This window comes from Ornithinimicrobium sp. (genome assembly GCF_035267225.1).
GTDB lineage: Bacteria > Actinomycetota > Actinomycetes > Actinomycetales > Dermatophilaceae > Ornithinicoccus.
On record NZ_DATFMA010000097.1, the window covers coordinates 1 to 42,101 of the forward strand.

General features: G+C 68.3%; 40 protein-coding genes. 15 read left to right on the plus strand and 25 right to left on the minus strand.

Features of this window, described 5'->3' with window-relative positions; genetic code table 11:
• The 3 genes from VJ976_RS09870 to VJ976_RS09880 form a co-directional block, all read right to left on the minus strand.
• The coding region (locus tag VJ976_RS09870) for an SRPBCC family protein (RefSeq protein ID WP_324100046.1) at positions 1-425 on the minus strand (425 nt) is incomplete at its 3' end.
• Complete coding sequence (locus tag VJ976_RS09875) at positions 412-708, minus strand: DivIVA domain-containing protein (protein ID WP_324100047.1); 297 nt, start codon at positions 706-708, stop codon at positions 412-414. The genes VJ976_RS09875 and VJ976_RS09870, both read right to left, overlap by 14 nt.
• Before the next feature lie 22 nt (positions 709-730).
• The gene (locus VJ976_RS09880; protein WP_324100048.1) at positions 731-1,468 is read right to left on the minus strand and encodes a TIGR00730 family Rossman fold protein; all 738 of its coding nucleotides are present in this window, start codon (positions 1,466-1,468) and stop codon (positions 731-733) included.
• 71 nt (positions 1,469-1,539) lie between these two features.
• Here VJ976_RS09880 and VJ976_RS09885 point away from each other — a divergent pair, with 71 nt between their 5' ends.
• On the plus strand, positions 1,540-2,355 hold the full coding sequence (locus VJ976_RS09885) for a hypothetical protein (protein WP_324100049.1): 816 nt from the start codon (positions 1,540-1,542) through the stop codon (positions 2,353-2,355).
• 18 nt (positions 2,356-2,373) lie between these two features.
• Here VJ976_RS09885 and VJ976_RS09890 read toward each other — a convergent pair whose 3' ends face one another.
• The 7 genes from VJ976_RS09890 to VJ976_RS09920 all read right to left on the minus strand — a co-directional run bounded on the left by VJ976_RS09890 (position 2,374) and on the right by VJ976_RS09920 (position 9,801).
• Positions 2,374-3,660, minus strand: coding sequence for a citrate synthase (locus VJ976_RS09890; protein WP_324100050.1), 1,287 nt, complete (start codon positions 3,658-3,660; stop codon positions 2,374-2,376).
• Between the two features lie 78 nt (positions 3,661-3,738).
• Positions 3,739-4,065: a ferredoxin gene (gene fdxA / locus VJ976_RS09895; RefSeq protein ID WP_324100051.1), complete on the minus strand. Its 327-nt coding sequence runs from the start codon at positions 4,063-4,065 to the stop codon at positions 3,739-3,741.
• 75 nt (positions 4,066-4,140) lie between these two features.
• Positions 4,141-6,021, minus strand: coding sequence for a VanW family protein (locus tag VJ976_RS09900; RefSeq protein ID WP_324100052.1), 1,881 nt, complete (start codon positions 6,019-6,021; stop codon positions 4,141-4,143).
• 42 nt (positions 6,022-6,063) lie between these two features.
• The gene (locus VJ976_RS09905) at positions 6,064-6,615 is read right to left on the minus strand and encodes a flavin reductase family protein (protein WP_324100053.1); all 552 of its coding nucleotides are present in this window, start codon (positions 6,613-6,615) and stop codon (positions 6,064-6,066) included.
• Positions 6,554-7,393 carry a PIG-L family deacetylase gene (locus VJ976_RS09910; protein WP_324100054.1) on the minus strand — a complete coding sequence of 280 codons (840 nt, stop codon included), beginning with the start codon at positions 7,391-7,393 and terminating at the stop codon, positions 6,554-6,556. Before VJ976_RS09910 ends, VJ976_RS09905 begins: the two co-directional genes overlap by 62 nt.
• Positions 7,390-9,327 carry a translational GTPase TypA gene (gene typA, locus VJ976_RS09915; RefSeq protein WP_324100055.1) on the minus strand — a complete coding sequence of 646 codons (1,938 nt, stop codon included), beginning with the start codon at positions 9,325-9,327 and terminating at the stop codon, positions 7,390-7,392. Before typA ends, VJ976_RS09910 begins: the two co-directional genes overlap by 4 nt.
• Positions 9,328-9,354: 27 nt before the next feature.
• Positions 9,355-9,801: a (deoxy)nucleoside triphosphate pyrophosphohydrolase gene (locus tag VJ976_RS09920; protein WP_324100056.1), complete on the minus strand. Its 447-nt coding sequence runs from the start codon at positions 9,799-9,801 to the stop codon at positions 9,355-9,357.
• Positions 9,802-9,974: 173 nt separating this feature from the next.
• On the opposite strand from VJ976_RS09920, the gene VJ976_RS09925 reads away from it, so the two are divergent.
• From VJ976_RS09925 to VJ976_RS09960, 8 genes are all read left to right on the plus strand, one after another.
• Complete coding sequence (locus VJ976_RS09925; RefSeq protein WP_324100057.1) at positions 9,975-11,642, plus strand: ABC transporter substrate-binding protein; 1,668 nt, start codon at positions 9,975-9,977, stop codon at positions 11,640-11,642.
• A gap of 90 nt (positions 11,643-11,732) precedes the next feature.
• Positions 11,733-12,743, plus strand: coding sequence for an ABC transporter permease (locus VJ976_RS09930; RefSeq protein WP_324100058.1), 1,011 nt, complete (start codon positions 11,733-11,735; stop codon positions 12,741-12,743).
• A 7-nt stretch (positions 12,744-12,750) separates the two neighbouring features.
• Entirely contained in the window at positions 12,751-13,731 is a 981-nt protein-coding gene (locus VJ976_RS09935; RefSeq protein ID WP_414693614.1) for an ABC transporter permease, read from the plus strand.
• A 10-nt stretch (positions 13,732-13,741) separates the two neighbouring features.
• Positions 13,742-14,803: an ABC transporter ATP-binding protein gene (locus VJ976_RS09940; RefSeq protein ID WP_324100059.1), complete on the plus strand. Its 1,062-nt coding sequence runs from the start codon at positions 13,742-13,744 to the stop codon at positions 14,801-14,803.
• Positions 14,796-15,917, plus strand: coding sequence for an oligopeptide/dipeptide ABC transporter ATP-binding protein (locus VJ976_RS09945; protein ID WP_324100060.1), 1,122 nt, complete (start codon positions 14,796-14,798; stop codon positions 15,915-15,917). Before VJ976_RS09940 ends, VJ976_RS09945 begins: the two co-directional genes overlap by 8 nt.
• A gap of 55 nt (positions 15,918-15,972) precedes the next feature.
• Complete coding sequence (locus VJ976_RS09950; RefSeq protein WP_324100061.1) at positions 15,973-16,737, plus strand: type 1 glutamine amidotransferase; 765 nt, start codon at positions 15,973-15,975, stop codon at positions 16,735-16,737.
• A gap of 64 nt (positions 16,738-16,801) precedes the next feature.
• Entirely contained in the window at positions 16,802-18,382 is a 1,581-nt protein-coding gene (locus VJ976_RS09955; RefSeq protein WP_324100062.1) for a cation:proton antiporter family protein, read from the plus strand.
• A gap of 135 nt (positions 18,383-18,517) precedes the next feature.
• A complete protein-coding gene (locus VJ976_RS09960; protein WP_324100063.1) occupies positions 18,518-20,047 on the plus strand; it encodes a BCCT family transporter in 1,530 nt (509 codons plus the stop codon).
• On the opposite strand, the gene VJ976_RS09965 is transcribed toward VJ976_RS09960, so the two are convergent.
• The 3 genes from VJ976_RS09965 to VJ976_RS09975 form a co-directional block, all read right to left on the minus strand.
• A complete protein-coding gene (locus VJ976_RS09965; RefSeq protein ID WP_324100064.1) occupies positions 20,032-20,685 on the minus strand; it encodes a class I SAM-dependent methyltransferase in 654 nt (217 codons plus the stop codon). The two genes, VJ976_RS09960 and VJ976_RS09965, sit on opposite strands and share 16 nt — an antisense overlap.
• 171 nt (positions 20,686-20,856) lie before the next feature.
• Positions 20,857-21,684, minus strand: coding sequence for a glycine betaine ABC transporter substrate-binding protein (locus VJ976_RS09970; protein WP_324100065.1), 828 nt, complete (start codon positions 21,682-21,684; stop codon positions 20,857-20,859).
• Positions 21,685-21,868: 184 nt separating this feature from the next.
• Complete coding sequence (locus VJ976_RS09975; protein ID WP_324100066.1) at positions 21,869-23,458, minus strand: BCCT family transporter; 1,590 nt, start codon at positions 23,456-23,458, stop codon at positions 21,869-21,871.
• A 133-nt stretch (positions 23,459-23,591) separates the two neighbouring features.
• Here VJ976_RS09975 and VJ976_RS09980 point away from each other — a divergent pair, with 133 nt between their 5' ends.
• A complete protein-coding gene (locus tag VJ976_RS09980; RefSeq protein ID WP_324100067.1) occupies positions 23,592-24,884 on the plus strand; it encodes a cyclopropane-fatty-acyl-phospholipid synthase family protein in 1,293 nt (430 codons plus the stop codon).
• Positions 24,885-24,902: 18 nt separating this feature from the next.
• Here VJ976_RS09980 and VJ976_RS09985 read toward each other — a convergent pair whose 3' ends face one another.
• The 7 genes from VJ976_RS09985 to VJ976_RS10010 all read right to left on the minus strand — a co-directional run bounded on the left by VJ976_RS09985 (position 24,903) and on the right by VJ976_RS10010 (position 32,148).
• Positions 24,903-25,172, minus strand: coding sequence for a hypothetical protein (locus VJ976_RS09985; protein WP_324100084.1), 270 nt, complete (start codon positions 25,170-25,172; stop codon positions 24,903-24,905).
• Positions 25,166-25,336: a CPBP family intramembrane glutamic endopeptidase gene (locus tag VJ976_RS12690; RefSeq protein ID WP_414693616.1), complete on the minus strand. Its 171-nt coding sequence runs from the start codon at positions 25,334-25,336 to the stop codon at positions 25,166-25,168. Before VJ976_RS12690 ends, VJ976_RS09985 begins: the two co-directional genes overlap by 7 nt.
• A gap of 42 nt (positions 25,337-25,378) precedes the next feature.
• A complete protein-coding gene (locus VJ976_RS09990; protein WP_324100068.1) occupies positions 25,379-26,401 on the minus strand; it encodes an NAD(P)-dependent alcohol dehydrogenase in 1,023 nt (340 codons plus the stop codon).
• Between the two features lie 281 nt (positions 26,402-26,682).
• Positions 26,683-28,911, minus strand: a complete 2,229-nt coding sequence (locus tag VJ976_RS09995) for a glycoside hydrolase family 31 protein (RefSeq protein ID WP_324100069.1) — start codon at positions 28,909-28,911, stop codon at positions 26,683-26,685.
• 2 nt (positions 28,912-28,913) lie between these two features.
• Positions 28,914-30,341 (minus strand): hypothetical protein, encoded by a 1,428-nt coding sequence (locus VJ976_RS10000; RefSeq protein WP_324100070.1) that lies wholly within the window; start codon positions 30,339-30,341, stop codon positions 28,914-28,916.
• A complete protein-coding gene (locus VJ976_RS10005; RefSeq protein WP_324100071.1) occupies positions 30,338-31,204 on the minus strand; it encodes an aldolase in 867 nt (288 codons plus the stop codon). The genes VJ976_RS10000 and VJ976_RS10005 overlap by 4 nt, the downstream gene beginning before the upstream one ends.
• Positions 31,195-32,148: a carbohydrate kinase family protein gene (locus VJ976_RS10010; RefSeq protein WP_324100072.1), complete on the minus strand. Its 954-nt coding sequence runs from the start codon at positions 32,146-32,148 to the stop codon at positions 31,195-31,197. The genes VJ976_RS10005 and VJ976_RS10010 overlap by 10 nt, the downstream gene beginning before the upstream one ends.
• A 106-nt stretch (positions 32,149-32,254) precedes the next feature.
• Between VJ976_RS10010 and VJ976_RS10015 the strand changes: the two genes are divergently transcribed.
• From VJ976_RS10015 to VJ976_RS10030, 4 genes are all read left to right on the plus strand, one after another.
• Complete coding sequence (locus VJ976_RS10015) at positions 32,255-33,604, plus strand: ABC transporter substrate-binding protein (RefSeq protein WP_324100073.1); 1,350 nt, start codon at positions 32,255-32,257, stop codon at positions 33,602-33,604.
• A complete protein-coding gene (locus VJ976_RS10020) occupies positions 33,597-34,775 on the plus strand; it encodes a sugar ABC transporter permease (RefSeq protein ID WP_324100074.1) in 1,179 nt (392 codons plus the stop codon). Before VJ976_RS10015 ends, VJ976_RS10020 begins: the two co-directional genes overlap by 8 nt.
• A complete protein-coding gene (locus tag VJ976_RS10025) occupies positions 34,772-35,635 on the plus strand; it encodes a carbohydrate ABC transporter permease (RefSeq protein WP_324100075.1) in 864 nt (287 codons plus the stop codon). The genes VJ976_RS10020 and VJ976_RS10025 overlap by 4 nt, the downstream gene beginning before the upstream one ends.
• Positions 35,636-35,702: 67 nt before the next feature.
• Complete coding sequence (locus VJ976_RS10030; RefSeq protein WP_324100076.1) at positions 35,703-36,491, plus strand: DeoR/GlpR family DNA-binding transcription regulator; 789 nt, start codon at positions 35,703-35,705, stop codon at positions 36,489-36,491.
• Between the two features lie 34 nt (positions 36,492-36,525).
• Here VJ976_RS10030 and VJ976_RS10035 read toward each other — a convergent pair whose 3' ends face one another.
• The 5 genes from VJ976_RS10035 to VJ976_RS10055 form a co-directional block, all read right to left on the minus strand.
• Positions 36,526-37,011 (minus strand): hypothetical protein, encoded by a 486-nt coding sequence (locus VJ976_RS10035; protein ID WP_324100077.1) that lies wholly within the window; start codon positions 37,009-37,011, stop codon positions 36,526-36,528.
• A 146-nt stretch (positions 37,012-37,157) separates the two neighbouring features.
• Positions 37,158-37,976 (minus strand): C40 family peptidase, encoded by an 819-nt coding sequence (locus VJ976_RS10040; RefSeq protein WP_324100078.1) that lies wholly within the window; start codon positions 37,974-37,976, stop codon positions 37,158-37,160.
• Between the two features lie 522 nt (positions 37,977-38,498).
• Positions 38,499-39,278, minus strand: a complete 780-nt coding sequence (locus VJ976_RS10045; protein WP_324100079.1) for a hypothetical protein — start codon at positions 39,276-39,278, stop codon at positions 38,499-38,501.
• A gap of 54 nt (positions 39,279-39,332) precedes the next feature.
• Positions 39,333-39,593: a hypothetical protein gene (locus tag VJ976_RS10050; protein ID WP_324100080.1), complete on the minus strand. Its 261-nt coding sequence runs from the start codon at positions 39,591-39,593 to the stop codon at positions 39,333-39,335.
• 111 nt (positions 39,594-39,704) lie between these two features.
• Complete coding sequence (locus VJ976_RS10055) at positions 39,705-40,397, minus strand: hypothetical protein (RefSeq protein ID WP_324100081.1); 693 nt, start codon at positions 40,395-40,397, stop codon at positions 39,705-39,707.
• Between the two features lie 362 nt (positions 40,398-40,759).
• On the opposite strand from VJ976_RS10055, the gene mobF reads away from it, so the two are divergent.
• Positions 40,760-42,101 (plus strand): MobF family relaxase (gene mobF / locus VJ976_RS10060; RefSeq protein ID WP_324100082.1); only part of this gene is annotated, 1,342 nt, incomplete at its 3' end.

The window sequence follows — 42,101 nt, forward strand, 5'->3', positions numbered from 1 at the left end:
GCGGCTCGCGCCGCCATCTTGTCGAGCGCGCGACCGAACATCACCCGGTTCACCCGGTCGGACACCGGCCCGACCAGGCGACCCACGGGGGCCGGGCGGAGCACGATCCGCTCCCGCCACACGACGCGGGTCTGACCGGCCTCGGCGGTCACGTGCACATGAGCCCAGCCGTCCAGGACCGGGCCCAGCTTGTCGATGCGGAACTCATAGGGCGGATCCCAGACCGACACCTCCATCCGGTCCACGACGGCCAGCAGCCCCACGCCGGTCCTGGCGGTGAAACGCCAACCCACGCCCGGCTCCCCGTCGTCCGCCGTGATGGTGGTGGCGGGGATGAAGTCGGAGTGCCGGCGGAAGTCGGCCAGAACGTCGAACGTCGTGGCCGGGGAGGCGTTGACTCGACGGACCAGATCAAAGGTGCCCATGCTGCTCCTGCCCTCGCAGTCGGTCGATCTCGGCATCGCGAGCCTCGAGCTCGTCGGCCAGCCGGGTCATCATCGCGTCCACCTGGTCCATCCGGTAGCCGCGTACCGCGACGTCCAGGCGGGCCGCACGCACCTCGGCGGGCTCCACGGTTCCCGAGGCCAACCCCGGGTAGGACTGGGTCGACACGGCGTCCTCGACCCCGGGCACGGGAAGCCGCGAAACCACCACGGCGGCGACCACGCCCACGGCGAGCACCGCCAGCACCACCACGAGGATCGTCACAGGACGATGGTACGCATCGGGGTCAGCCGACCCGGGGGTTCGCCTCGAGAACGATGCGCACCGCCTGCGCGGGGTCGTCGGTCAGCGTCACCAGGTCGAGCTCACGCGAGCTGATGGTGCCCTCAGCCAGCAACGCGTTCTTCATCCAGTCCACCAGGGGTGACCAGTAGTCCACCCCCACCAGCACGATCGGGAAGTGCGTCACCTTCCCGGTCTGGACCAAGGTGACGGCCTCGAAGAGCTCGTCCAGCGTGCCGAACCCCCCGGGCAGGACGATGAAGCCCTGCGCGTACTTCACGAACATCGTCTTGCGCGCGAAAAAGTACCGGAAGTCGATCCCGAGGTTGACGTAGTCGTTCAGGCCGGTCTCGTAGGGAAGCTCGATCCCCAGACCCACCGAGGTGCCGCCCGCCTGCGCCGCGCCCTTGTTGGCCGCCTCCATCGCACCCGGTCCCCCACCGGTGATGACCGCGAACCCCGCCTGCACCAGCGCTCGGCCCACCTGCTCGCCCATCCGGTATACCGGGGTGCCGGGTTCGATCCGCGCCGAGCCGAAGACGCTGACCGCGGGCCCGAGCTCGGCGAGCGCCCCGAAGCCCTCCACGAACTCCGCCTGGATCCGCAGGACTCGCCACGGGTCGGTGTGCACCCAGTCCCCGGGACCGGCCGAGTCGAGCAGGTTCTGGTCGGTCGTGCTGGCCGGGATGCGCTGGTCGCGCAGGGTGATCGGACCGCGCTGGTAACCCCGGGATGTGCTCACCGGTGCAACCTACCCCAGCCCGTTCGGCAGCCTGGACGCTGCGCCCGGTGAGCCGACTTACACTTCCCCGCATGCCCGCTCCCCGTCGCACCCTCGTGAGTCTGGCCCTGGTCGCCGTGGCCGCGGTGGGAGGCGTGCTGGGGGCGCAGTGGCTGGGCTCGGCCCTGCGCGACCCGCTGTGTGAGTTCCGCGCCGCCGACCGCGTGCAGACGATGAGCCCGGAACAGTCGGCGAACGCCTCGACGATAAGCCTGATCTCGGTCCAGCGCGGCTTGCCGCCGCGCGCGGCCTCGATCGCCATCGCCACGGCGATCCAGGAGTCCAAGCTGCAGAACCTCACCTACGGCGACGCCGACTCCCTCGGGCTCTTCCAGCAGCGACCGAGCCAAGGCTGGGGAACCGAGGAGCAGATCCTGGACCCGGTGTACTCCACGGGCCAGTTCTACGACGCACTGGTACAGGTGGAGGGCTGGCAGGACGAGCCGATCAACGACGTGGCCCAGACCGTGCAGCGCAGTGCCTACCCGCGTGCCTACGCCGACCACGAGTGGGAGGGGCGGGTGATGGCCTCCGCCCTGACCGGAGAGACGAGGGCCGCGCTCGGGTGCCGGCTCGACGACCCCGACGGCCCGGGGGACCCGTCCGCCCTGGCGGCCGAGCTGGGCAGCCTGGGCCTCGCCGCGAGCGCCGACGGCAACGTCGTGACAGTGCAGGCGGAGGGGTCCGCCTGGGCCGTGGCCGGCTGGGCCACGACCCGCGCCGAGCAACGGCAGATCACCCGGGTCTCCACCGACGGTCGGTCCTGGAGGCGCGACGAGGAGCCGATGAACTGGCACGACGATGGCGCCGCGAGCCAGGGAGTGGTGCAGATCGAGCTCAGCGGCTGAGGCCGCCGGGCCGGCGCGCTAGCGCTGTTCCACCGGTGTGTAGGAGCGCTCCCCGTACCCGGTGTAGACCTGACGCGGCCGGCCGATCTTGGTGTCGGGGTCGTTGATCATCTCGTGCCACTGCGCGATCCACCCGGGGAGGCGTCCGATGGCGAACAGCACTGTGAACATGTTCGTCGGGAAGCCCATCGACTCGTAGATGAGCCCGGTGTAGAAGTCGACGTTGGGGTAGAGCTTGCGCTCGACGAAGTAGTCGTCCTCCAGCGCCTGGGACTCCAGCTCCATGGCGACGTCGAGGAGCTCGTTGGTGCCGAGCTTGGACAGAATGTCGTGCGCAGTGTCCCGGATGATGGCGGCGCGGGGGTCGTAGTTCTTGTAGACCCGGTGACCGAAGCCCATCAGCTTGACCCCGTCCTCCTTGTCCTTGACCTTGCGCACGAACTCGGAGACGTCGCCGCCCCCTTCGGTGCGGATCCCCTCGAGCATGGCCAGTACCGCGGAGTTGGCACCTCCGTGCAACGGGCCGGACAGCGCGTGGATCCCGGCCGAGACCGAGTTGAACAGGTTCGCCTCCGAGGAGCCGACGAGCCGCACGGTGGAGGTCGAGCAGTTCTGCTCGTGGTCGGCGTGCAGGATGAACAGCAGATCCAGCGCCTTCACCACGGCCGGGTCCATCTGGTAGCGCTCGGTGGGCTGACCGAAGGTCATCCAGAGGAAGTTCTCGACGAGGTTGTAGTCGTTGTTGGGGTACAGGAACGGCTGTCCGAGGCTCTTGCGGAAGGCGTACGCCGCGATCGTGGGAAGCTTGGCCATGAGGCGGACCGTCGAGATCTCGGCCTGCTCCGGGTCGAAGGGGTCCAGGCTGTCCTGGTAGAAGGTGCCCAGCGCCGAGACGGCGGAGGAGAGCACGGCCATGGGGTGGGCATCGCGTGGGAAGCCGTCGAAGAAGCTCTTCATGTCCTCGACCAGCAACGTGTGCCGGCGCAGCTTGCTGTCGAACGTCGCGAGCTCGTCGGTCGTCGGCAGCTCGCCGTAGATGAGCAGGTAGCTGGTCTCCAGGAAGTTCGAGCTCGCGGCCAGGTCCTCGATCGGGTAGCCGCGGTAGCGCAGGATCCCCGCGCCGCCGTCGATGTAGGTGATGTCGGACTTGCAGGAGGCCGTGTTGACGAACCCGACGTCCAACGTGACGTCCCCGGTGGTCTTCAGTAGCTCACTGATGTCCAGCCCCGAGTTCCCTTCGCTGGCGGGCACGACGGAAAGCCCCAGCTCATGATCCTTGTGGCGGAGTGTGGCGTTGTCGGTCATGCGTTCCTCCTGGTGGCACCCGTCGGGTGTCGGTGGTGGCGGCAGGCGGGCCGCCTCACGCAGCGCCCCGCCGTGGGGTCACTCCTCGTGCTCTTGCGGCGGCAGGGCGGCGATGATCGGGTGGTCCTTGGGGATCAACCCGAGCTTCGCGGCTCCGCCGGGGCTGCCCAGGTCGTCGAAGAACTCGACGTTGGCCTGGTAGTACTCGGCCCATTCCTCCGGGGTGTCGTCCTCGTAGTAGATCGCCTCGACCGGGCAGACCGGCTCGCAGGCACCGCAGTCCACGCACTCGTCCGGGTGGATGTAGAGCGAGCGCTCACCTTCGTAGATGCAGTCGACGGGGCATTCGTCGATGCACGCCTTGTCCTTGAGGTCGACACAGGGCTGAGCGATCACGTACGTCATGGCAGACAGTATGCCGCCGATCGCCGACCCGCCGAAATACACCCGCGCTGCCCACGGTGACGACGCGGGCCGCGCTCACCCACCGCCTGTGCAGGTCACGCCCGGAGACGGCTCATAGGTCGTCGTGTACTCGTCGGTGCGCACCACGTCACCCGCTTTCCGCAGGTCGCGGGCCACCGTGATGGTGAAGCCCTCGACCGCACTCTGCTCGAGGCAGTCCGCGCTGTCGTCGGTCTTGGTCTCGGGTCGGGTGATCTTCGTGCGGTCCCCGGTGCGGGTCTCCACCGTGTACTGCCGGTCACCCCAGAACCGCATGACGATCGCGTCGCCGTCGATGAAGGTCTGGATGATGACCGGTGACGAGGTGTCGTTAGTCCACACGTTGTCGATCTGCCCGACCGAGATGGTGGCCTCCCGCCCCACCGGGTAGCGAGAGATGTAGTAGGAGTGCGGGGTGAAGGCGTTGAGCTCCACCCCGGCGAACCAGGCGGTGTTCAGCAGCGCCGTCGAGACCTGGGACAGACCGCCACCCATGCCCATGACCAGGCGACCGTCCTTGATGACCCCTGCCTCGACGTATCCCCGCTCGGTGCTGATCGGAGCCAGCGTCTCGGCCAGGCTGAACTGCTGGCCGGGCATCACCACCGAACCGTTGAGGTAGCGCAGGCCCACCCGGATGTTCTCGGTGCGGGCCGCGTTGTCGGCGCCGGTGGGGAACTCGCTGACGAACTCGGCCATCTCCGCGTCGATCTCCCACGAGGCCGCGTCCTGGTTGGTGATGTCCGGACGCACGTCCATCGTCTGCACGACCACCGTGCGGTCCTCGACCGAGACGCTGTCGGACTCCTCGGTGCTGGTCTGCTCTGCTTCGTCCGGGCCCGCGCTCGTGGCCGTTGCGTCGTCGGCCCCGCCGGTCGAGGCGGCATCGTCGGGCGAGCCGTCCTCGGTGGTGGTGCGGTCGGCGCGCACGATCTCACGCACCCCCGCCAACGCGGCCGCCTGGTCGATCCGCGTGCCGATCCGGGCGCTGACGACCTCCGGCACCCCTTGGTCGCTGAGCCGCACCGTCGCGTCGCGCGCCGGGCGTTCCACGTCGACCAGCGCACCACCGACCAGGTCCTCCAGACCGGACTGGTCGAGCACCAGCTGCAGCGTGGTCTCGCCGTCGCGGGTGGGCGTCTGCACGCTCAGCAGTCGGGAGAGCTGGTTCGGTGTGATCCGGGCCTCGGCGTCGGCGTCCCGGATCTCGATCACGACCGGCTGGGCCACGGCGGGTTCCACGACGTCGGAGACGAACTTCTTCACCTGCTCCGGCTCCAGGTCGGCCGGTACAGACTCCTTCTCGGCCCTGAAGGTCGTCTTCTCCGGCCACTGCGAGGCGATGCGTTCAGCGGTGGGTTCGACCCGCATGGCGACACCGGGCTCGGGCAACGTGGTCTTCACCTCGCCGCGGCTGAGCACGACCTCGGCTTGGACGGGAGCCTGGTCCACGTCGTCTGCGGCTTGCTGCACCGCGGTGCCCAGGGCCTGCGAGTCCACCGTGGTCGCCAGCTCTACCGAGCGACCGTCGCCGGTCAGCCGAGCCCACATGTTGCGCGGGTCGAAGGACACGCTGGTCAGACCGTTCAGCGTCGCGTCCATGTCGAAGCTCAGGCCGGAGCGCTGGGGCCGCAGGCTGGCTTGCTCACCCTCCATCTCGAGCCGCACCGGCTCGGTGGCCAGGCCGCCCAGCTCGTTCTCCAGGCGGTCGGCTGCAGCCTGCTGGCCCAGGCCGCCGATATCGACCCCACGCACGGTCGTTCCGGTCGGCACGCGGTCTCCGAGGTAGTACGCCAGCGCCACGTACCCACCGACGAGAACGACCGCCGCCACCGCGAAGCGCACCAGGATGCCCCACCATTCGTTGCGGCTGCGCTCGGTGGGCATCGACGCCAGTGGCGTGTTCTCGTCCGGCACCTGGGCCCCTGATGGTCTCGAGTGGTTGCGAAACGGACCCGCTCAGGAGAGCGAGGTGTACGTCCCCCGAAAGTGTACGAGTGCCGCCTCGGCCTGGGCAGGCGTCGCCACGGCGAGAACCTCACCGACGACGAGGACGTGGTCACCGGCGGGGTGGGTGGCGTAGGTGCGGCACTCCAGCGTGGCCAGCGCGTCGTCGAGCAAGGCGACTCCCAGGCCACCCCGGTGGTGCGGGATGCGGTCCAGCTGGCCGTGAAGCGGCCGCCCCGGCGTGGAGAGCCACTGGCTGGCCGCCCGTGACGAGGCTCCGAGCACGCTGAGCCCCCACACCCGGGAGTCCAGGACCGCGTCGTGCCACCTGGCCTCTTCGTCGACGCAGATGAGCACCAGGACCGGGTCCAGCGAGACACTGGTGACGGCGGTCGCGGTCATCGCGTGGTCGTGACGCCCGGAGAACGTCGTCGCCACGACCACCCCCGCGGCGAGCCGCCCGATGGCCTGCCGGTAGGCCATCGGGTCGACCGATGTCGGCTCATCCGAGGCCGGGGAGGCGGGCGTATCCCTCCCGCCGGGCAAGCCTGGCTGCGATGTCATTGCTCAGAGCGTAGTAGCCGTCGTAGACCGTGACCTGGGTACGGTGGTGGCGCAGGGCGGCGTCCCGCAGCCCCAGCACCGCAGCGGCAGTCTCTCCATGCGCCTCGGGGTCGAGGACGTGGTCCACCATCTCGTCCGGCACCACCGACGGCGGGTAGGGGTCGGTGGCCGTGGGGACGGTCAGCGAGGCGTCGAGAGAGTCGTGTCGGCGCAGCCACTCGCGGTCGGCGACCGCCCACGAACGCGGGGTGAGCACCATGAACCCTGCGGGTCGGTCTTCGACGGGCAGGTCGCTCAAGGCCGCCACCACGACGCGGTGGGTCTGGATGTGGTCCGGATGGGCGTATCCCCCGTCCGGGTCGTAGGTCACCACCACGTCCGGGGCGATGTCGCGGATCTGTGCGGACAGCACCGACGCCGGCTCGGCAACCGGCGCACCGGCGAACGCTCTGGGATGCGACGCCGCCGCCGAGCCGGCCATCCCGCTGTCGCGCCACGACGGCGGGTCGCCGCCGAGGAAGTGGTGCTGTACCCCCAACGTGTCCATCGCCGCAGCCAGCTCGGCCCGCCGCACGTCGGTGAGCCCGTCCTGGCCTTCCAGGTGGGCCAGCTCGTCGGGGATGACCTCACCCTCCTCCCCGAGGGTGGCCGTGACGACGTGGACCTCGTCCCCCCACACGCGGTGTTGCGCCAGTGCTACCCCGGTGGCCAGGGTCTCGTCGTCGGGGTGAGCGTGCACCGCCAGCAGCCGGACGCCGGGGGCAAGCGGGGTGCTCACCGTTTCGCACGGGCCGCCGCCCGCCCACGCACCGTGGCGTCCAGAATGACCTTGCGGATGCGCACGGCCTCGGGGGTGACCTCGACGCACTCGTCCTCGCGGCAGAACTCCAACGACTGCTCCAAGCTCATCAGCCGTGGTGGGATCAAGCGCTCCAGGACCTCAGAGGTGGCCGAGCGTACGTTGGTCAGCTTGCGTTCCTTGGTGATGTTGACGTCCATGTCGTCGGCCCGAGAGCTCTCCCCGACCACCATCCCCTCGTACACCTCTGTCGTGGGGGCCAGGAACATCTGGCCGCGCTCCTGCAGGTTGAACATCGCGTAGGTGGTGGCCACCCCGGCGCGGTCGCTGACCAGTGACCCGGACTGGCGGGTGCGGATGTCACCGAACCACGGCGCATACCCGTCGAAGACGTGATGCGCGATGCCGGTCCCCCGGGTCTCGGTCAGGAACTCGGTCCGAAACCCGATCAGCCCCCGGGCGGGCACGACGAACTCCATCCGGACCCACCCGGTGCCGTGGTTGGTCATCTGCTCCATGCGTCCCTTGCGCACGGCCATGAGCTGGGTGATGGTCCCCAGGTGCTCCTCGGGGGTGTCGATGGTCATCCGTTCCACGGGCTCGTGCACCTTCCCGTCGACCACCCGTGTCACCACCTGCGGTTTGCCGACGGTCAGCTCGTAGCCCTCGCGGCGCATCTGCTCGACCAGGATCGCCAGCGCGAGCTCGCCGCGGCCCTGCACCTCCCAGGTGTCCGGACGGTCGGTGGGTAGCACCCGCAGCGACACGTTGCCCACCAGCTCCCGGTCCAGCCGGTCCTTGACCAGACGCGACGTGACCTTGCCGCCCTTGACCCTGCCCGCCAGCGGGGAGGAGTTGGTGCCGATGGTCATCGAGATGGCCGGCTGGTCCACCGTGATCAGCGGCAGCGGCCGGGGGTCCTCGGGGTCGGCCAGGGTCTCCCCGATGGTGATCTCGGGGATGCCGGCGATGGCAATGATGTCGCCCGGACCCGCGCTGTCGGCCGGCACCCGTTCCAGGGCCTGGGTCAGGAGCAGCTCGGTGATCTTGACCCGCTCCACCGAGCCGTCTCGGCGACACCACGCCGCCTGCTGACCCTTGCGGATCTCGCCGGCGCGGACACGACACAGGGCGATGCGGCCCAGGAACGGCGAGGAGTCGAGGTTGGTGACGTGTGCCTGCAGGGGCGCGCCGACGGGGTAGGTGGGCGCGGGCGCGGTCTGCAGGATCGTCGCGAACAACGGCTCGAGATCGGCCCCGTCGGGCATCTGACCCGGTCCCGGGGCAGTCAGCGCGGCGCGGCCCGCCTTGGCCGAGGTGTAGACGACGGGAAAGTCGAGCGCCGCCTCGGTCGCCGCAGCGTCGGCGCCGTCCTCGAGCAGGTCCATGAACAGCGCGTAGACGTCGTCCACGACGGCCTCGATCCGGCTGTCGGGCCGGTCGACCTTGTTGATGCACAGCACCACCGGCAGCTGGGCCGCAAGCGCCTTGCGCAGCACGAACCGGGTCTGCGGCAGTGGCCCCTCGGAGGCGTCGACGAGGAGGACCACGGCATCCACCATCGACAGCCCGCGCTCGACTTCACCCCCGAAGTCGGCGTGGCCGGGAGTGTCGATGATGTTGATGGTGACCCCGCCGGGCTCGCCCGCCTGGCGCGCCGCTGGACCGGCGTACTGGATGGCCGTGTTCTTGGCCAGGATCGTGATGCCCTTCTCCCGCTCCAGGTCGTGAGAGTCCATGACCCGGTCCACGTCGTCGCCGCGGTGCCCGGCGAAGGCCCCGGCCTGAGCGAGCATGGCGTCCACCAGCGTGGTCTTGCCGTGGTCGACGTGGGCGACGATGGCCACGTTGCGCAGGTCGGATCGGCTCCGCTGCTCCAGGGCAGCGTCAGCTGAGGTCACATGAGGGGCCATGGGCACGAGTGTCGCAGCCGAGCCCGCTCAGTCGTGCATCCGTGTCCGTAGGTGCGCGGTGATGGCGGTGTTGCTCGGCAGCCACGGCACCGTCTCGAGCTCGGCCCGGGTGAGCCAGCGTAGGGCGTCGTGGTCGGCCAGTGGCTCCGGGCGGCCGCCCGTGAGGCGGGCCCACCACAGGCACATCACCAGGCCCCTCCCCAGCGGCCAGGCCCCCGACGGCTCGCGACCGGGGCCGGCGATGCGCTCACCGAGCTCGACCGTCACCCCGAGCTCCTCGCGCAGCTCGCGGCACACCGCGTCCTCGGTGCGCTCGCCCGCCTCGACCTTGCCACCCGGCAGCTCCCATTGGCCCCTCAGCTCCGCCGGCTCGCTGCGCCGCCCGGCCAGGAGTAGCCGTGGCCGGTCCAGGTCGTCGACGACGGCCGCCGCCGCGACGACGACGACGTCCGAGGCTGAGCCACAGTGCGCCACGGCCGCAGTGCATCACAGGGAACAACCGGGCGCCTCCCGGTCCACCCCGGCTTGACCTGTAGGTCTACGTTTCACTGTTCCCAGGGACCCCGAACCTGAGTACATTGCCTCCACCGATGGTGTCGATGTCCGCCGACAGCTCTGCTGCCGCGGCACCCTGACAAGGAGGCACGATGATCAACCACAAAGTGGCCGTGCTGGCCGGTTCCGCCGCGCTGGCGCTGGTGCTCAGCTCCTGCGCCGAGTCCGACCGAGACAGCGGCTCGGGATCCGGGAGTGGCAGCAGCGACGCCCAGTTCGTGTTCGGCGCCGCTGGTGCTCCGACCACGTTCGACCCGTTCTACGCCAGTGACGGCGAGACCTTCCGCGTAACACGGCAGATCTTCCAGAACCTCATCGGCATCGAAGAGGGCGGCGTCGAGACGATTCCTGAGCTGGCCACCGAGTGGGAGGGCAGCGAGGACGGTCTGACCTGGACGTTCCAGCTGCGGGAGGGCGTGACCTTCCACGACGGGACGGAGTTCAACGCCGAAGCGGTGTGCGCCAACTTCGAGCGCTGGTTCACCCAGAACGAGGTCGGACGCAACGACGCGGTGACCGCCTACTGGGCGAGCGACTTCGGCGGCTTCAAGGACGACGACCAGGAGAGTCTCTACGAGTCCTGCGAGGCGACCGACGAGATGACCGCGGAGGTCAAGATCACGCGCGCCACCGGGAAGTTCCCCATCGTGCTCACCCAGGCCTCCTACGCGATGCAGAGTCCCACCGCGATGGAGAAGTACGACGCGAACAACGTCAAGCAGCAGGGTGAGGGCTTCGTCTTCCCCGAGTACGCCACCGACCACCCGACCGGGACCGGGCCGTTCACCTACAAGTCCTTCGACGACGGCAACGGCACCATCACTCTCACCCGGTACGACGACTACTGGGACGAGACGGCCGGCGTGAAGGACCTCATCTTCCGCATCATCAGCGACGAGACGTCTCGGCGGCAGGAGCTCGAGTCCGGGACGATCAACGGCTACGACCTGCCGAACCCCGTCGACTGGGGAACCCTCGAGGACGGGGGCAACCAGGTCCTCATCCGCGACCCTTTCAACATCCTCTACCTCGGGCTGAACCCCTCGGCCAACGAGGACCTGCTGAACGACGACGTGCGGCAGGCGCTCTACCTGGCGATCAACCGGGAGCAGCTGGTCTCCAGCCAGCTGCCAGAGGGCGCCGAGGTGGCCACGCAGTTCATCCCGCCGACGATCGACGGCTACAACGACAGCCTGCAGCCGGTGGAGCACAACCCCGAGAAGGCCAAGCAGCTGCTGGCCGACGCCGGTATGGAGGGCCTAGAGATCGACCTGTGGTATCCCACCGAGGTCACCAGGCCCTACCTTCCCGACCCGCAGCGGATCTACGACGCGGTGAAGGCCGACTGGGAAGAGGTCGGGGTCAAGGTGACTCCCGTGGCCAAGCCATGGGCGGGTGGCTACCTGGACGGGGTGCAGCAGAACAACTCACCCGCCTACTTCCTCGGCTGGACCGGTGACTACAACGGCGCCGACAACTTCCTCGGTGCGTTCTTCGCCGGAGACGACAACGACTTCGGAACCTCGGAGTACGACTGGAACTCCGACCTGCAGGAGCAGCTGCGGGCCGCCGACGAGGAGGTGGATGAGGAGAAGCGGACTGAGACCTACCAGGAGCTGAACGCCAACATCATGGACTGGCTGCCCGGCCTGCCGCTCTCGCACTCCCCGCCCGCGATCGTGGTGGGTCCCGACGTCGAGGGGCTGACGCCCAGCCCGTTGACGCAGGAGGACTTCTCCACCGTCACCATCAAGGAGTGAGGCCTGCGTGTGGCCGGTCGGCGCCTCTGCCGGCCGGCCACACGGCCCAGCCCCGACCGTCGTCCGCTTGAGCCCGCGTAGGAGGCAGGCATGCTGAGGTTCATCGTCCGGCGGCTGTTGCAGACCGTGCTGTCCCTCTTCGCGCTGAGCATCCTGCTCTTCGGCTGGTTGAGGTCCCTGCCGGGTGGCCCGGTGAGCGCGCTGCTCGGCGAGCGCGGCACTCCCGAGTCACGCGAGGCGCTGCGGGAGCAGCTGGGCCTGAACGAACCGATCTGGGTCCAGTACTGGTCGTTCCTCAAGCGCGCGCTGCAGGGCGACTTCGGTATCTCGAACGGGGTCCGGCCGGGGACCCCGGCGATGGACCTCTTCCTGACCCGTCTTCCCGCCACCATCGAGCTGAGCTTCATCGCGATCATGATCGCGATCTGCCTGGCCATCCCGCTGGGCTACCTGGCTGCCCGCCGCCAGGGCAGCGTCTTCGACACGACCTCGATCATCGGCTCGCTGATCGGAGTCGCCGTTCCGGTGTTCTTCCTCGCGTTCGTGCTGAAGTACTTCTTCGCCCAGCAGTGGGGCCTGCTGCCTCCCACCGGCCGTCAGAGCGTCGGCATCGACGCCACCCGTGTCACCGGTTTCTTCGTGCTGGACGGGATCCTGACCCGGGAGCTCGACGCCTCGTGGGACGCCTTGAAGCACCTCATCCTGCCCTCGATCGCACTGGCCACCATCCCCTTCGCGGTGATCTTCCGGATCACCCGCGCTTCGGTGCTCGAGGTGCTGGACGAGGACTACGTGCGCACCGCGCGCGCCAAGGGTCTGACCCGGCGCATCATCCGGGGCAGGCACATCATGCGCAACGCGCTCATCCCGGTCGTGACCATCATCGGGCTGCAGATCGGAGCCCTTCTCGCCGGTGCGGTGCTGACCGAGACGGTCTTCGCCTACCAAGGCATCGGACAGGCCCTGGCCATCGGGTTCCAGAAGAAGGACTATCCGGTGCTTCAGGTGCTCATCATGATGGCCGCCTTGATCTACATCATCGTCAACCTGGTGGTCGACATCGCGTACGCCGTGATCGACCCACGCGTTCGGACCCGGTGAGGAACCCATGAGCGAGAAGACGCAGCCGGAGACGGACCAGGCGGCCGAGCGGACCCGGCGCAGCAAGAAGCAGAAGATCGATGATCTCGCCGAGTCGGGGGCGGTCTCCGAGGGCGACGGGGTCAGCCTCTGGATGAGCGCCTGGCGTCGGCTGCGCGTCAATCCGGTGTTCCTCATCGGCCTGACCATCATCGTGCTCTTCGTCATTCTCGCTGCGGTCGCCCCCTGGCTCGCACCGAAGGACCCCAGCACGCGCTATCTCATCGGCGAGATCAGCCCCCAGAGCAACCCCGTGCCCCCTCCGCAGGAAGGCTTCCCGCTCGGGGCCGACAACGCCGGCCGCGACCTGCTCTCCCGCCTGATCGTCGGCTCACGCCAAACCCTCATCGTCGGGGTCATGGCCACCCTCGGTGGGCTGACCGGCGGAGTCATCCTGGGCACCTTGGCCGGGGGCTTGGGCGGCTGGGTCGACGCCTCGGTGATGCGCATCGTTGACGTGATGCTGTCCATCCCCTCGCTGCTGATGGCGTTCTCGATCGCCGCTCTGTTCGCCAACCCCTCTCAGTGGACGGTGATCATTGCGATCGCGATCATCCAGATCCCCATCTTCGCCCGGTTACTCCGGGGCTCCATGCTCGCTCAGCGCACCAGTGACCACGTGCTGGCCGCACGAGCCCTCGGAGTCAAGCCGGCACCGATCATCTTCCGTCACATGCTCCCCAACTCGCTCAGCCCGGTCATCGTCCAGTCGACCCTCGTGCTGGCGACCGCCATCATCGACGCCGCGGCCCTGTCCTTCCTCGGCCTGGGCAACCCGGACGACAGCATCCCGGAGTGGGGGGCGATGCTCGGCAAGGCCCAGCAGTTCTTCAACACCTACCCGCATCTGGCTGTCTATCCCGCGCTGTGCATCATCGTCGTCGCGCTCGGCTTCACCTTGATGGGCGAGTCCATGCGCGAGGCCCTCGACCCCAAGTCCCGACGCTGAGGAGCGCGCCATGAGTGAGACCAGTACCGCCGTGGCCCCACCTGCGTCGTCCGGACCCCACGACGGACCGCTGCTCGAAGTCGAGGACCTCCGCGTGACGTTCGGCCGTGGCAACAAGGCGTTCACCGCTGTCGACGGAGTCAGCTTCTCGGTCTCCCCCGGTCAGACCGTCGGACTGGTCGGGGAGTCCGGCTGCGGCAAGTCGGTCACCTCACTGGCCATCATGCGCTTGTTGCCGGCCCGGGGTAACACGGTCACCGGCAGCGTCCGCTTCGAGGGCACCGACCTGCTCGAGCAGTCTGACTCGGCCATGCGCGACATGCGCGGCGCTGACGTGGCGATGATCTTCCAGGACCCGCTGAGCTCGCTGAACCCGGTGGTCGCGCTCGGCGTTCAGGTCTCAGAAGTGCTCCGACGGCACAAGGGGATGAAGCAGGGGCCGGCGAACGAGCGGTCCGAGGAGCTGCTCGGCAAGGTCGGCATCCCAGACCCGGGCCGACGCCTCGACGAGTATCCGCACCAGCTGTCGGGGGGGATGCGCCAGCGCGCCCTGATCGCCATGGCGCTGGCCTGCGAGCCCCGGCTGCTCATCGCCGACGAGCCGACGACCGCCCTGGACGTGACCATCCAGGCCCAGATCCTCGCGCTGCTCAAGGACCTCGTGACCGAGTCGAACACCGCTCTGATCATGATCACCCACGATCTGGGCGTCGTCGCCGGCTTGTGTGACGAGGTCAACGTCCTCTACGCCGGCCGCATCGTCGAGCGCGGCCTCAGACACGACCTGTACAAGGTGCCCCGCCACCCCTACACCGGCGGACTTCTGGCGTCCATCCCGCGGCTGAACCAGCCTCGCGGTGGCCGCCTGAACCCGGTGCCCGGGTCGGTGGCGGACAACATCGCCTGGGAACAGGGTTGCGCGTTCGCCCCGCGGTGTTCCAGCGAGGTGGAAGAGTGCCGTCACACCCCGCCGGAGCTGGTGCAGGACGACGACGTCAGCGACGATCGCCTGTTGCGCTGCCACAACCCGCTCACGAGCGAGCCTGAGGCCGAGGAGGGCCGTGATGAGTGAGTCGGACCTCTTGGTCGACGTGCGGAACCTGAAGGTCCACTTCCCGATCAAGTCCGGGATCATCTTCGACCGTACGGTCGGCTACGTCTACGCGGTGGACGGCATCGACCTCGAGATCGCGCGTGGCGAGACGTACGGCCTGGTCGGTGAGTCGGGCTGCGGCAAGTCCACCTTTGGTCGAGCGCTGCTCCAGCTGGAGCAGGCCAGCGAGGGAGAGGTGCACTTCGACGGGACCAACCTCGCCACCCTCAAGGGCGACAAGCTCCGCAAGCAGCGGCGGCACATGCAGATGGTCTTCCAGGACCCACTGGGCTCTCTGGACCCCCGGCAGACAGTGGAGCAGCTTCTGCTGGAAGGCATGAAGGCCCACGGGCTGACGAAGGAGCAGGACGCCCGTGAGCGGCTCGTGGAGCTACTCCAGGCCGTGGGGCTGCCGCGCAACGCCTTGTCGAAGTACCCGCACGAGTTCTCCGGCGGCCAGCGCCAGCGGGTCGGGATCGCGCGGGCACTGGCCGTCGACCCGCAGCTCATCGTGGCGGATGAGCCGGTCAGCGCCTTGGACGTCTCGGTGCAGGCGCAGGTGATCAACCTGCTGCAGGACCTGCAGACCGAGTTCGGCCTGACCTATCTCGTCATCGCCCATGACCTGGCGGTGGTGCGGCATATCAGCGACCGCATCGGCGTCATGTACCTCGGGGCCCTGGTGGAGGAGAGCAGCGCCGACGAGCTGTACGACACCCCGCTGCATCCGTACTCGCGCGCGCTGATGTCGGCCGTGCCCGTTCCGGACCCGGAGGTGGAGGACTCGCGGGAGCAGCTGCTGCTTCCCGGTGACCTGCCGAGCCCGTCGGACCCACCTTCGGGATGCCGGTTCCACACCCGCTGCCCGTGGCGGCAAGAGACCAAGTGCGACGATGTCCGGCCGGAGCTACGCACGGTGGAGGTCGCGGGAGCCAGCAAGGGACACCGCGTCGCCTGTCACTGGGCCGAGCAGATCTACAGCGGTGAGCTCGAGGCGCACGTCGTGAACCCGACGGCGACGGACCCGAGCCTGGAGTCCAGCGAACCGGACGACGAGGACGAACGGCCGCAGGCGGCCGCCGAGCTCGCGTAACCACCCTCTCGCGCGCTGGCGTGTGGCTACGGGCGGGGCCCAGTACATTGGCGCCATGGTGCTCCCCGTGCTCGTGGTTCAACACGCTGACACCTGCCCCCCGGCCCTGCTGGGTGAGTCGTTGGCCGAAGGCGGGCTCCAGCTCGACATCCGTTGCGGCCATCGCGGCGACACCATCCCCGCCACGGCGAGCGAGCACAGCGCCCTCGTCATCCTCGGCGGAGCCATGGGGGCCCACGACGAGCAGAAGTACGACTGGCTGGCCCCGACGAAAGACCTCATCCACGACGCCCTGTCCCGGACGACGCCCATGTTGGGCGTGTGCCTGGGGCACCAGCTCATCGGCGCCGCCATGGGTGGCTCGTCCGTGCCCAACCCTGCTGGCAAGGCCCGCGGGCTGACGCGGTTCCACCCCAATGCCGCCGGCATGCAGGACCCCTTGCTCTCCAGTGCCGAGCCCGGATCGCTCGGACTGCAGTGGAACGGGGACATCCTCTCCCCGATGCCCGAGGGGGGGACGGTGTTGGCGACTGCCCCGGACAGCTCGGTCCAGGCGGCTCGCTTCGGCCCCCGCGCCTGGGGCGTGCAGTTCCACCCCGAGGTCACCCCGGAGATCTTCCGCGGCTGGGCGATCCACCGCTCGACAGGCGCGGACTCAGCTCGAGTGCTCGAAGCCCTGCACGACGCGGCCACCGAGTTCGACCACCGGCAGGACGAGGTGTTTGCAGCATGGCGTCCTTTGGGGCTGCGCTTTGCCGAGATCGTGCACGCCTACGCCGCCGGCGACGCCACAGCCGGCCTCGAGATCGGCCTCCGCTGAGGATCGGGAACCGCCCGATCTAAGGCAGACTGGACCTGCTTCACTTCGCGAGCAGGGAGGTACCGTGGCCGACGTCTCGCTCTACCTCGCCGTGACGTTCGTCGCCGCGATGCTTGCGGTGCTGATCCGCCTGCCACCCCTGGTCGGCTTCCTCGCCGCGGGCTTTGCGCTGAACGCCATGGGGGCCCCGGAGTTCCCCGCCCTGCAGACGCTGGCCGACCTCGGGGTCACGTTGCTGCTCTTCGGTATCGGCCTCAAGCTGGACATCCGCAGCCTGCTTCGCACAGAGGTGTGGGTCACCGCGTCGGTGCACATGGTGCTCAACGTCGTCATCGCCGCCAGCTTCGTGTGGACCCTGGGCCTGGCCGGCTTGGGCCTGGCCGCCGAGGTGACATGGATAAAGATCGTCCTCATCGCCTTCGCCCTGTCGTTCTCCAGCACCGTGTTCGTCGTCAAGGTGCTCTCGGACCGCAGCGAGTCGCAGTCTCACTACGGCCGTGTGGCCATCGGGGTGCTGATCATCCAGGACATCGCGGCCGTGATGTTCCTCACCGCCGCGGACGGCGAGCCACCGAGCCCCTGGGCCATCGCCTTGCTGCTGATCGTGCCGGCCTCGTGGGCGCTGCGACGCGTCTGGGACCTGGTTCCCCACGGCGAGATGCAGGCCCTCTTCGGCATCGTCATGGCTCTGGTGCCCGGCTACGCGGCCTTCGAGCTGGTGGGCCTGAAGGGCGACCTGGGAGCCCTAATCATCGGGGCGCTGCTCGCCAGCCACCCGGCCGCCGGCGAGCTGTCCAAGAGCCTCTTCACCCTGAAGGAGCTCCTGCTCGTCGGGTTCTTCATCTCGATCGGGATGGGCACCCTGCCCACCGCGTCGACGGTCGTGCTGGCCGGGGCCTTCCTCTTGCTGCTGCCCGTGAAGACGGGGCTGTTCTTCGTTCTGCTCTGGTGGCGGCGTCTGGGGCATCGGTCCTCGATACTCGCGAGCCTGGCGCTCGGAAACTACTCGGAGTTCGCGCTGATCGTCGCGGCGGTAGGTGTCGAATCTGGCCTGCTGGACGAGGAGTGGCTCGCGGTGCTGTCGGTGGCCGTCGCCGCCAGCTTCATCTTGTCGGCGATCGCAAACCGCTCCGAAACGGTGATCGTCCCCGCAGCCACCGCGCTCCTGCCCGCCCAGGATCCCCACCGTCTGCACCCCGAGGATCGCCCCATCGACCTGAGCCGTGCCTCCGCCGTCGTGTTCGGGATGGGTCGCATCGGCCGCTCGGCGTACGAGCAGCTGGAGAAGGAGTACGGCAAGGCGGTCGTCGGCGTGGAGATCGACCTCGCCCGGGTAGAGCGGCTGACCCGGGAAGGCTTGGACGTGCAGGAGGCCGACGCCACTGACGCCGCCTTCTGGGAGCGAGCGACCAACGGAAAGAACCTCGAGCTGGTGGTGCTCGCGATGCCGTTCCACGGGTCGAACCTGGTCGCGTTGAGACAGCTGCGGGAAGCCGACTTCACCGGGACCGTGGCGGTGATGGCCCAATATGACGACGAAGCCGCAGAGGTCAAACGGCTCGGAGCGGACACGGTCCTGCAGCTGTACTCCGGAGCCGGCCGCCAGCTCGCCGACGAAGCGATCGAGATCGAGGCGTCGACCTAGTCCGTCGCCCCCCGGTCGGCAAGTCTGCGGGCGGTATCACTGTCCGACTCGAACCTGTGTCCAGTATCGCAGGTCATACCGACATGCCTGGACTTATCCACAGGCTGAGAATCAGCGTCGCTACCATCGATACCCATGGACAACCGGGCCGAGGCCGCAGCGCCAGAGCGGGCCCGGCTGGGCTTCGTGTTCTACACCTCGTGCGCACTATCGCTGGCCTTCGTCGTCTTCGGGCTGCTCTTTCCGGCTCGTCTCAGCAGCGGTCTGGCCTTCGTGCGCGAAGGGGTCGTCGGCACCGTCGGCCCCGTCTACCCGTTGGTGGTCACCGGGCTTCTGCTCCTCGTCCTGGTGCTGTGGCTCTCCCCCGTCGGACGGGTACGTCTGGGTGGCCCCGACGCCCGCCCCGAGTTCGGGGCCATCTCGTGGATCGCCATGCTCATCAGCGCCGGCGTCGGGCTGAGCTTTCTCTTCTGGGGCACGGCGGAGCCGCTGATCCACCTCGCGGACCCGCCCTACGGGGCCGCGGAGGCTGGCTCGCCCGAGGCCGCTCGTCTGGCGATGCGCTACTCCTTCCTGTTCTGGGGCCCCCACGCCTGGGCCATCTATGCGGTGGTGGCGATCAGCATCGGCTACTCGAGCTTCACCCGCGGCCGGCCGATGCTGGTCAGCGCGGCACTGCGACCCCTGCTGGGCCGGCGCGTGGACGGACGCCTCGGTGACGTCGTGGATGTGCTCTCCGTCGTCGCCATCCTCTTCGGGGTGGCGACCTCACTGGGGCTCGGGACCGGGGAGCTGAGCGCCGGCCTGCACACCGTCTTCGGCACGCCCGACACGTACGTCACCAAGGTGATCATCATCGTCTCCCTGATGACGGTGAGCACGGTCTCGGCCATGACCGGCCTGGGCAGGGGCATCCGCTGGCTGAGCCTGGCCAACATCACCTTGTGCGCCGTGCTCCTCGGGTACGTGCTGGTCGTAGGGCCCACAGCGTCGATCGTGTCGACGCTGGGCTCCGGCGTGGCGGGCTTCACCCGCAGTCTGGTGCCGATGAGCCTGGGCACCGAGGGAGCGCCGGGCAGCGACTGGACCGCGGGATGGATCTACTTCTTCTGGGCGTGGTGGATCGCCTGGGCGCCCTTCGTGGGGACGTTCATCGCCCGGATCTCCCGGGGCCGCACGATCGCCGGCGTGGTCTGCGGCGTGGTGCTCGTTCCCAGCGCGGTCACGCTCGCGTGGTTCTCGGTGCTCGGCGGGACTGCCCTGCAGCGCGAGACGACGGGCGCGGTTCAGGTGGCCCAGACGGCCAGCCAAGCGAAGTCAGTGGCCACAGCGGCGGTCTTCGAGAGCCTGCCGCTGACGTCTCTCACGGCGGCGGTGGTGGCGCCGGTGCTCGCGCTGCTGTTCATCACCTCGGCTGACTCGGCGTCGTTCATGCTGGGCAGCGCGACGTCGGGCGGCCACCTCAAGCCGCCTCGCCCACTGCGGCTGATGTGGTCGTTCGCCGCTGCCTTTGCCGCGGTGCTCCTGCTGAGCGGGGGCCCGACCGACCTGCGCAGTGCGGCCGTCGTCGCAGCGCTGCCCTTCACGGTGATCCTGGTCGGGCTGTGCCTGTCTCTTGCCATCATGCTGTGGCAGGACAGAGAAAAAAGTCAGCTCACCTCGTAGACGAAGTACTGAACCTTGATCGCCGTTCCGTACTTCGGATGGCGCGGCAGGTACGGCATCGGCTCGGTACCGAAGACACGTCCCCACCATCCTTCGCGTTCGAGGTTCACCAGGTTCTCCTCATAGCTCTGGTCGCGCATGATGTCGTCGCGCTGCGAGAAAACGATATGCCCACCGGGACGGACGATGCGGCACAGCTGACGCAGGATCTCGGGGGTCTCGAAATAGGTCAGCGCGCCGATGAAGCACACGGCATCGAACTCGTTGTCCTCGAAAGGGAGCGGAAAGACCTGCATGTCGACCGGGGTGACCTGCTCGTAGGCACCCGTCTGCTCCGCGAGCGCCAAGAGCTTCTCAGAGATATCGATGCCGTGGATGCGGGTGTAACCGAGATCGTGCATCGCCGTGCCGGTCAGCCCTGACCCACAGGCGGCGTCCAGCACTCGCGCCTGCAGTCCGACGTAGTTCAGCATGACGGCAGCGGCTGTCTGCGGGCCGACGTAGCCCCACTCCACGAAGGTCTCGTCGTAGCGGCCTCCCGCGGCGAAGGTGTCGTAGTCGCGCTGCACGGTGGTGCTGTCCGTGACGTACTCCTCGCCCCAGATGTCCGGGGTCTGCCCGATGATGTCTCCTGCCACCTGTGCCTCCCTCAGCTCCGGTGTCGCCTCGGCCTCCCACTGTACTGCTGGACCGGCGCACGGCCGGACCGGCGGGCAGGCGGCTCGCGACGCCACCGCGGGCGCTGGCGCTGGCGCCACCATGCACCCGCTTCGCCGCGACTTCCGGGCGACAGGCCCGTGAGCGAGTGGCTAGCCGGTGAAGCCGTTCTCCTCGAGCCAGCGCTCGGCGACCGTGGCGGGGTCGTCGCCCTGCACCTCCACCGCCGCGCTCAGCTGTCGCAGGGTTGCCGTGTCGAGCCGGTCCGATATCGGCTGGAAGAGGTCGGTCAGCTCGGGGTAGCTGTCCAGGGTCTCCTCGCGGAGGGTGAGCGCGGGGTTGTATGCGGCGAAGAAGTCCTCGTCGTCCTCCAGCAGCACGAGGCCAAGCTCGGGGATGCGCCCGTTGGTGCGGAAGACCGAACCGAAGGTGCAGGTCTCCCCCTTCTCGACGGCGCCGTAGACGGTCGTCGCCGAGACCTGGGAGACCCGGCTCGGGTCGAACTCGAAGCCGTAGTGCCTCTCCATTCCCGGCAGGCCGTCGGCTCGGTTGGCGAACTCGGGCCCGACGCACAGGGTCGCCTTCTCCGGCTGGTCCTCCAGGACGCTCTTCAGGTCCGAGATGCTCTCGACGCCGAGCTCTTGTGCCGCCTGCTCCCCCACCGCGATGGCGTACGTGTTGTTGGCCGGTGCCGGTTCCAGCCAGGCAACGCCGTTCTGCTCCTCATCCAGCTCGGACACCTCCGCGCTCAGCTCTTCAGGATCGGCGATGGCTTCCGGCTCGGCCAGGTGGACGAGCCAGCCGGTGCCGGTGTACTCCCAGTACATGTCGATGCGCCCCGAGACCAGGGCCCGGCGGACCTCCTCGGTGTCCCCCAGCCCCGTCCGGTCCACGACCTCCGCGCCGGCGGCCTCCAGCGCCTGGATCGTGATCTGGCCGAGAACCTCCTGCTCGGTGAAGTTCTTGGAGCCCACGGTCATCCGCACCGTCCCCTGAGGGCTGCTCAGGTCGAAGTCCTCGGAAATGCTTCCGGACCCGCCGACAGGCCCGCTGCCACACCCGGCGGTGAGGACAGCGCCTGCCGCACACAGTGCGCCCATCAGGGCCGCGGGGCGGCGCGAGCCTCGCGCGGCGCCACGGTCACTCCTCCTCAGGCGGCGCATCTCAGTCCTTCGCCCCTGTGGCGGCTTTTCCGGGCATGCTCTCCGCTGCCTTCTCTTTCAGCGTTTCGATGGACGGCTTCTCCGCCTTGTTCGGCTTGGGCTCCTTCAACAACGCCTTGTAGAGCGAGAAGCACATGGCGATCATGATGACCGCGAACGGTACGGCGGCGATGATGGCCACCTTCTGCAACGCGTCCAGCCCACCGGCCAGGAGCAGCACTCCCGCGAAGGACGCGATGACGGCACCCCAGACCAGCTTGACGAAGGTCGGGGGATTCAGGTTCCCACCGGTGGTCATGCTCGCCAGCACGAACGAGGCGGAGTCGGCCGAGGTGATGAAGAACACGCTCACGAGGAAGATGGCGACCACTGAGGTGATGAACGAACCGGGCAACCGGTCGAAGGTGACGAAGAGCGCAGTCGCCACGTTGTTTCCCACGGCCTCGGTGATCGCGTTCGCGCCCCCCTCGCGCACCAGCTGGATCGCCGTACCGCCCAGCGTCGAGAACCAGAAGAAGCTCACGATGCTCGGCACGAAGAGCACGGCCACGATGAACTCGCGGATCGTGCGCCCTCTGGATATCCGAGCGATGAAGCTGCCGACGAAAGGGGCCCAGGCGATCCACGTCGCCCAGTAGAAGAGCGTCCAGTTCTGCGCCCAGGTGCCGTCACTGGCGAAGACATTCTGGTTGAAGCTCATCGGTATGAGTGCGCCGGCGTAGTTCCCGACCATCTGGGTGAAGGTGTCGACAATGAACACGGTCGGGCCGAAGACGAAGACGAAGAGCAGCAGGAAGGCGGCCAGAACCATGTTGACGTTGCTGAGATAACGAATACCCCGGCCGATTCCTGTGATCGCCGACATCATGAACAACACGGTGATGATGAGGATGATGACGATCTGGGCGCCCGCATTGTTGGGCACGTCGAAGAGGTAGCTCAGCCCGCCGTTGACCTGCAGGGAACCGAAACCGAGCGAGACCGCCACGCCGAACAGAGTCGCGATGATGCCCAGAATGTCGATCCCCTTGCCGATCGGTCCGTCGACCCGATCACCCAGCAGAGGACGGAAGATCGAGCTGATCAGGCCTCCGCCGTCGCGCCGGAAGGTGAAGTACGCCAGCGCGAGCGCCACCGTTCCGTAGACCGCCCAGGGGTGTAGGCCCCAATGGAAGTACGAGTAGCGCATTCCCAGCTCGGCAGCCGCGGCGCTGCCCGGCTCGGCCATCTGGTAAGGCGGGGTGCTCAGATGCGAGATCGGCTCGGCCACACCCCAGAAGACCAGGCCGGTCCCCATGCCCGCGGCGAAGAGCATCGCGAACCAGGACGCACGTCCGAACTCGGGCTCCTCGTCGTCCTTGCCAAGGCGAACCTTGCCGAAGCGCGAGAAAGCCAGAAAGGCGAGGAACGCGAGAAAGAGGGTGGTGGCGATGAGGTACAACCAGCCGAAGCTGGAGATCACGAAGCTGAGGATTCCTGAGGTGACGGTGGAGAGGTTGCCGGTGAACAGCGCCCCCCAGACCAGGAATGCGATCGCGAAGCCCAAGGACGCGTAGAAAACCACGCCGAGCTCTGAGTTCTGCTGCTTCACGGAGCATCCTCTCAATATTCAGCCCTAGGGGCTTATCGAGCGTTAGAGCCTACCGGGTCACAACAGGCCCGCCACTCGGGCCTGCCGTAGGCTGCCACGCGCACGGTGTCACGACCCGCGAAGGAGCTACCTGATGCCTGCCGCCGACGTGATCCAGCCCTTGGCCGAGGCGATCGTGGGCTCGGACCTGCCCGTCCGGGTCGAGTGCTGGGACGGGAGCTCGCGGGGTCCGACCGACAGCGGCGTGCGGTTGCGTTTCGTCCGGCGCCGCGCGCTACGTCATCTGCTGTGGGAGCCCAACGAGCTCGGGTTCGCGCGTGCGTTCGTCTCCGGCGACCTGCTCATCGGCGACGACATGATGCAGGCCCTCTCGCGGCTCGAGGCGATGACCGAACCGGCACGACGTCTCAGCGTGCAGACCGGCACCCGCACCACCGTCGCGGCGCTCGCCGCCGGCCTACGCCTGCGCGCGGTCGGTCCCCGACCCAAGCCCCCGCCGGAGGAGATGCCGTGGGCCAGACGGCGGGGACTGCACAGTCTCACTCGTGACCGCAAGGCGATCTCCCACCACTACGACGTAGGCAACGACTTCTACCGTCTCGTGCTGGGTGACTCGATGGTCTACTCGTGCGCCTACTGGGAGCAGGAGCCCTCGCCTGAGTACGGGCTCGAGCAGGCTCAGTACGCCAAGCTCGACCTCGTGGCCCGCAAACTGGGGCTGCGTCCCGACATGAGAGTGCTCGACGTGGGGTGCGGGTGGGGCGGGTTCGTGATGCACGCCGCCGAGCGGTACGGGGTCAACGCGGTCGGCATCACCCTGTCGTCCGAGCAAGCGGCCTTCGCGAGGGCCGCCGTCGCCGCACGCGGCCTCGCCGACCAGGTCGAGATCCGCGTGCAGGACTACCGGCAGGTCGACGACGGTCCTTACGACGCGATCGCGAGCATCGGCATGTCCGAGCACGTCGGAGTGGCCCAGCTGCCCATCTATGCGGCTGGGCTGTACGCCCAGCTGGGCGCCGGTGGCCGGCTGCTCAACCACGCGATCTCGCGCCGGCCCGAGGCCGGGTGGGAGGCCAACCGGACCTCGTTCATGCAGCGCTACGTCTTTCCGGACGGCGAGCTGGAACCCATCGCCGCCGTGGTGGAGGAGCTCGAGGGGGCAGGTTTCGAGGTGCGCGACGTCGAGGCGCTGCGCGAGCACTACGACCTCACCCTGCGCGCCTGGGTGGCCAACCTGGAGGCTCACTGGGACGAGGCGGTCGCGCTCAGTAGCCCCGGCCGCGCCCGGGTGTGGCGGCTCTACATGGCCGGGTCGGCGCTCGGCTTCGCCTCCAACCGGCTCGGGGTCACCCAGGTGCTTGCTGCGAAGCCGACCTCCCGCGGGTCGGCGAAGATGCCGCGCACCCGGGCCGAGATGCTCGGCTGACCTCTCCCGGGGTCGAGCTCAACGAGCGTCGACCGAGGGCGTCACCGACTCGTTCTCCCGTCTCCCGGCTCGACCCCGGACGAACCACACGAGGGTGAGACCGAGGATGATGACCGGCCAGTTCGACTGGTTCGCCACGCTCGTCAAGACTCCCTCGACGGAGTGCTCGACCTGCAGGAAGGTGGCGGGGTCGGTCGTGGCGTGCAGAAGGATCGCCCACACGAGCCTGCCGGTCACGCGAAACGTGAGGTACATCGTGACACCGAAGGCGAAGGTGTAGATCAGCAGAAAAGCGAGCTCGAAGAGCGACGTCCGCCCAGCACGTTCAACATATGCAGCGCCGCGAACATGAGCGAGGACACGAGGACGACCACCAGCCCACCATGGCCGCCGTCACGGAGCATCTCGACGAAGAACCCGCGGCTGAGCACCTCTTCGGCGAACCCGACCAGGACGCCGCCCGCAGGCTCCCGTCTCGTCGTGACGAGTGGCGCTCACCCGGCGTTGTCCTCCGGCCGCACGACCACGCGGCCGACGGCAAGACCCGAGGCCAGGTAGCGCAGTGCGTCCGGCACCTCAGTGAGCGCGAAGGTGCGGTCCACCACGACCCGGATCTGGGCCGTCGCCAGGTAGTTCGCGAGCGTGGCCATGGACTCGGCCTTGGCCGGGGTCCTCATCGAGCCGCCCCGCAGCTCCGGCGCAACGGTCGAGCGCGCCGCCAGCCCCAGCATGCGGGGGATGCTTCCCAACCTGCGATGCCCGGCGGAGCCGAATGCGTCGTGGCCGATGAGGATGTAGTGCCCGTCCGGCACCAGGGCACGACGGATGTCCGTGAAGGCGTGGTTCCCGGGCACGTCCACGATCAGGTCCCATCGTTCGCCACTGCGAGTGAAGTCCTCCCGCGTGTAGTCGATGGTGCGGTCCGCCCCCAACGACTGCAGCAGGCCGAGCTTGCGCTCGTGGTCGACCCCAGTGACCTCGGCCCCATAGGCCTTGGCGAGCTGCATCACCATGGCCCCGACCCCGCCGGCCGCCCCGTTGACCAGCACTCGAAGGCCCTGGGGCACCCGGCGCTGCGGAAGGTTGGCCAGCGCGATCAGGCCAGCGGTCGGAACTGCCGACGCCTCCTCGAACCCGACCCCGCCGGGCTTGAGGGCGGCACCCTCCTCGGGCAGGGTCGCGTACTCGGCGTACGCACCGCCGTGGCGCCACTGATGTCCGCGAAGAGTCTCGCCGAACACCTCGTCTCCCGGGGTGAACCGAGTGACCTCCGCGCCCACGGCCTCGACGACACCGGCGACATCCGTGCCGGGCACCGGCTGCCGGGGGCGGCGCACTCCCGAACCCATGAGACGCAGCACCGATGGACGCCCGGCCACGACATGCCACACATCGGGATGAACGGAGGCTGCCCGCACCTGGACCAACAGTTCGTCAGCAGCGGGCTGGGGTCGAGGAACCTCGGCGACCCGCAGACTGTCGATGACGCCGTAGCGCTCGTGGACCACTGCCTTCATCCCAGCGACCGTACATGCGGCCGGGAGTCTGTGACAGGTGTCGCGGTCCTGGTTGCGGGCGCGCCGCAGGCCGGTCGGTCGCCCGGAAGCCGTACCCCGCCAGCAGCGCCTGGCCCGTGTCGTGACAGGCGTCCATATCGGGCCCACCGAGCCCAATGAGGTCGATGTCACCGGTGTGGCGGCTCTACCTGGCCGGGTCGGCGCAGATGCCGCGCGCGCTGAGATGCTGGCCTGAGCGACCCGTCTCGTCGAGGAGGCTGCTGTCGAATGGGACCTGACCGTCAACCGTCTCCGGAAGGGGTGTCGGCGCCGATCCGGGCGAGCACGTCCTCGACGCAACGCACCGTCTCGTCGATCTCGACGCGACCGAGGTCGACGCCGTCCCGCACGAGGACGGGCATCCGTTCCAACGGCACCTCCTCGCGGACCCAGGCCGGGCCCTCCCACCGGCTACCGGTGATCATGTCCCGCCAGCCGCCCTCGGGGACGTAGTACCGACGAGACACTGGAGCCAGGCCGTCGTCGAAGATCGGCACGACGAGCAGGTCGGGGCCCAGCATGAACTGGTCGTCGACCCTCTCGGCCACGGGGTCGTCGGGGTAGTGGAAGCTCAGTGGCCGCAGCATCGGCCATCCGTGCTCGGCCACGTCCGCCGCCACGCGCAGGAGGTAGCGCAGCAGCGAGTAGCGCAGGCGGATCCAGCTCCGGCAGATCGCCAGCGCGTCCTCACCGAAGGCCCACGGCTCGCGCGGGCGGAGTCCGTGTGTGCGCATCAGCGGTGACAGCGCGCCGAACTGGGTCCAGCGCACGTACAGGCCGGTCGTGAGCTCTGGGCCGAAGAAGCCACCGATATCGTGGCTCCACAGGCCGGGGGCGCTCACCGCGTAAGACAGGCCGCCCCGCAAGGTGGCACTCATCCCCGCCACGGTCGACTCGGCGTCGCCACCCCACTGGCCCGGATACCGCTGCGAGCCGGCCCACCCGGAACGACCCCAGACCAGTGGGGTGCGGCCGGTCAGAACACCGATGCCGTCGTGCACGGCGCCGTTGTAGCGCAGCGGGAAGAGGTTGTGCGCATGGGCCGCCGGGGTGCCGTCACCCAGCACGGCATCGTCGGGAAGGCCCTCGCCGAAGTCGGTCTTGAACACGGCGACACCGTCCTCGATGAACGCTCGGTGCTTCTCGAGCCACCACGCGCGGGTGTGCTCAGCGGACAGGTCGATCAGTGCCCGCGGTCGACCGTCCGGTGTCGGAGTGCCCTCCACCGTGGCGACGTCTCCGTGCGTCGTCAACACCAGATGGCCTCCCTCGGCCGCCTCGAGATACATCGGCGACGCCGGGTCGAGATACGGCAGCTCCCAGACCGACAGCCTCATGTTCCGCTCGGCCAGCGCGGCGACGAAAGCGGCCCGTGAGCCGAAGCGGTCGGTGTTCCAGATGAAGTCGGTGCTCAACCGGTCGACGATGAGCCAGTTGGGGTCGAGATGGAGGACGTCGCAGGGCACCTGGTGCTCGCGCATGGAGTCGGCGACGTCGAGCATCTGGGTGGCATCGAGGTAGCGACATCTGCCGACCCAGTAGCCGAAGGCCCAGTCGGGTGGCTCGTGGCCACGACCGGTCAGGGCGGTGTAGTCGCTGAGTCGCGACGGCAGGTCCGGCCCCGGCAGCAGGAAGAGGTCGAGCACCGGCTCGTGGACCTCGAGGCTGAGCACGCTGGGCAGCGAGTGCCCCACGTCGGCGCTCACGCTGGCGCCGGTGTTGAGGAAGCCGGACCACCCTGCCCCGTGCCACACCGGCACCGGCTTGTAGGCCATCCCGGTGCCGGTCCCCAACGCGTCCTCCACCCGCAGGAAGAGGCGTTGCCCGTTCTTCACCCAGCCACCGAACTGCTCCCCGAAGCCGGTGATGAGCTCCTGTGGCGCGAGCTCCAGCTGCAGGGTGACGGTGCTGTGTGTGGCCAGGACCGAGGGCGCGGTCGGAAGCCCGGCTACCTGTCGGAGGCGATGCGACGTCCGCGTCAGCACGAGGCCCTCAGGGTCGAGCAAGGTCAGCGAGAAGGGCAGGCGGCCGACGACGAGCCGGTGACCACTGCTCGCGGTGAGCACGATCTCGTCGGGCGACTCCTGCAGGCTGAGCACATCCGGGCCGGCCCCCTCGCGAGGGCTCAGCGAGGCGCGGGGGTCGGTGACGATCCCCAGCCATGAGGCGTCCACCCCCTCCTCGAAGACGGAGGCGCCGGGCTCGGCCACGAGAATCCGGAAACCCCGGGGCCCTGCCGGTTCGACGCGCACCGTCCAGGTGCGGACAACCAGGTCCGGCAGCGCCAGGTGGGGCAGGTTGGGCATGGCCGTCTCGACCCCCTGCGTCACCAGTGGCTCACCGTTCAGCCAACCCGGCGTCCGGCCGAGACCGACCACCAGAGTGCTGCTGACGTCGAGATCCACTCGGTGCTCCCCGGCCCGCACGCCGGTGCACTGCCAGAGCATCTGTGTCTCGACGCCCGAGGTCATCGTCAATACTCCACGACCGGGATGCCGAGGATGTCGGCGGCGGTGCGCAGTGCTGGCCGGACATCGTTCCAGGCGATGACCGTGTGGTGGGGAAATCCCTCGAGGACGAGGGACTCGACCAGGGCGGCGGCGTCCCGGTCGACCCGCACCTCGGCAGTGTTGCCTTGGAAGCGGTTGGGTGCAGGCACCGACTCCCCCGCCGTGATCAGCAGCCGCAGGCCGTCCACACCGTGCGGCGTCACGTTCTCGGTGAGACGTGCCAGCACCACACGCCCCGTCCGCAGCGGGAAGTTCCCGGCCACCCCAATGCCGCGGTTGCAGTGGGTGGACTGTGTGGCCTGGCCCGGGTCGGCGGCCAGGACGCTGGCGGCGGAGCCACAGTGCCATACCCGGATGGTGTTGGCCTCGGCCTCGAGGTCCACGGTGTCGACCAGGTACGTCGGGCCGGACCCCAGAGCCTGCATCAGCAGCATGGTGACCGAGCCGTAGACGTCCCGTTCGCAGGCGGTGGGCGTGCCCCCGTCGGCGATCCGCGACAGCGACGAGCAGGGACAGACGCCTCGTTCGGTGGGGATCTCGGGCCAGCACCGGACCGCCAGAGCGGCCAGCTCGGCGTCCGCCTCCCACTCGCGCAGGGCCACGGTGACCTCCGCGTGCCTGCTGACCTCAGCGTCGTCGAGGCCGTCCAAGCCCGGCCTTTGCTCACGGGCTTCGCGGAGCTCAGCGTCACGCTCTGTGGGGTCGACGGCGTCGACGCGGTCGAAGAGGTCGGGCAGCTCCCAGCGGCGGGTGGTGATCCCGAACAGCTCCGACAGCAGGTCGGGGTCGAACTCGCTGGGCGTGAAACCGGTCGGCGCGTCGGACACCAGCCCTACCGAGCGGCCGTCCAAGGAGCGCAGAGCGGCACGGACGGTGTCCTCGGCCGCACGCTCGCCCCGCGCCGGCTCGAGCGTGGCGACCAAGGAGGGCTCTCCACGCAGCGCCGCACCCAGCGACTCCTCGACCCCCGCGTCGCCGGGGTCGCCGTAGACCAGCCGCACGCGGCCACCTTCGCGGATGATGGCGTGGCCGAAGAGGTTCGCCCCGCACAGCGAGTTCAGCCACAGCCGGTCACCCACCGGTCCTGGCTCACGCATCGCCCAGAGCACCACCGGCGAGGGTAGGCCAGCGTAGAGGGCGAGCGCCGGGCTCGCGTCGGAGAAGCTCGCGCAGACGTGGACGACCAGGTCGTAGCTTTCCACTCCGCCGTCGGCGTCGATGACCGCACGAGCGGCCTGGAGGTCGTCCTCGGACATGACGAGGCCGGGGGGACCCGTGACGTCGGCGCCCAGCTCCTGCAGGAGGGCCCGCGCCTGTTCTGCTCGCTCGCGAGCGACCTCGACGGCGAACGTCGGGCGCGCGGTGGCGACCACCAGCACCGCGGGCCTCATGCGACAGCCTCGTCGACGACGTCACACAGTCGCTGCAAGCGGCGGACGGCGGCACTGGTCAGACACTGCGTCATGTCATCGGAACCGATGCACGCAGCCCAGACGGCCCGCCCGGCAAGGAAACCTCGGGCTCCCTCCATGCAAGCCAGGCGCACGGCGTCGGCGAACCGCTCCGGGGGCACCCCGGAGGACAGCACCACCCATGGGCCGTCGATGGTCGCGCTGAGGGCCGCGCACCCGCGGCGGATCTCCGCCTCGGACCCCTGACCACGGGTAGGGACCTCGGCCTTGTACAGGTCCGCGCCCAGCGACCCCAGCTCGGTGGCCGCCGCCAGCACACCTGCCTCCCAGTCGTGGTCGCCGCCCGCCACGGGGGCTCGCGAGACGGGCTCGATGATGCTGATCAGCGCGTGCTCGCGGCACATCCGAACGAACTCCCCCACCATCGACACCCGTCCCGACGGATCCTCGTCGGGACGGTAGAGGACCAACAGCTTCAGGGCCACGGCACCGGCCGCCTTGTACCGGCCCGGGTCGACCTCCCGGTCGATCGTCACCTTGCCCACCAGCTCCCCATGAGCAGGCTCGAAGTGGTCCGCTGCGGCGATGAGCCCGCAGTCGGGCGACGTGACCTGGTGCTCGATGGCCGCGTCCCAGGCGAACTGACGGTCGATGAGCACCCCGGAGGCGTACGGCGTCAGCGCCCGGGCAGCCGTCAGCTTGAAGTCGCGCACCTCCTCGTCGGAGACGCGATCACTGCGGTGTTGCGCGAGCATGGTCCGGAGGGCCTCGCGCTGGTCGACGGCGAGCATCGCGAAGGCGCCGGAAGCGCGTTGTAGCGCGGACAGGTCGGTCACAGCCACGAGATGTCTCCTTGGAGGGCGAGGTCGTCGAGGGTGGTGTCACGAATGCTCAGGGCCGGGACGGCCGACCGGCCGTCGAGACCCGAGCACGAGGCGACGGCGACGGTGTTGGCGATGGCGACCGAGGTCAGCAGGTCGTGCTCGGCGGCGAGCGCCGCCACCAAGGCGCCGTGGAACACATCACCGGCACCCAGCGTGGAGGAGACCGCACCGGACGCGGCGGGGACGTGTGCCACCGCGTCGGTGTCGACGTCCATGGCGTAGGCACCCTGCGGACCGTCCGTGACCACGACCCGGGAGGCGCCGGCGCGACGCGCCGACCGCATCATGCCGCCGATGTCGGTCTGCTCCGGGAACTGGCTGGCGAGCTGGCGGACCGTCGGCGCATACAGGTCCAGTCCCGACACGTCGAGGTCTCTAGCCGGGTTACCCCCGTCGTAGCTGCGCAACGACGAGGGCGCGCACGAGGGGGAGTCGAAGACCGCCAGCCCGGCCTGGTCGGCATGGACCCAGTGCGCTCGCGCGAGCGTCGCGCGGGCCTCCGGGCTGTCGACGTCGAGCGACGGCGGCGGGCGGTTCACGATCGCCCGGGTGTGCTGCTTCAGGTCGATGGTGACCGAGCTGGCTCCGGACGCCTCGTCGGCGGCCTGGCGCACGGCGTCGACCCCGACCCCCTCGGCCTGCAGCTCGGCGATGATCGCCCGACCATCGGCATCGTCACCGACCGCGCTGATGAGCGAGGTCTGACAGCCGAGTCGTGCCGCGGCTACGGCGGCGGTGGCCGCGGGGCCGCCTCCGGCCCGAACCAGGGCACGGGCGAGCGAGCGTGAGTCCGGCTCGGGGTAGCCGTCCACGGCGGCGATGGTGTCCATCGTGCAGACACCCACGAAGACCAGCAGACTGCCATGTGGCAACGGTCCGGACCTCGATTCACCCTGTCTCACAGAGGATCGACGTATCCCCTGTTGAAATTCGCTCAGCCGATGTTACCTTACCGTCAGACGCATCAGTCGAGCCGGGTTTCGGCTGTGATCCACTTGAGGAGACGCAATGGCGCGCCGACCCACCCTTTTCATCACCGCCGGACTCACTGCCGTCGCCTTGGGGTGCGCCGGCTGCCTGCAGGATCCGGATGCGGCTTCGGGCTCCGGCGGGGAGGGGATGGGCGGGTTCGTCGACGGAGGCTCCCCCGACGACGACGGGGTCGTCGAGCTGCTGGGCGCCTTCGGTGGGTCGGAAGCGGACGCGTTCAACAAGACCATCGCCTCCTTCGAAGACGAGTCCGGCATCGACATCCAGTACGTGGCCGACTCGGACTTCACCACGACCATCCAGCAGCGCGTCGGGGCCAACGACGCTCCCGACATCGGGCTCTTCCCTCAGCCCGGTGGCGTGCTGGACCTCGCGGCCGACAACAAGGTCCAGCCGATCGACACCTTCTTGGACTACGACTCGCTGGACCAGACACTGATCGAAGGTTTCCTCGATGCGGGCCGGTACGAGGGCCGCGTCTACGGCGCCCCGATGCGGCTGACGGTCAAGAGCCTGGTGTGGTACCCGAAGCCCGCCTACGGGGACGCCGGCTACTCGACCGACCCGGCCACCATGGGTGAGCTGACCGGCGTCGCCGACCAGATCAAGGCCGACGGCACCGCTCCGTGGTGCATCGGCTGGCAGGCGGACCAGGCCACAGGATGGGTCGGCACGGACTGGATCGAGGAGTACATGCTCCGCTTGCACGGCCCGAAGGTGTACGACCAGTGGACGGCCCACGAGATTCCCTTCAACGACCCGCGAGTCGTCGAGGCCTTCGATGAGTTCGCGAAGGTGGTCAAAGGCAAGGGCAACGTGCTCGGGGGGGCGAACGGCGTGCTCAACACTCCGTTCGAGGACGCCATGACCCCGGCGTTCAAGGATCCTCCCGGTTGCTACCTGCACCGACAGGCCAACTTCGCCAGCGCCTTCTACCCCTCGAACGTGCAGAAGAACCTCGACGACCGAGTCGGCATCTACGTGCTCCCACCGATCGAGGGCGGGTTCAAGGGCCAGCCGATCCTGGGTGGAGGCGACCTGGCCGCGCTGTTCAACGGCAACGACGACGAGTCCAAGGAGGTCATGCGGTTCCTGACCTCGGACGAGTTCGGGGACAAATGGGCCCAGGCCGGAGGATGGCTCTCGCCGCACACCACCTTCGACATGGACAACTACCCGAACCAGACCACCAAGGACATCGCCACCATCGCGGTCGAGGCGGATGTCTTCCGCTACGACGGCTCCGACCTGATGCCGAACGCGGTGGGTGGCGGGTCGTTCTGGTCCGGGATGGTGCAGTGGATGGGCGGAGACAAGTCCAGCAAGCAGGTCACCGACGACATCGAAGCGAGCTGGCCCAATGACTAGCTCCACCAGTACCGCGCCCCAGGAACCGGCGCAGCGCTCGGAGTCGGAGCCCACGGAGAAGAGCACCTCCAGCGCCGGCGAAGGGGTACAGCCGGTCAAGCTGGTGATCGGCGCCGTGGGGCTGGTGGTCACGGTGTGGGTGGCCGTCAACCTGTTCTTGGCGATCTCCTACTACCCGCAGTGGTTCGGTGGCCGGCTCGGCATCGGCGCCGTCGCCATCGTCGCCGGAGTCGGCGGCGCGTTCGGGATGTTCTCCTTTCTCAACGTCTTCATCGAGGCGCTTCCTCGACGGTTCTCCGGGGGCCTGATCCCGTATGCCTTCCTCCTGCCCGGGTTCTCCCTGGTCGTCCTCATCCTCATCTACCCGACGATCCAGACCATTCATTACTCGTTCGCGAACAGCGAGAGCACGGCCTACGTCGGTCTGGAGAACTACCGCGCGATCTTCGCCGACGGAGCCTTTCTCCAGGCCATCTTCAACAACGTGCTGTGGATCATCGTCGTGCCGGCCGCGACGGTCGTCTTCGGAGTCATCGTCGCGGTGTTGGCGGACAAGCTCTCGGCGACCGGGGAGAAGGCGGCGAAGGGCTTCATCTTCCTGCCGATGGCGATCTCGTTCGTCGGTGCCTCGGCGATCTGGGTCACGCTGGTCTACGCCTACTCACCCCCGGGCGAGGCGCAGACCGGGCTGCTGAACGCCGTGTTCACCGGTCTCGGCGGTGAGCCGCAGGCCTGGCTCAACATCTCCGCCGGCAGGCTGAACTCGCTCCTGCTCATGGTCATCCTCATCTGGCTCCAGGTCGGCTTCGCGATGATCCTGCTGTCGTCGGCGATCAAGGGAGTCCCCCAGGACACGGTGGAAGCGGCACGCATCGACGGCGCCAACGAGTTCCAGGTCTTCTGGCGGGTGACTGTGCCGCAGATCAAGACGACGATCATCACCGTCTACATCACGGTGCTCATCCTGGTGATGAAGGTGTTCGACATCGTCTACGTGGTCACCAACGGTTCCTTCAAGACCGAGGTCATCGCCAACCTCTTCTTCAAGGAGCTGTTCAATGCGCGCCAGGCCGGTCAGGCGGCCGCGATCGTCGTCGTGCTGCTGATCGCCGTGCTGCCGGTGATGTACTACCAGATCAAGGCGTTCCGCCGCGAGGAGGCTGGGCTGTGAACGCCGGGAAGCTCAAGGACGGTCGTCCCCGCAGCCCGTTCTCCATGGTGGTCATGACCGCACTCGCCGTGCTGTGGACGATCCCCACGCTGGGTTTGTTCATCACCAGCTTCCGGACCCGAGACGACGCCCTGACCTCGGGGTGGTGGTCGACCCTGGTCAACCCCTTCGGCACCGGCTGGACCCTCGACAACTACCGCGGGGTGCTCACCGGCCAGGACATGGCCGGAGGCCTGGTGAACAGCATCGTCATCGCGATCCCCGCCACCATCATCCCGATCATGTTCGCTGCGTTCGCCGCCTACGCGTTCACGTTCATGAAGTTCCCGGGCAAGGACGTGCTCTTCATCATCATCGTCGGCATCCTCGTCATCCCGATCCAGGTCGCCTTCGCACCCATGCTGGACCTGCTGGGTCCCAACGGGCTCAACCTCGCGGGCGACTACATCGCCGTCTGGCTGCTGCATACGGGGTTCGGGATGCCGCTGGCCATCTACGTGCTGCGGAACTACATGGCCACGTTGCCGACGAGCGTGATCGAGTCCGCCAAGATCGACGGCTGCACCCACTTCCAGACCTTCTGGCGGCTCGTGGCTCCGATGGCCGTGCCGGCCATGGCCGCCTTCGCGACGCTGCAGTTTCTCTGGGTGTGGAACGACCTGCTCATCGCCAAGCTCTTCCTGGACCAGCGCAACACCACGGTCATCGTGTTGCTGCAGCAGCTGCTCGGCACCCAGGGTCAGGGGGCTGAGCTCGTGACGGCCGGAGCGTTCCTGTCGATCATCATTCCGATGATCGTCTTCGTGAGCCTGCAGAGGTACTTCGTGCGCGGGTTGACCTCGGGGGCGGTCAAGGGTTGAGCGCACGACGCGGTCTCCTGCCACACAGCCGGGGACCGCACGTCGGCTCGGTAGACTGGTCGGTCGTATGAGTCAGATCGAAGCGGTCGCTCCCACCATGACGGCGCGCCAAGAGCAGATCATGGACCTGCTCCGTCATCGCGGTTTCTACGCCACTGCTGAGCTGGCCGCGGTGCTGGACGTCTCGGACATGACGGTTCGGCGTGACCTTCGTCCGCTGGCCGCTCAGGGGGCCGTGCGCGTGGTCCACGGCGGGGTCGGCCTGCCACACAGCGGCATCTACACCACCGGGTTCTTCAGCCGGGTCACGGCGGAGTCCGACGGGAAGCGCGCGATTGCCGAGAAGGCGCTGCGGTTCATCCGCCCCGGTGACGCCGTGGTCATCGACGCCGGGACGACCTGCCTGGCGCTGGCGCAGGCCTTGCCCTCCTCCTTCGCGGGGAAGATCGTGACGCACTCGGTCCCCGTCCTGCAGCGCACGCTGTCCCTGCCTGCCGCGTGCACCATCGGCCTCGGCGGGGAACTGCTGCACGACAGCCATGCCTTCGTCGGCGACTCCGCGGTGGCGACGCTGACCGACCTGCGGGCCAACACCGCCTTCGTCGGGGTCGCCGCCCTCGACCCCGACGGCCTCTATATGGAGCGGGAGCTGGAGCGTCCCATCAAGTCCGCGGTGATGAGGTGCGCCGAGAAGGTGGTCGTGCTGGCCAGCGCCAGCAAGATCGGCCGGACGGCACTCGTACGGCTCGGGGCGCTCGAGAGCATGGACGTCCTGATCACCGACGCGGCTGTGCCTACCGCGCTGCGGCGGGACCTGCGCGCCGCGGGGGTCGAGCTGGTGAGGGCGACCGGCTGAGCGTCTCGCTGCAGGCTCGGCTCGCCGCGCACGGTCAGCGGCCTGCTCGTCGTTTCGTTGAGGCACCCAGCGCAGGGTCGGCCTTCGGGCCGCCGGCTCCGTGAGCCAGGCGTCCGGCCAACCATACGGCCACCATCGCGCTCCCCACCTGCCTGAGCGTCCACGCAGCTTCCAGCGGGATCCAGCTGCTCCAGGGTGCGTTCGGGTCCCCCACGAACCACCAGGCACCGGCCTCCGCGGCGACGGACGCGAAGACCACGGCCAGCCCGAGCCAGAGCAACCGTGGTGGACTACCGGGGATGGGGGCTCGACGCGTCACCGAAGCCAGCACAGCCAGGGCAAGCAGGATGGCGCCGATCGTGACCAGCACCGCAGAGATGATTCCCACCACAAACTGCAGGAGGGCAAGGCTCGGCTGGCCTGGCGCTGGTGTCGACAGGGCCAGACTTCGGCCCAGTGCGCCGAACAGCACGGCAACCGCGGCGAGAAGGACACCGACGCCTGCCAGCTTGCGCACCATACCCCCGACCCTACTGACGTCGCACCGCTCTGCTGGCGCACCTCGATCAGCCGATGGTGCGCCCAACCTGTCGCTCGCACACGAAGGCCCTCGGCCCCGCGGGGGGCCGAGGGCCTTCGTGTGTTGCCTGGGTCCGAGGAGTCGAGCTAGCCGACGCGCCCGTAGCCGCTGACCCCGCTGAACACGTCGCGCAGCTGGCTCGGGATACCCGGCTTGCCCGAGTCATACATCTGGCCGTTGCCGGCGTAGATGCCCACGTGGTACGCCGGTGAACCGAAGAACACCAGGTCGCCCGGCTGCGGGTTACTGACCGGCGTCGTCGCGGCCTGCTGCGCCGCGGCGCTGCGGGGCAGCGAGATGCCGGCCTTGCCGAACACGTACGAGGTGTAGCCGGAGCAGTCGAAACCGGCCGGCGTCGAACCGCCATAGCTGTACATGATGCCGGTGTACTGCGCGGCGTACCCGAGCACTCCCGAGGAGGATCGCGAGCTGCTGCGCGAAGCCGACGAGGACGAGCGGTCACCGGAGGACGAGCTCGACAGGTCCATCGCGGCGGAGGTCCGGGGGCCCACGATGCCGTCCTGGACGAGGCCGTTGCGGCCCTGCCACCGCTTGACGGCGGCATGGGTCTTCGGGCCGAAGATTCCGTCCACCTCGGTGCCCACGATCCGCTGGATCGTGTTGACGCTGCCGCCCCGCGCGCCCCAGCGAACAGTGCTGAAGCTGGAGGGGGTGGTAGGCAGCGTGGCGCTCGGGGTCGCGGTGAACGCTCCCCCGGTGGTGGCCAGGCCGGACGCGGCGACCGGCGAGCTGGTGGGCTCCGCCCCGGTGGGCGTTGCCTGGGACGTGCCCGACATCGCGAACAGCAGACCGGTGGAGGCGGCGGCCACCATCGATGCGCGAGCGGCGGGCTTGAAGGACAGTCGACTAGGAGCGCGGTGGCGTCCGGGCGAGTTTGTGGGCACGGTGAATCTCTCTTTCGTGTGCGACTGGGAGGTCAGCTGTCGGGTTCCGGCGCCGTCGTGGCACCCGGCATCCAAGTCATGCTCAGATCTCGGATGCTGCACCCCAAGGGGCATCGTCAGATGCCGCAACCAACCCTGGGTGCGCCGCCCCTGTCCGGCGGCTCATGCGTTCATCCCGGAGGCAGTGACAGGACTGGGACACCACCGGGGCCCCTCCAGCGAGGGGAACAGGAACGACCGTACGCGACACTGGGCCCAAATGTCACATTTCGATAACGCCCCCTGAGACGACACGTTCCGGTCACCAGCCCCGGACGACACCGGAAGGCGGCGTCGAACGCGGGCGAGCTCAGACGTTGAAGCGGAACGAAAACCGGGGTTTCGGCTGTCGTTGGCAGCCGCCTGAAACGGCCGGAAAATGGCATCTGACCTCGAAGAACGTGCTCTCCAGACCATTGGACGTTGTTGGCAAGAATCGGCCCCCGCCGGACTTCTTGCGGACTGTTTGCGGACCGCGCCCCCTCAGTCCTCCCCGTCCAGGTCGAGGATCGCGTCGGCGATCTTGGGCGAGAACAGCGTCGACCAGATGATCTCGCCCGAGGCAGGGTTCATCTCCGCCAGGGGCGATGGTTCGGGCTGCCACTCGTCGGGCCGAACGCCTGGGACACAGTCAAGCAGCAACGCGAACACCTGGGGGTCCGGCACTCCTTCGGCGATGATCGCCAGGTAGGCCTCGTGCCCGTTGTCTGCCTTGACGAGAGCCTTGATCCGATGGTTGAGGAACTCGGCAACTGCGAGCTGGCCAGACTTCAGCGACATCGCCACGAGCCGGATTACCATTCGCTTCATCTCGCGCCGCCACGCGACAGCCTGCTCCGCAGCGAGGCGCTTCCAGTCCCATTCCGTCGGGAGTAGGTGAGCCGAGGAGACTGTCCTTCCCGTCGTGCACTCTCGTTGCAGCGCGACGTAGAAGTCACGCTGCGCGCTGTCCGCCTGGCGTCGGCCCGCACCACCGATCCACCACGCTCCGCGACTCGGGTGTACCCCGTCGGGCAGATCAGCGTCGCGGAGCTCGGTCACAACGGCGCGCTGATCGCTGGTCTTGACCTTGAACCAGACACGGTCAGTGAGCGCGACGACGCGCTCCGCTCCACCGGCGTCTCGCTGTTCCGGAACCGCCTGGGCGCTCACGATGATCGGCCGATCGATCTCCTCCAAGCGAACCCCGAGGTCTGGCAGTTCAACCTCAAGATCATTCAAGCAGCGCTTGGTTGGGCGCACGCCGGCCAGTTCCGCGACCATGCGGCGAACCTAGCCGCTCACTCCGACGGTCCAGCGGAAGGCACCAGAGGTCGGCTACTTGGGCAGGCCACCAAGGTCGCGGAGTTCCTCAGTGCTGAGCCCGGTCACGAGCGACACTGCAGCAGCGTCAGTGCCGTTGAGCTGGCCAAGCGCAGCCTTGATCCCAGCGTTGATGTCATCTCGGTGCGCGTCGATGTACTCGCGCACGGCAGCCTCAACGATGTCCTTCTTCGAGCGGGACATGAAGTGAGCCGCGTGCGACACGAGCTCGTCAGTTGCGGCGTCAACCTTGATCGGCGCAGTAGCGGTAGCCATGGCAGAGTCTCCTAAACCTGAGGTCAGGGTACCTAGGTCCCAAAGTACCAAAGTACCAAGCCTCCGTCCAACTACGAGAACCGACGCTTCGAGAGCGCCGACCGCTCGCCTTCACTCGCCGTAGGACCACTCCCACCCGGCGCCGTCGTACACCCCGAAAGCGTCTCCGGAGAGCACGACCGTGCCCTCCGTGTATTGCGTGTCCAGCACGACTGTGCCGTTGACCTTTTCCCCGGGCCCAATCTCGGGCGGCAACTGCTCTGCGTCGGTCAAGCAGAAGAATCCGTTCCCGTCTACGTCGTTGTCTCGCATTCCGTCCGGGCCGAACACGGAGAACGAGTACTCCGACACGTTCACATAGGCCTCGTATTCGGCGCGTTCGGCTAGTTCGGGCAACGTCTCAATGGCCATGTCCACCGCGACAAAGTTTCCATTGGCCGGTGGCTCCTGAAGGAAGGCCTCTTCGGTGCATTCCGGATCCACACGGATGTCAGTAACCGTGAAGTTCACCAATTGTGTCCCGTCCTCAGCGGTCACGCCAGCAGCCTGACCGATGTCTTTGACCAGGTTCCCCCGGTCGCTGCGCTCCGGTTCGTCAGCGGCTGGCTCAGGCTCCGGGTCCTGCTCCGCTTCAGGTTCCGCCTTGGTGGTCTCCTCCGGTCCCGCGGTGGACGTGGACGCTTCCGCGCTTTCGGTCACTTGCTCAGGTAGCTCTGCTTCTGCGGAAGGTTCATTGCTTCCGCACCCAGCGAGAGCCAAAGCAGCCAAGGCCATCGGCGCGCCCCAGGACAAGGTCGGTCTCATCAGTGGGCTCCTTCATGCAAGAGAGGTCGGTGCGCGCCACACTCTACGGAGGACAGCCCACCGCTGTGAGGTGAGTGATCGCGACACTTCCTCAGCATGGCCCTCGCCGTGCCCGCGCGATCTCTTGAGACAGCCAGGATCCCACTATCCGGGATATCTCAAGGTCACCGATGCTCTGCCTTTTCACTCTGTCTCGCTTGATTGACAGTCTTCTACCATCGTCGGTCCCTAGAATCTCCTTCATTCCCGTGGCCGCGAGGCATCTGAAACCCTCCTCTTGACGCGGCACGCATGCTACGAAGGACGTAGATGGGCCGCCCCTCCTGGGGGCGGCCCACGCGGCATTTCTAGGGGTCCGTTGGTTGTCGACGGACACGGTGGAGGCGGTGGTCTGGGTGCACGGCGGAGTGAAGTTCTACCGCGGAGCGCCGGGGGCTGCCCGGGCCTACGTCGAACGCGACCGGTCCCGGGCGGATGACTACTACCTCGCCGAAGGCAGCGGCGTCGCCGCGCGCCTGGTCGCCACCGCCAGTGGCGCGCGCACCGTAGGCGTCATGACCGGGGACGTGTACGAGCGTTGGGTCGCCGGATTCGATGTGGAGACGATGACTCTCAAGGGTCGCCTTCGCACGGACGACAAGGCGCTGCGCTTCGTCGAGGTGGTCGTCAACGGACCGAAGACCTGGTCGCTGGCGGCCGCTCTATACCCGGAGGTCTCCGCCGCTCTGGACCGAGCCCAGGACATGGCGGCCGCCGAGATCGTTGGCTGGGTTGCGACCCACGCGACAACCCGCGTGGGCCCTCGCGGACGTCAGGTCCAAGTGCCTGTCGAGTCCATCGAAAGCGCAGTGATCCGGCACTACACGTCTCGGGCCGGCGACCCGCACCGCCACCTCCATCTGCAGATCAACGCCCGCGTCTGGGCGGCAGGTGCCTGGCGGGGCATTCATTCCGTCGGCATCCGAGACAGCATCGAAGCCATCAACGGCATCGGCCACGCCGCCGTCGCGACCGACCCGGAGTTCCGGGCGGCGCTGGCTGCGCACGGACTCACCGTCGATCCCGAGACAAGCGAGATCCGTGAGCTCATGTCGTACGTTGGCGCCTTCAGCGCCAGAGCCGCGCAGATCCGCCGCAACGTGGACCGGCTGGAGGCCGACTGGCGTCATGACCATCCCGGGCAAGAGCCCAGTCCTCGACTACGGGAGGGATGGGACCGTCGGGCCTGGGCGCAGGCACGACCCGACAAGGTCATCCCGAGGGACGGTCGCGAGCTCGTCGACCGCTGGAACACCGAGCTCAGCGAGATCGGCTACCGCGACCCGGCCCACGCAGTGACCCTCGAGCGGACGCTGCCGGGATGGATCGACCGCGACGCCGCCGCCGAGCTCGTCGTCTCGATGCTCGGCGCCAACCGGTCGGCCTGGAACACCGCCGACATTCGTGGGAAGACCGAGGTGCTCCTGGTTCAGACCGCACTGGTCGCCGAGCCCGCCGCTCGGATCGAGCTGGCGGAGGACATCACCTCCCGGGCCGTCGCACGTTGTACTCCGCTGCTGGCCCGGCCCGATGTCCCTGAGCACGTTCGATCCCTCACCTCGCCCCAGGTCCTCGCCGTCGAAGGCGAACTCATCGCCCGGATCACACGACGCGCCGACCACACCGGCACACGGCAATGGGTTGACAGCCTCAACCCACATCAGA

Excerpts from the sequence above, each read along its gene's own strand:
- VJ976_RS09885 (WP_324100049.1), top strand. The coding sequence starts at position 1,540 with ATGCCCGCTCCCCGTCGCACCCTCGTGAGTCTGGCCCTGGTCGCCGTG.
- VJ976_RS09890 (WP_324100050.1), bottom strand. The coding sequence starts at position 3,660 with ATGACCGACAACGCCACACTCCGCCACAAGGATCATGAGCTGGGGCTT.
- fdxA (WP_324100051.1), bottom strand. The coding sequence starts at position 4,065 with ATGACGTACGTGATCGCTCAGCCCTGTGTCGACCTCAAGGACAAGGCG.
- VJ976_RS09905 (WP_324100053.1), bottom strand. The coding sequence starts at position 6,615 with ATGACATCGCAGCCAGGCTTGCCCGGCGGGAGGGATACGCCCGCCTCC.
- typA (WP_324100055.1), bottom strand. The coding sequence starts at position 9,327 with ATGGCCCCTCATGTGACCTCAGCTGACGCTGCCCTGGAGCAGCGGAGC.
- VJ976_RS09925 (WP_324100057.1), top strand. The coding sequence starts at position 9,975 with ATGATCAACCACAAAGTGGCCGTGCTGGCCGGTTCCGCCGCGCTGGCG.
- VJ976_RS09930 (WP_324100058.1), top strand. The coding sequence starts at position 11,733 with ATGCTGAGGTTCATCGTCCGGCGGCTGTTGCAGACCGTGCTGTCCCTC.
- VJ976_RS09935 (WP_414693614.1), top strand. The coding sequence starts at position 12,751 with ATGAGCGAGAAGACGCAGCCGGAGACGGACCAGGCGGCCGAGCGGACC.
- VJ976_RS09940 (WP_324100059.1), top strand. The coding sequence starts at position 13,742 with ATGAGTGAGACCAGTACCGCCGTGGCCCCACCTGCGTCGTCCGGACCC.
- VJ976_RS09945 (WP_324100060.1), top strand. The coding sequence starts at position 14,796 with ATGAGTGAGTCGGACCTCTTGGTCGACGTGCGGAACCTGAAGGTCCAC.
- VJ976_RS09950 (WP_324100061.1), top strand. The coding sequence starts at position 15,973 with ATGGTGCTCCCCGTGCTCGTGGTTCAACACGCTGACACCTGCCCCCCG.
- VJ976_RS09960 (WP_324100063.1), top strand. The coding sequence starts at position 18,518 with ATGGACAACCGGGCCGAGGCCGCAGCGCCAGAGCGGGCCCGGCTGGGC.
- VJ976_RS09970 (WP_324100065.1), bottom strand. The coding sequence starts at position 21,684 with ATGACCGTGGGCTCCAAGAACTTCACCGAGCAGGAGGTTCTCGGCCAG.
- VJ976_RS09980 (WP_324100067.1), top strand. The coding sequence starts at position 23,592 with ATGCCTGCCGCCGACGTGATCCAGCCCTTGGCCGAGGCGATCGTGGGC.
- VJ976_RS09990 (WP_324100068.1), bottom strand. The coding sequence starts at position 26,401 with ATGAAGGCAGTGGTCCACGAGCGCTACGGCGTCATCGACAGTCTGCGG.
- VJ976_RS09995 (WP_324100069.1), bottom strand. The coding sequence starts at position 28,911 with ATGACCTCGGGCGTCGAGACACAGATGCTCTGGCAGTGCACCGGCGTG.
- VJ976_RS10000 (WP_324100070.1), bottom strand. The coding sequence starts at position 30,341 with ATGAGGCCCGCGGTGCTGGTGGTCGCCACCGCGCGCCCGACGTTCGCC.
- VJ976_RS10015 (WP_324100073.1), top strand. The coding sequence starts at position 32,255 with ATGGCGCGCCGACCCACCCTTTTCATCACCGCCGGACTCACTGCCGTC.
- VJ976_RS10020 (WP_324100074.1), top strand. The coding sequence starts at position 33,597 with ATGACTAGCTCCACCAGTACCGCGCCCCAGGAACCGGCGCAGCGCTCG.
- VJ976_RS10030 (WP_324100076.1), top strand. The coding sequence starts at position 35,703 with ATGAGTCAGATCGAAGCGGTCGCTCCCACCATGACGGCGCGCCAAGAG.
- VJ976_RS10035 (WP_324100077.1), bottom strand. The coding sequence starts at position 37,011 with ATGGTGCGCAAGCTGGCAGGCGTCGGTGTCCTTCTCGCCGCGGTTGCC.
- VJ976_RS10045 (WP_324100079.1), bottom strand. The coding sequence starts at position 39,278 with ATGGTCGCGGAACTGGCCGGCGTGCGCCCAACCAAGCGCTGCTTGAAT.
- VJ976_RS10050 (WP_324100080.1), bottom strand. The coding sequence starts at position 39,593 with ATGGCTACCGCTACTGCGCCGATCAAGGTTGACGCCGCAACTGACGAG.
- VJ976_RS10055 (WP_324100081.1), bottom strand. The coding sequence starts at position 40,397 with ATGAGACCGACCTTGTCCTGGGGCGCGCCGATGGCCTTGGCTGCTTTG.